This window comes from Streptomyces sp. NPDC057271 (assembly GCF_042668715.1).
In the GTDB taxonomy this organism is placed as follows: domain Bacteria; phylum Actinomycetota; class Actinomycetes; order Streptomycetales; family Streptomycetaceae; genus Streptomyces.
Window position 1 is genome coordinate 1 of sequence record NZ_JBHUYJ010000006.1, and the last position, 54,810, is coordinate 54,810.

Genomic DNA, 54,810 nt, shown 5'->3' on the forward strand with positions numbered 1-54,810 from the left:
CCCAGGCCACGCAGGCCGCTGGCGGCGACGCCCCGCAGGGCGAGGCCAAGGCCGACGACGACGTCGTGGACGCCGAGATCGTCGACGACGAGAAGCCGAAGGGCGGCGCTGCCTGATGACGGAGGAGACCCCGGGCTTCGAGGAGAAGCCCGACGTCCCCTCCGGCGCCGAGGACGCCGCCGAGGCCGCTGAGACCCCCTCCACGGAGGAGGGCTCGGCGGCCCCGGCCGGGGACGCCGCACAGACGGTCGGCCTGACGGCGCAGCTGGACCAGGCCCGCAGCGCGCTCAGCGAGCGCACGGGCGACCTCCAGCGGCTCCAGGCCGAGTACCAGAACTACCGCCGTCGGGTGGAGCGGGACCGTGTCACCGTCAAGGAGATCGCGGTCGCGGGCCTTCTGACGGAGCTGCTGCCCGTGCTCGACGACATCGGCCGGGCACGGGACCACGGCGAGCTGGTGGGCGGCTTCAAGTCGGTCGCCGAATCGCTGGAGACGGTGGCCGCCAAGATGGGGCTGCAGCAGTTCGGCAAGGAGGGTGAGCCCTTCGACCCGACGATCCACGAGGCCCTGATGCACAGTTACGCACCGGACGTCACCGAGACGACCTGCGTGGCGATCCTGCAGCCTGGGTACCGGATCGGCGAGCGGACCATCCGGCCCGCGCGCGTGGCGGTGGCCGAGCCCCAGCCCGGGGCGACGCCGGCCGCGAAGGAAGAGAAGTCGGCAGACGAGGAGAGCGGTGGCCCTGAGGGCTAGCGCGAAGATCGTCCGAGAGGAGGGACGTCGATGAGCACGAAGGACTTCGTCGAGAAGGACTACTACAAGGTTCTCGGCGTCCCCAAGGACGCCACCGACGCCGAGATCAAGAAGGCGTACCGGAAGCTCGCCCGCGAGAACCACCCGGACGCCAACAAGGGCGACACCAGCGCCGAGGCGCGCTTCAAGGAGATCTCCGAGGCGAACGACGTCCTCGGCGACCCCAAGAAGCGCAAGGAGTACGACGACGCCCGCGCGCTCTTCGGCAACGGAGGCTTCCGTTCCGGAGGCCCTGGCGGCGGCAACTTCAACTTCGACCTGGGCGACCTCTTCGGCGGCGCCCAGGGGCCCGGCGGCGCGGGCGGCGGGGCCGGCGGCTTCGGCGGCGGTCTCGGCGACGTCTTCGGCGGACTGTTCAACCGTGGCGCGGGCGGCGGCGCGGGTACGCGCACGCAGCCCCGCCGCGGCCAGGACATCGAGTCCGAGGTGACGCTCAGCTTCACCGAGGCCGTGGACGGCGCGACGGTGCCCCTGCGGATGTCCTCCCAGGCGCCCTGCAAGGCCTGTTCGGGCACCGGCGACAAGAACGGCACGCCCCGGGTGTGCCCGACCTGTGTCGGCACCGGCCAGGTCTCGCGCGGCGGCAGTGGCTCGTTCTCGCTCACCGACCCGTGCGTGGACTGCAAGGGGCGCGGCCTCATCGCCGAGACCCCCTGTGAGGTCTGCAAGGGCAGCGGGCGGGCCAAGTCCTCCCGCACCATGCAGGTCCGCATCCCCGCCGGTGTCGCCGACGGGCAGCGGATCCGGCTGCGCGGCAAGGGCGCTCCGGGCGAGCGGGGCGGCCAGAGCGGCGACCTGTACGTGGTCGTGCACGTCGACGCCCACCCGGTCTTCGGCCGCAAGGACGACAACCTGACCGTCACCGTGCCCGTCACGTTCGACGAGGCCGCACTCGGCGGCGACATCAAGGTGCCGACGCTGGGCGGCCCGGCGGTGACGCTGAAGCTTCCGGCCGGCACCCCCAACGGCCGGACGATGCGCGCCCGCGGCAAGGGCGCGGTCCGCAAGGACGGCACGCGTGGCGATCTGCTGGTGACGGTGGAGGTCGCGGTGCCCAAGGAGCTCGACGACAAGGCCCGTGAGGCCCTTGAGACCTACCGTCAGGCGACGGCGGGCGAGGACCCCAGGGCAGAGTTGTTCCAGGCCGCGAAGGGAGCTTGACCCGATGGACAGACCGGGACGCAGCCGTAATCCGTACGAACTGACCGACGAGACGCCTGTGTACGTCATCTCGGTGGCGGCCCAGCTGTCGGGTCTGCACCCGCAGACGCTGCGTCAGTACGACCGCCTCGGTCTGGTCTCGCCGGACCGCACCGCGGGCCGGGGGCGGCGGTACTCGGCCCGTGACATCGAACTGCTCCGTACGGTGCAGGCGTTGTCGCAGGACGAGGGCATCAACCTGGCGGGCATCAAGCGCATCATCGAGCTGGAGAACCAGGTCGCGGCGCTTCAGCAGCGGGTCGCCGAGCTGTCGGCGGCCGTCGAGGGCGCGGCGTCGGCGATGCGCCAGCGCGAGGCCCAGGTGCACGCCTCGTACCGGCGCGACCTGGTGCCGTACACGGACGTCCAGCAGGCGAGCGCGCTGGTCGTGTGGCGCCCCAAGCGTCCCGAGTAGCGTCCCGAGCGCCCCGAGCGCCCCGAGCGCCCCGAGCCGTCCCGAGCGCCCCGAGCCGTCCCGAGCGCCCCGAGCGCCCCGAGCGTCCCGAGCCGTCCCGAGCGCCCCGGGCAGAGCCCTGAGCAGAGCCCCGAGCCGCCGGGCGGAGCCCTGAGCCGTCCGGGCGGAACTCCGCTCGACGAGGCCCCTTCCGCGAGATGCGGAGGGGGCCTCGTCGTGCGTGCTGCGTTTGGCGTGTCCTACGGGATGAGTTCGGCCACGATGTTCGTCGCCGTGTCCCACCAGGGCGCCGCGCCCGTGCCGAACGCGGCGGCGAGGGCGGTGCCGACGGCCCGGTCCAGCGGTTCGGGCCCGGTGCCGGGCGCCCACTCCGCGTCCACCGTGCCGTCCCCGGACGAGTCCAGGGTGCCCAGGGGGTGTCCGTCGCGGAGCAGCCGGCTCTCCACGTACGAGCAGGGCACGAGCCGGTAGCGGGTGCCGGAGACCCTGACGTCGACCCGGTACGAGCGCCGCAGGAGCCGTCCGCGGCCGGGCCGGATGCGCGCGGGCGCGCCGTCGACGGTGAGGGCGAGCCGGGCGGCGGCGCGGGTGCCGATGGGGATGAGCGGGTCGGGTTCGTCGCCCGGCGCGCGCAGAAGCTCCACGGTGGGCATGTCGTGTCCCGAGACGCGCAGTGTCCCCGCGGGGCCGTCCAGGTCGATCTGTACGTACACGGTCAGTGTTCCTGCTCCAGGATTCCGGACTGGGCGATGAGGTAGCCGAGCTGGGCCCGGCTGCCGCTCCCGAGGGCGGAGGCGAGCTTGGCGATGTGGGCGCGGCAGGTCCGGACGTTCATGCCGAGCCGGCGGGCGATGGCCTCGTCGACATGGCCCTCGACGAGGAGTTTGGCGATGGAGCGCTGGATGCCGCTGATGCCGTCCAGCGGCGGCTCGTAGGTGACCGGGTTGTCCAGGGGGATGGCCTGGAGCCAGAACTGCTCGAAGACGCCGACGAGGTACTCGACGAGGCCGGTGTGGCGCAGCTCCAGGGCGACCTGGCGGTCCCGGCTCGCGGGGACGAAGGCGACCTTGCGGTCCACGATGATGAGCCGGTCGATGATCTCCTCGAGTGTGCGGACCTCGACCTCGGGGCCGATGCGTTCGAGATAGGCCAGGGTGATCGGCTGGTGCCGGGCGGTGTGCTGGTAGAGCGTCCGCATCCGGATGCCGCGGCCGAGGAGCGGCCTGACGCGGCGGAGGGCCTCGCCGAAGGTGTGGGCGCTGCGGCCGCTGCCGGGCTGCACGGTCAGCAGCTCGGAGGAGCATTCGGCCACCACGCGGTCCAGGGAGGTGTTGATCCTCGTGAGTCCCTCCAGGACGGTGATCGCGTGGGTGGTCGTGGGGTCCTGGACGCTGACCGACATGAATGGCTCGAACGCGTCGGAGAGTTCGATGCTGAGACGTCTACGCTCCTGGATCTCCTTCTCGATCGGGAGCAGCAGTCTGGCCAGCGCGGCCGAGGGGGGAACCGGCCGGAGCCACTGCACGTCGTCGGGATCGGGCCGAAGGAGGTCGAGGTCCATCAGGCAGGGCGTCGACTCGATGTCCGACCGGGCGATACGTCCCGCGCGCAGGGCCTCTTTATAGACCCGTGTGCCCGCTTCGCACAGCTCGGCGTGCGTATGAGGATGCCCCGTTTTATCCGGTTCTATTCGCATATGTACACCCCCAGGCTTTTCCGATACAGGAACATGATGCATTGAGCCAGTGGTGGAAACGTGAGGAGTGAGCCATCGTCGTGCCTGCGGGGGAGCAGGAGATACACACCAAGTGAGGTTGCTCGGTCATGGCCAAGAAGCTCATACGCACCGTAGTTGGTGTCGCGTTCATAGCTGCTGCCGCGGTCGGCGCGGTGGCAGTCACCGATGATCCGGGCTGGGGCCTCGCTCCGCAGCAGGTCGTCGCCAAGGCGAGCGACCCGGGCTGGGGCGCAGCGCCGGCCGACTCCGACCCTGGTTGGGAGTCCGTGCGGGCATGACGGTTCCCGAAGATCCTCGATTCCGGCGTGAGATGGCGGCCGCTTACCGCTCCGGGTGGCATTTCATCGACCTCGTCACAGCCGTGCCGCACGGTGGCGATTCGTTGATGGTCACCCTCTTCGGTGAGCCGATCATCATCACGCGCGGGGACGATGAGGATATTCGCGCCTACCGATGTCTCCGGAAGCCCCGTGGCGCCCCGCAGCCTGTCCGCTGTGCCATCCGGTACGGCATGATCTTCGTCAATCTCGACCAGCGTGACCACCAGCTCGTCGAGTCCGAGACCATCACCGCCACCCCCCGCAGTGCCTGAGCGGTTCCCCCGTCGTTGTAGATCGCTCAGGTGCTTCCCCCACACAGCGGCGCCATCGCGGACCTGAAACGCGATGGCGCCGCTGTGCTGCGCCCGTAAATCCCCACCCCGTAAACGCGCCGCCGAGCACGTCACCGGGTCAGGCCCGGCCCATGGCCCGGGTCAGCGCGATCTCGATGACGACCCGGTCGGGGTTGGGTGCCGGGACCCGGCCGTAGCGCGTCGCGTACCGGTCGACCGCGTCGGCGACGACGTCCGGCTCCGTACGGATGCGGGCCACGCCCTCCAGCGTCGCCCAGCGCCCCTTGTCCACCTGGCAGACCGCCACGCGCGCGCCGTCCGCGCCCGCCGCCAGGACATTGGCGACCTTGCGGCTGTGCTTGTTGGTGATGACCCGGGCGATGCCGTTCTCGCCGCCCTCGGGGTCGTACGTCACCCCCACCGCCACCACGTGCGGCGTGCCGTCCGCGCGCGGTGTGGTCAGGGTGGACATGTGGTACTCGCGCCAGAAGCTGAGATACGCGTCGTCGGGGTTCCTCGGGTCAGTCGCCATGCCCGGAACCTACCCGTGGCACGGGTCCCTGCGACACCTTGAGCGGAATAGACTCAACTTTGTGTACGCTAGATGAGTCATGGACCGTGTGTAGCCGGACGTCGAGGAGGAGACAGCGCACGTGGACGCCGAACTGACCAACAGGAGCCGGGACGCGATCAACGCGGCCACCGGCCGCGCCGTGTCCGCGGGACACCCCGACCTGACCCCTGCGCATCTGCTGCTCGCGCTTCTGGCCGGTCAGGACAACGAGAACATCGTCGACCTGCTCGCCGCCGTCGAGGCGGACCAGGCCGCTGTACGGTCCGGAGCGGAGCGGCTGCTCGCCGCCGAGCCCCGCGTGACCGGCTCCACGGTCGCGCCGCCGCAGCCCGACCGTGAGCTGCTCGCCGTGATCGCCGAGGCCGCCGAACAGGCCAAGGAGCTCGGGGACGAGTACCTCTCGACCGAACACCTGCTCATCGGGATCGCGGCGAAGGGCGGGCAGGCGGGCGAGGTGCTGGCCCAGCAGGGGGCCGGCGCGAAGAAGCTGCTGGACGCGTTCGAGAAGAGCAGGGGAGGACGCCGGGTGACCACACCCGACCCGGAGGGTCAGTACAAGGCGCTGGAGAAGTTCGGCACGGACTTCACGGCCGCGGCGCGCGAGGGGAAGCTGGACCCCGTCATCGGGCGCGACCAGGAGATCCGGCGCGTCGTCCAGGTGCTCTCCCGCCGCACCAAGAACAACCCGGTCCTCATCGGCGAGCCCGGTGTCGGCAAGACCGCCGTCGTCGAGGGCCTCGCGCAGCGGATCGTGAAGGGCGACGTCCCCGAGTCCCTCCGCGACAAGCGGCTGGTCTCGCTCGACCTCGGCGCGATGGTCGCGGGCGCCAAGTACCGCGGCGAGTTCGAGGAGCGTCTGAAGACCGTCCTCTCCGAGATCAAGGCCAGTGACGGCCAGATCATCACCTTCATCGACGAGCTGCACACCGTCGTCGGCGCGGGCGCCGGCGGCGACTCCGCCATGGACGCCGGCAACATGCTGAAGCCGATGCTGGCCCGCGGCGAGCTGCGCATGGTCGGCGCGACGACCCTCGACGAGTACCGCGAGCGGATCGAGAAGGACCCCGCCCTGGAGCGCCGCTTCCAGCAGGTCCTGGTCGCCGAGCCGAGCGTCGAGGACACCATCGCGATCCTGCGCGGACTCAAGGGCCGGTACGAGGCCCACCACAAGGTCCAGATCGCCGACTCCGCGCTCGTGGCCGCCGCCACCCTCTCCGACCGGTACATCACCTCCCGCTTCCTTCCCGACAAGGCCATCGACCTCGTCGACGAGGCCGCCTCCCGGCTCCGGATGGAGATCGACTCCTCGCCCGTCGAGATCGACGAGCTCCAGCGCTCCGTGGACCGGCTGCGGATGGAGGAGCTCGCGCTCAAGAACGAGACCGACGACGCCAGCAAGCAGCGACTGGAGAAGCTCCGCCGCGACCTCGCCGACCGCGAGGAGGAGCTGCGCGGGCTGACCGCCCGCTGGGAGAAGGAGAAGCAGTCCCTCAACCGCGTCGGCGAGCTCAAGGAGCGGCTCGACGAGCTGCGCGGCCGCGCCGAGCGCGCCCAGCGCGACGGCGACTTCGACACCGCCTCCAAGCTGCTCTACGGCGAGATCCCGACGCTGGAACGCGAGCTGGCGGAGGCATCGGAGGCCGAGCAGGAGGTCTCCAGGGACACCATGGTCAAGGAGGAGGTCGGCCCCGACGACATCGCGGACGTGGTCGGCTCCTGGACCGGCATCCCGGCCGGCCGCCTCCTGGAGGGCGAGACGCAGAAGCTGCTGCGCATGGAGGACGAGCTCGGCAAGCGGCTCATCGGCCAGACCGAGGCCGTCCGGGCCGTCTCCGACGCCGTACGCCGTACGCGCGCCGGGATCGCCGACCCCGACCGTCCCACCGGCTCGTTCCTCTTCCTCGGCCCGACCGGTGTCGGCAAGACCGAGCTGGCGAAGGCGCTCGCGGACTTCCTCTTCGACGACGAGCGGGCCATGGTCCGCATCGACATGTCGGAGTACGGCGAGAAGCATTCCGTCGCCCGGCTCGTCGGCGCGCCTCCCGGCTACGTCGGCTACGAGGAGGGCGGCCAGCTCACGGAGGCGGTGCGCCGCCGCCCGTACAGCGTGGTGCTCCTCGACGAGGTGGAGAAGGCCCACCCGGAGGTCTTCGACATCCTGCTCCAGGTCCTCGACGACGGCCGGCTCACCGACGGCCAGGGCCGGACGGTCGACTTCCGCAACACCATCCTGATCCTCACCTCCAACCTGGGCAGCCAGTACCTGGTCGACCCTCTGATCGGCGCGGAGGAGAAGAAGGGGCGGGTCCTGGAGGTCGTGCGGTCCACCTTCAAGCCGGAGTTCCTCAACCGGCTCGACGACCTGGTGGTCTTCTCGGCCCTCGACACGACCGAGCTGGGGCGGATCGCGCAGCTCCAGATCGACCGGCTCGCCAAGCGGCTCGCCGAGCGCCGGCTCACGCTGGAGGTCACGCCGGCCGCGCTGGAGTGGCTGGCCGACGAGGGCATGGACCCGGCGTACGGCGCCCGCCCGCTGCGCCGCCTGATCCAGACGGCCATCGGCGACCGGCTCGCCAAGGAGATCCTCGCGGGCGAGGTCCGCGACGGCGACACGGTCCGGGTGGACCGCTTCGAGGAGGGGCTGATCGTGGGGCGGGCGACTGGCAAGACCCTGTAATACGTTTTGCGATACGCTGTCTCCATGGGCACGTTGAACGTCCGCACGGACGACGCCATGGAGACGGCGATAAGGACACTCGCGGAGGAGTACGGATCGCGCACGGAGGCCGTGCGGTACGCGCTCCTCCACACCTACCGGGAGAAGCTGATCGCGCGGGCGAAGGCCGACGCCGAGCGCTTGGCCGACGACCCGGACGACCGGGCGGAGATGCTCGCCATCCAGCGGTTCATGGGTGTGGGCTGAGTGATCTTCCGGGGGGCGATCTACGAGATCAGGGCCCTACCCGGCGGGCGGGGCGGCGAGCAGCGGGGGCAGCGTCTCGCGGTCGTCGTCCAGTCCGGCCTGTTCGCGACGGGTACGGTCACGGTCGCGCTCACCTCGGCGAGCGCGGGCCCTGCCGTGTACCGCCCTGAGATCGAGCTCGAAGGCAGGTCGACGCGCATCCTCACCGACCAGATCCACTCGGTCACGCCCGAGCGGCTCGGCGATTTCAAGGGCGCCCTCGACGCCGAGGAGCTCATCGCGCTGGACCGGGCGCTCATGCTCAAGCTCGGCCTCTTCTGACAGGGCCGAGCGGCCAGGGGTTGCCATGCACCGCCCGGCATGGGGGAGGATGGCGTCAACCGTACGAAGGGATATTCACGGTGAGCATCGACCCGTCCTCGATTCCGAATTTCGGGGGCCAGCCCCAGCCTCAGGCCGCAGGACCGGCGGGCCCCGTCGTCCCCGACCAGGACCTGGTCAAGCAGCTCCTGGACCAGATGGAGCTGAAGTACGTCGTCGACGACGAGGGTGACCTCGCGGCGCCGTGGGAGGAGTTCCGGACGTACTTCATGTTCCGCGGCGAGGAGGACCAGCGTGTCTTCTCGGTGCGGACGTTCTACGACCGCCCGCACTCCGCCGACGACCGCGCCAAGGTTCTCGACGCGATCGACGACTGGAACCGCCGCACCCTGTGGCCCAAGGTCTACACCCACCTGCACGAGGAGGAGGACGGCTCCGCCACCCTCCGCCTCATCGGTGAGGCGCAGATGCTGATCGGCACCGGCGTCGCTCTGGAGCACTTCGTGTCCTCCACCGTCAGCTGGGTCCGCGCCTCGATCGAGTTCGACAAGTGGCTCGTGGAGCAGTTCGGCCTGGAGGCCCCGGAGGACAAGTCCTCCGACGGCGACGAGGCCTGATCCGCCACGGGGCCGGCACCGGCCCCTGGCCCTTCACAGGGCCATGCGTGCGAGCGTCAGCGCGTACGCACCGAAGCTGAACGACAGCCCGGCCAGCGCCGCGATCACCACGATCGCGGCCCTCGGCCGGGCTTTCGTCAGTGCCCGTGCCAGCGGGAAGAGCAGCGGGAACGCGGGCAGCAGGAAGCGCGGCTTGGACTCGAAGAAGCCGGAGCCGCCGACCGTGATGACCACGAGCACGGCCGCGTAGACCAGGACCGGCAGCGGCGGCCGCTCCACCAGCGCGAGCAGCGCGAAGAGCAGCACCCCCGCCCCGGTGATCAGCAGCGCCATCGCGAAGCCGAACTGCGTCGGCCCCCGCAGCATCTCCAGGACGAAGCGCAGCGCGCCGCGTCCGAAGTCGAAGCGGGAGGTCCAGCCGTCCTGGACGGCGAAGTAGCCGCCGAACAGATCCCCGCGCCGGGCGCCCACCCAGAGCAGGTACGAGAGCCAGCCGACCGGTGCGATCACGGCGGCGGCCCACACACGTGGATCGCCCCGGCCGCTGCCACGCCCGCGCCACAGTTCGCACCCCGCCGCGACCAGGACCGCGGCCGCGACGGCCACACCGTTGGGGCGGGACAGGCCGGCAAGCGCGGCCAGAACGCCCGCCCACAGCCAGCGTCCGGTGAGGAGCGCGTACAGCGACCAGGCGGCCAGGGCCGTCATCAGCGGTTCGGTGTACGCCATCGACAGCACGATCGAGTGCGGCAGCAGGCCCCAGAGCAGCACGAGCAGGATGGCGGTGGGCCGTCCGTGGAGCCGCTCGCCGATCAGATAGATCCCCCACGCCGCGACCCCGGCCGAGAGCCAGGACAGGAGCAGCCCCGCCGTGCCGCCCTCGACGGGCAGGACGGTGGTGACCGCGCGGACCAGGGCGGGGTAGAGCGGGAAGAACGCGAGGTCGGACTGGACGACGCCGTCGGGCCAGTGGAGCGTGTGGCCGTAGCCGTGCGCGGCGATCCGGGTGTACCAGTCCGAGTCCCAGGACGTGGCGAGCAGCGCCCGCGGTGAGCGTCCGATGTGCCAGGCCCAGACCGCGAGCACCAGCATCCCGGTCAGCCGGGCCGCGGCGAACAGTCCGAGCGCGGGGGCGGCCCGGTACAGCGAGGCCCGCCAACGGGGGACGCTCCGGGCACCGGCGGTCGAGGCCCGGCGGTCGAGAGTCTCGGCGGACAGGGTGCACCTCCGTGCGCACGCGGATGGTCGGACCGGTCCCGACGATCATCGGGACCAGCCCGACAAATCGGTCTACCCGACCATCGGCGCGGCCCGGAGGAAGCGCGCGCGAGCGCGGGGCCCACCGGGTGAAAAATCCCCGCCCCCCGGGGCCGCCCCCCGGGGCCGTCGCCCGGGGCCGTCGCCCGGGGCCGCCGCCCGGGGCCGCCGCCCAGAGCCCCGTCCGGCGCCGAACGTCAGCCCTGTCGGCCCGTGAGGCGCTTCAGGCGAGACCGCCTGAAGCGGCTCGCCGAACCGGAACCCGGAAGGTCGTGGGCTACGCCGGGGTCTCGCACAGCGACCCTTCGCCCCCAGCCTCTCGTCGACTGCCCGCCTCACCGCTCGCGTCGGCGATCCGCTCACGGCCTACGAGGAGCCGCACTCCCACGAACGTCAGCCGTCGAGGGCTGGGGCCGGCACTCCGCTGGACGGCGTGTTCCGGGCATGTGTGACGCGGAATCGCAGGTGTGTGACGTGCGGTGAGGCGAGGATTCTGCTCCGCTCCAGCTCGATGTGTTCCTTGCCCAGGTGATCGAAGAGTCGGCGGCCGTCGCCCATCAGCACCGGTGCGATCTGGAGGTTGATCTCATCGAGGAGCCGTGCCCTGAGCGCCTGTTGAGCGATGTCCGCACCCATGATCGTGACGTCCTTGCCGCGCGCCGCTGTCTGTGCCTGCTGAAGCGCGCTTTCCATGCCCGAGGTGATGAAGGTGAAGGTCCCGCTCTTCATGACCATCTGGCTTCGAGCGTTGTGGGTGAGGACGAAGCAGGGGACCGGGAAGGGTGTGTCGTCCCACACCCCGACACCCACGTCGAATGTTCTTCTGCCCAGCACGACCGCACCTGTCGAGTCCGAGATCTCCCGTGTGACGGCGGCGTCCACCTCGCTCCCTGGCATGTCGAAGATCCATTCATGCAGACGATGACCGCCCCGGCCCATGGGGTGTTCGGCGCTGATGTCCGGACCGGCCATGAAGCCGTCGAGCGACATGGTGACGTTCAAGACCACCTTGCTCATGGGACAACCACCTCTCCACGCGGTGCGTGATCGACCAGCCAGAGGGGCAGACCGGGCGGCGAGGCCGAACTCATCGGTCTTCCACCATGCGCGGGTGGACACAGCCGTACGTCTCCGGGGCGACGCCGTGGGGCGCTGTCCGCTGCCGAGGTTGATCGGCCGGTCCGCGCTCGATCGAGTGCAGACCACCCGGCACCCACGCCGGTGACGATCTCCCGTCAGCTTTCGTAGTGGTAGCGGCACTGTGCGATCAGGACGCCGTCCTCGGTGGCCTTGTAGATCAGCCGGTGCTCGTCGTTGATGCGGCGTGACCAGTAGCCCTGGAATCCTTGCTTGAGCGGTTCCGGTTTGCCGATGCCCTCGTTGCCGTTCCGGGTGATGTCCGCGATGAGTGTGTTGATGCGCTTCAGGATCTTCCGGTCCTGGAGCTGCCACCACAGGTAGTCCTCCCAGGCGCGGGAGGAGAAGGTGATCTTCAACTCGCAGCTCTTATTCGTCGGTCGCCAGCTCGCGCACGGTGCCGCCGCCGTTCTCCAGCTCGTCGATGGACGCGAGCAGGCGCCGGGCGTTGGCCGGACTGCGCAGCAGGTACGCCGTCTCCTTCAGGGACTCGTAGTCCTCAAGGGAGACGATGACCACCGGCTCATGTCCGGCACGGGTGATCACGACCTCTTCGCGGTCGTCGGTGACGGAGTTGAGTACCTCGGCGTACCGTGCGCGCGACTCGGAATACGTCATGGTCTTCACAGTCGACCCCCTTTCCACGTACAGGAAATTGTACGTCCGTCGTTGTCGGTGCGGCAAGCGCCGAAATGACGGCCTTCGGCGCGAAAGTGGGCGCTGCGCGCCCAGGGCCCCGAGGTCGGGGAGGCGATCGTCGCCGCGTCCGCCTCCGCCACCCCGACAGTGCCGGCATGGAGGAGCTCAGCCGACTGGCTGCCCGAGCGCCGCGTGTACCCGCCGCTCGTCTCGGCCGCGCCCACGAGCACGGGCGCGGCACCGGCGGGAGCGGCCGCAGACGGCACCGCTGACGAGCGGCGGCGGGGGACGCGTCGCCCGTCCCGCAGGGTGGCGGTCAGCCCGCCAATGCCTTGCGGAGGCGTTTCGCCGCGTCCGTCAGTACCTCGGTGTGCTTGCCACCATGTGCCACCGCAAGGACGGCTGCGGCTGGCGGGGCGGGGTGCATGGTGATGAGGTTCGAGGCCGAGGCCGAGGAGGAGTTCGAGGCGGAGAGGGGGCTGCTGGTCGACCGCCTGGTCCGGTGGGCCGGGGAGCAGGGACTGCCGGTGGACGGGTTCGTTCTTGCCGTGCGACAGACCCCGCTGCGGATCTCCGGCGCGGGCGGTGAGCCGGCCGCACGAGCTGTCCGGACCGGTCTTCGGGCCGCACCGCTGGGCTCGGTGACGCGGCACTGTGCGTCGTATCCTGACCACACAAGGGAAGGAGCCGTCCATGAGCGTCGACGCGATCGTGCACACCGAGTTCCCCGAGGGGTACACGGTCCTGTTCGGGGCCGACGGAAAGGTGATCATGACCCCGCAGAGCGAAGAGCACTCCAGCACCATCAGGTCGATGCAGATCGACTCCGCTCTTGCCCTCGGCCGTCACGCAAAGGTCACCTCGGACGTCTACATCGACTTCCCTGCCGACGAGAACTCCGCCCCCGACCTGGCGATCCTGCGCGAGGACGCACGCAAGGAAGGCAAGCGCTACAGCTTCGAGGACGTCCTGCTGATCTCCGAGGTCGTCTCGACCTCCTCCGCGCGCAAGGACTACGACGACTGCACCGCCAAGTACGGCCGCTACGGCATCCCGATCTACCTGGTCGTGGACCCGTACGCGCAGGAAGTCGTCCTCCACACCCAGCCGACCGCCACTGGGTACATCGCGGCACACACGCATAAGTACGGCACTGGCAAGCTCCCCATCCCGCTGGCCGACGGCCGCACCTTCACCCTCGACCTCGATGAACTCCCGTGCCCGGAGCCCGAGGCAGATGCCCGCTGACGAAGGACTCCCGATGCGGTGGCGCGGCGGTGCGGGTGCGTGGCGGCTCGGGGCAGCCGTGTACCTGCGGCCGGTACGCCGGTCGGCTGTCATGTGGTCGGCGTCTTGAGCCGGGCGGCCGCCTCCTCCAGCGCCTCCGTCCGCTTGCAGAACGCGAACCGCACGAACGGCGCGCCCGCCTCGCGATGGTCGTAGAAGACGGCGTTCGGGATCGCCACCACCCCGCAGCGTTCGGGGAGGGTGCGGCAGAAGGCGAAACCGTCGCTCTCACCGAGGGGCCGGATGTCGGCGGTGATGAAATACGTGCCGGCCGGGCGGAAGACCTTGAAGCCCGCCCGCTCCAGGCCGCCCGCGAGCAGGTCCCGTTTGGCCAGCATGTCCGCGCGGAAGTCCACGAAGTATGAGTCGGGCAGGCGCAGGGCCTCGGCCACGGCGTATTGGAAGGGCCCGGAGGCGACGTACGTCAGGTACTGCTTGGCCGTCCGGACGGCGGTCACGAGTTCCCGGCTGCCGGTAGCCCAGCCGACTCCGCGTTCACCCACCTGTTTCCCAGCCGACTGATGCATGGAAATCAGAGTGCAGTCAGAGTACAGTCTGAGTATGAGCATCGTGTACTCGGCATCGGAATCGGAATCCGTATCGTTCACCGATCTGTCCCGGAACCCGAAGGCGGTCGCCGCGAGGGCCGCCGCCTTGGGACGCCTGCGTGTCACGCACCGAGACGCACCCGACATGGTGCTGACCACGGCCATACACGCCGAGCGCACCGAGGAGAACCTGACCACCGCGTCCCGGCTGTTCCTTGCCTTGATGAAGCAGGACGGGGGCGCCAGGTCGCTTCTGCTCGCATTGCCTGAGGTGTTCCCGTGGGTGCGTCACCTGGACGACGAGGAGGTCCGGGCATTCACCGTCGAGCTCCTGGACGCGCTGTCCGACGCCGCCGAGCTGGGCGCCAGGGAGGCTGTGCACCGGGCGATCGTCTCGTGGCGGGCAACCGCCCGCATCAACGCCGACCCCGACCAGCTCAGGGAAGCGCTCCGCCCGCTCGGTGACGTCGATCTCGGCCCGGTCGAGGTGCACGAGTGAGCCCGAAGAAAGGCGATCGGGTCAGTGTCCCTCCGCTGAGCGGCTGGAACGTCATCTACGGGACGACGGAGGCCGTGATCGGTTGGGAGGAACTGTGCCGGGTGGCGCTGCCGAACGCGCACCGCTGTCTGGAGGCCCTTCGCACGGACCCGCTGTCGCGGTCCAACTGGAACCGTCAGCACCAGCTCCGCGGCAGGCACGCCACCAGGGAATGGAAGGGCTCCGAGCTGGAGCAGTGGGAGTACGAGATCACCAGCGGCGGCCGGGTCCGCTACCTGGTGAGTTCGGATACCTCGACTGTGATCCTGGTGTACGCCTCCCCGCGACACCCGAAGGACACCGAATAGCCTTCAGCGGCCAGGGGGCCGGTGGCCGACCCCCTGAGGCCGGAGCCGTTCGTCCGCGGCCGATCCGACGACCGTGATTCGGCGGTAGCGTGCTGCCGCGAGCACTGATGCGGACAGGTGGGACGGGCGACATGCGGATGAGGTTCGAGCCGGAGGCCGAGCAGGAGTTCGAGGCGGCGCGTGGGCTGCTGGTCGACCGCCTGGTCCGGTGGGCCGGGGAACAGGGGCAGCCGGTGGACGGGTTCACGGCCGAGGCGATTCTGGACTACCGGCACCGAGCGACCGCCGACGGCCGACTGGGTCTGTGGGAGCCGCGCCACGTGGAGGAGCTCCTGCTCAGCTGGCTGCCCCAGAACGTCACCGAGCTCCCTGGGGAGGAACGCTCCGACGCCCCAGGCACACTGCGCACACTGCTGCGCTATTTGCACGCCGAGCGGTTGGCGGACCCGCGCGGCCCCGCACTCCAGGAATGCCTCGCCGCGGTCGACAAGGTTGCGGAGCAGCACCCGGCTGCGATGGCGGACCGCACCCGCTGGGGTCTGGCGAAGTTCTGGGCGACGACGGCCGCCGAGCAGAGCGTGGACGTCCGGGACGGGGCGGCGATGCAGCGCTTCGCGGACCGGGCGCGGCGCGGAGAAGCCGCTTACGACGAGCGGGCCCTCGACGCGATCATGGAACGGCGGCTGAGCGGTCGCGTGCTGTCCGGCTCGGCCCGTGCCGAGCCGCAGCTGCCCGTCGCACTGCCCGAGGACGACGAACTGCGCCGACGGGCAGAGGCGTCGAAGACCGTGGTGCAGTTGCATGGGCTCACCGAGTGGGCGGGACAGGACGGCCGCCCCGTGACGGCGACGGGACGGCTGCGGATGGCCGATGCCCGCGACCTGGTGGACGCACTTGGCACCGGGGACAAGACCGACGGGGTGCGCTCCTCGGCAGACCTGCCACGGCTGGGACTGCTGACGGAGTGGGCGAAGAAGGCGCGACTGGTCCGGGTGGTCAAAGGGCGCCTGTACGCGGTGGCCAGGTCCCGTCCGCTGCTGGCCGACCCGCTTCGGATGTGGCTGCGCGCCTTCGACGCGTGCTTCGAGCTGCGGCAGGCCCTGATCGGGGCACGCAGCGGCTGGCACGTCGAGTCGATGCTCTTCGATGTCTACGAGGATGTGCTGGGAGATGTGCTGAACACGCTCTACAGCCTGCCGTACCCGATGCCCTGGCCCCGGCTGCGAGACACGGTGCACCTGGTCTACCGGGCCTCCCTCCAGCTCGACGGCGGGTCGGACCTCCAGCACCGGATGTGGTTCGAGCACGCCGACCGGGACCTGCACACCGTGCTCGATCTGCTGGACGACCTGGGCGCGATCGAGCGCGACCGGGGGGTGGCCGACCCGGTGTTCCTCGACGTCGACCTCTCCGCCGCCGGACCGGAGCTGCCCCCGGACATGCCGCCGGAGGTCGCGCAACTGCTGGGCGTCGCAGACCGGACCCCGGACCCGGTGGCGCGGGAGCGGGCTGAGCGGCGGCGCGAGGAGCTGACCGCCGGGCCGGTTGAGCTCATCCGCCTCACCGATCTCGGCACTTGGGCCGTACGGCAGCGGCTGCTGGCCGACGGCCGCGACGCACCCCTGATCGGTGAACTGGCCCAGGCGTCGGCGGGCGGGCTGCTGGGCGTGCTGGCCGAGGAATACCCGCCGGATGCCGCCCAGGCGGAGTTGGCCGGCTGGATCGCGGCGCGCGGTGAGCGGGAGGCAGCACTGCGGCAACTGACCGACGCGGTAAGAGCCATGGCTTTCCGCACGCGTGCGCAGGCGATGCTCGGCGCGCTGTGGACGGCGCTGCCGGACGGCGAGGGTGAGCGGCTGCTGCGCACGCTGCGCCGCGATCCCCAGCTCGCGCCGCTGGCACTGAACACGCTGGCACAGCGAGAGCTGCTGTCTCCGGAAGACATGACCGACACCGAGCACCTGCTGGTGCTCGCAGAGAACCTGCTCCAGCTCGTGGAGCTGGCGGGCGGCTCGGGCGGCTCGGGTGGCGCCGAGGAGGCGCTGCGAGCCCAGGGCCCGCAGATCAGGGACGCGATCGCCGCCGCGCTGGACTCCGCGCACCCCGACCGGGCCGGTATGGAGGAGCTCAGCCGGTTGGCTGCCGAAGTGCTGCGCGCACCTGCCGCCCGTCCCGGCCGCGCCCACAAGCGGGCGCGCCCCGCCGGCAGGAGCGGCCGCAAGCGGCGCCGCTGACCGACGACGGCATCGCCCATGGCCGCCGGTGCCGGGAAGACCGGCACCGGCGAGGAGCCTGGACGACAGGCGAGTTCCGGCGCCGTACGTCCTCGGCCGGGTATGCCGCCTGGCGTTCAGGACGAGAGGCGGCGAAGGCGGGTGGCCGCCTCTTGAAGCACGTCGTCCTTCTTGCAGAAGGTGAAGCGGACCTGGGTGCGGCCGGCGTCGGGGTCGTCGTAGAAGACGGAGTTGGGGATGGCGACGACGCCGCAGCGTTCGGGGAGGGCGCGGCAGAAGGCGTGGGCGTCCTTCTCTCCGAGGGGGGTGATGTCGGTGGTGATGAAGTAGGTGCCCTGGGGCTGGTAGACCTCGAACCCGGCGGCGCGCAGGCCGTCGCCGAGCAGGTCGCGCTTGCGCCGCAGGTCGGCGCGGAGGGTGTCGTAGTACGTGTCGGGGAGGCGGAGCGCCTCGGCGATCGCGTACTGGAAGGGGCCCGAGCTGACGTACGTCAGGTACTGCTTGGCCGTCCGGACGGCGGTCACGAGTTCCCGGCTGCCGGTAGCCCAGCCGACCTTCCAGCCGGTGAAGGAGAAGGTCTTGCCGGCCGAGCCGATGGTGAGCGTGCGCTCCCGCATCCCGGGAAGGCTCGCGATCGGCAGGTGCTCGGCGTCGTCGAAGACCAGGTGCTCGTACACCTCGTCGGTGACGACGAGCAGATCGCGGGCGACGGCGAGCTCGGCGATCGCGGTCAGTTCGGCGCGGGTGAGGACGGTGCCGGTCGGGTTGTGCGGGGTGTTGAGCAGGACCAGCCGGGTCCGGTCGGTGACGGCGGCCCGCAGCTCGTCCAGGTCCAGACGGTAGGCGCCGTCGTGCGGGCGGAGGGTGACCGGCACGCGCGTGCCGCCCGCCATCGCGATGCACGCGGCGTACGAGTCGTAGTACGGCTCCAGGGCGATCACCTCGTCGCCGGGCTCCACGAGGGCGAGCAGCGCGGCGGCGATCGCCTCGGTCGCGCCCGCCGTGACGAGGACCTCGCGGTCGGGGTCGTAGGTCAGTCCGTACCGCTTCAGCTGGTGCTCGGCGACGGCGGTGCGCAGCTCGGGTACGCCGGTGCCGGGCGGGTACTGGTTGCCGCGCCCGTCGCGCAGCGCCCGGACCGCGGCCTCCCGGATCTCCTCGGGGCCGTCGGTGTCGGGGAAGCCCTGTCCGAGGTTGATCGCCCCGGTCCGGACGGCGAGCGCGGACATCTCGGCGAAGATCGTCGTCCCGAACCCGGCGAGCCGGCGGTTGAGCAGCGGTCGTGTCATGCCCGTCATCCTGCGGTGAAGCTCTGGACTTCCTCAAGTGCGCTTTGGGCCGCGTGCGCGGGGGGCATCCCCCTGTCACACAAGACCTACGGGGGTGTCACACATGGAAGCTCTGATCATCGCAGTCATCATCCTGTTCGTCGTGGTGGGCATCGCCTCATCCGTCGGCGGCGCACGGCGCGGGGGCGGCCGACGGCGCGGGGGCGGCTGGTCGGGCGGCGGCGGAAGCGGCTGCGGGGGCGGTTCGTCCTGCGGCGGCGGAGGCGGCTGCGGGGGTGGCGGCGGGGGCGACTGACACGGGGCAGTCGTCCTCGCGATCACGCAGGTGCCCGGCCGGTCCAACATCCGCCGGGCACCTTCGTGTTGGAGCCGTTCGTCGAATCCGATTGAACAAGTGAACTGTGGGGTCCCCGAAGGGGATGGAAACCACGGCAAGTTGGGTAAAGACGCTGCGAGTCGCTCGAAGTCCGTGATTCCCTCGCACTTGATAGAGACAGCCCTCGGACCGTGTGTGGACCCGAGCCGGCGATCCCCCACTCCCGTTGGACCCTTCTCCGGGGCGCCCCCGGCCCACCCGTCAAACCGTGTTTGCGGAGCCGACCCATGCTCACGACCCTGAAGACCTCCTACACCGATACACGTGCGGCCGACCTGGCCTGGGCCCTCGGGCGCGAGCCGCTGCCCGCCCTCGCCGTGCTCGACCTCGAACTGACGGGTGCCAAGCTGCAGTTGCGGCTGCTCGGCGCCTCCCACCAGGTGCTTCTGGAGGAAGAGCAGCACAACTGCTCGGAGACCGTCGCCTGTATGCCCGGCAGCAGTACGCCGCTGCCGCTGGGCGTCTCCAAGCGCATCGGCGGCTGGGAGTACGAGTTCGCCGCCCGCGTCGAGAAGCTCTCGCACGGCTCCTTCGCGGGCCGTGCCCAGGAGTTGCTCGCACTGGTCGCCGACCATCCCAACGGCCTCGCGGGGACGTTTCCCGGTTCCCCGCACGCCTTCACCGCGATGCTGGCCCAGCGCCATGAGGGTCAGGTGCGGTGGCGCACCTGGCACGCGTACCCACAGGAAGGGCAGTTGGTGGTCACCAGGACGCGCATCGGCGTTCGTATGCCCGCCCCGCTGTAACGCGCTGCCCGGAAGCTTCATGTGCACTCGTGTGGGTGACAAGTGGCGACAGATGTGTGACGTAGCGTTACGAACATGATCGATCCGCCCCTGACCATGCCACCCGAGAGGGTGACGCGGCTGCCCGTGCAGCCGAGAGCGGTGCGGTTTCCGGTCCTCGTCGTCGTCTTCGTCTGCGCCGCCTGCGGTCTCGTCTACGAGCTGGAACTGGTTGCCCTCGCCTCGTACTTGATCGGCGACTCCGTCACCCAGGCCTCCGTCGTGCTGTCCGTGATGGTCTTCGCGATGGGTGTCGGCTCGCTGCTCGCCAAGCGGCTGCGCTGCCGCGCTGCCGTCGGCTTCGGGCTCGTCGAGGGCGGACTCGCGCTGATCGGAGGCTGCTCGGCCCTCGTGCTGTACGCGGCGTTCGCCTGGCTGGGCGAGGCGCGGTACGTCCTGGTGGCGTTCTCGCTGGCCATCGGGGTTCTCACCGGAGCGGAGATCCCGCTGCTCATGTCGCTGATCCAGCGGGCGGAGTCGGTGCGTTCCCCCGGCGTACGGGAGAAGGAGGACGACGCGGATCCGGCCGGGACCGTCGCCGACCTGTTCGCCGCGGACTACGTCGGCGCGCTCGTCGGCGGTCTCGCCTTTCCCTTCCTGCTGCTGCCCTGGCTCGGTCAGGTCACCGGCGCGCTCGTCACCGGAGCGGTGAACGCGGTGGCGGGCGGCGGCCTGGTGCTGTGGCTGTTCCGGCGCGACCTGACCGGCCGCTCCCGGGCGCTGCTGATCGGTACGAACCTCGCGGTCCTCGCGGTCCTCGCCACCGCCACCGTCCTCGTCGACGACTTCGAGCGGGCCGCGCGCCGCGCGGTGTACGGCGACAGCGTGCGCCTCGCCGTCCAGACCGACCTGCAGGAAGTGGTGGTGACGGGGGAGCGGGGCAGCCCGCCCGACCTCTTCGTGGACGGCCGCATGCGGTCCGGCGGCGAGGACGGCACCCGGTACCACGAGTCGCTGGTGCACCCCGCGATGAACGGGCCGCACGCGCGTGTGCTGATCATCGGCGGCGGCGACGGTCTCGCCGCGCGCGAGGTGCTGCGCTACCCCGGCGTCCGCGCGGTCACCGTCGTCGAGGTCGACCCCGGAGTCGTACGGCTCGCCCGGAGCCACCCCGAACTGGCCGCGCTCAACGAGAACGCCCTGCGCGACCCGCGTGTCCGCGTCGCCTCCGCGGACGCCTTCCGCTGGCTGCGCGAGACGGCGACGACCGGGCCCGAGGGGGCGGGCGAGGGCCCGCGCGAGCGGTACGACGTGGTGATCTCGGACCTGCCCGACCCGGGGATCTCGGCCGGGACGAAGCTCTACTCCGAGGAGTTCTACGGCCTCGCCGCCCGGGTCCTCGCCGACGAGGGACGACTCGTCGTGCACGCCGGATCGGCATCCGCACGTCCCCACACCTTCTGGACGGTGGACTCCACCCTGCGCGCGGCCGGCTTCGCGACCCGGGCCTACAGCGCGCACGGTCGCGGGGCGCACCTCGCCGCGGGCCCCGACAGGGCCGACCGCGCGGGGGACACGGAGACGGGGACGGGCGACTGGGGCTACCTGCTCGCGGCCGCGGGCACCTACCCGCCCGAGCTGCGCCTCGCCGCCGACGCGCCCCGGCTCCGGTCCCTGACGGCCGGCGGCCTGGTGTCGGGAGCACGGGCGGCCGAGCGGACCCGGGACGACCGGGCCGCCCCGCCGCCGCCCTCGACACTGGTCCACCCGCGGTACGGCGGCTGACCTCGCCGGGGCCGGTCGCCGCGGACCCGGGACAAACAGGCGACGACGACGCCTGGTCTGAGTAGGCTCGGCTTCCATGGAGCATGAGGTGTTCGTTCCGGTACCGGCCGAGGTCCTCCGCGCGACCCTGACGGACCCCGCACGGGTGGCGCGCTGCGTCCCCGGTCTCCAGCAGGACGCGGAGGAGGGCCCGCTCGCCGGCCGGCTGAAGATCCGGGCCGGCGGCAACACGATCACCTACCGGGGCGCGCTGCGGCTGACCGAACGGGGCGATGTCATCTCCGTCGAGGGCAAGGGCACCGAGGTCCGGGGCAAGGGCTCGGTGAAGCTCTCGCTGGCGATCGCGCTCACCCCGGTGGCCGACGGTACGACGCTCGCCTTCACCGGCGCGGTGAAGGTCGCGGGCCGGCTCGCCGACCTCTCCGAGGAGGCACGGGAGGCGGCGGCCCAGCGGCTGATCGACAAGTTCGTCGCCGGTCTGGCCGCGGCGACGCAGCCCAGCGGCGCGGAGAACGGCCGGGCGGTGGACGGCCGGGCGGCGAAGGAGCCCGACGACGCGTCCGGCACGGCAGCCGGCACGGCCGGGGCCGAGGCCTCCGCGGACGAGCCCGGGTCCGAGGCCGTGGACGAGCCGGCGTCCGGGCGCGGGTCCAGGCCGGTGGACGAGCCGGGGTCCGAGCCCGAGCCCAGGCACGGGCGCGAGTCCGAGCCCGGGTCTGGGTCCGAGCCCAGGCCCGTGGACGAGCCCGCGGACGAGCCCGGGTCCGAGGCCGTGGACGAGCCGGCGTCCGGGCGCGGGCCCGAGCCCGAGCCCGGGTCCGGGTCCGGGTCCGGGTCCGGGTCCGGGCGTGAGGCTGTGGCTCGGTCCGTGGACGACGCCCTGGACGGGATCGACGACGAGGCCGACAGCGACAGCGACGGTGTCGACGACGGCGTAGAGGAGCCCCACCGCCCGTCGGTCTTCGAGACGCCCGTCCCCCCGCCCTCGCTCGGCCCTTTCCAGGGTGAGGACTTCGAGGACGCCCCCGTCGAGTACCCCGCCGAGCCCCCGGCCGCCGAGGCCGCCCACGCCCGGCGCACGATGATCGGACGGAGCGCCGAGGAGGTCGACCACGCGCCGCCGCGCGGCCGGTACGCCCCCGTCCCCGCCACGGAGCCGACCACCGCCGGCGCCACCCTGCGCTGGATCGCCCCCGCCGCCGCCCTCGCGCTCGCCTCCGCTGTGGTCGTCGGCCGGGCGCTGCGCCGCCGGCGCTGATCCCCGTCTACTGTCGGGGCGTGAGCAAGCAGACGCGACTGACGGCGGGCGACGCCGAGTTGACCATCAACCCCGACAACGGCTGCCGCATCGAGAGCCTGCGCATCGGCGGCACGGAGCTGCTGCGCCAGGGCGAGCGGTACGGCTGCTTCCCGATGGTGCCCTGGTGCGGGCGGATCGAGCTGGGGCAGTTCCGCAACGGCGGTGTGAAGCACCAGATGCCTCTCAACTCTCCGCCGCACGCCATCCACGGCACCGGCCGCGACTCCGTCTGGAAGCCCGCCCGGACGGCGGACGACGACGGACGCGCGGCGGCGTTCACCTACGAGCTGGGCGACCCGTGGCCGTACACCGGCCGGGTCACCCAGACCTTCGCCCTCACCGAGGAGAGCCTCACCGTGCAGCTCGGTGTCGAGACGCTCGCCGACTCCTTCCCGGCGCAGGCCGGCTGGCACCCCTGGTTCAACCGCAGCCTCGACGGCGGTGCTCCCGTACGCATCGACTTCACGGCCGACTGGCAGGAGGAGCGCGGCGAGGACCACCTCCCCACCGGGCGTCGGATCGGCCCGACCCAAGGCCCCTGGGACGACTGCTTCGGCATGCCCGGAGGCGTCGACATCACCCTCACCTGGCCGGAGCAGCTGGAGCTGAAGGTGACCAGCCGGAGTGAATGGGTGGTGATCTACGACGAGCAGGAGGCGGCGGTCTGTGTGGAGCCGCAGTCCGGCCCGCCGAACGGCCTCAACACCCTCCCGCACTACGTGACGCCGATCGAGCCGCTGGAGATCGCGGCCACGCTCGCCTGGCGGCGGCTTTAAGCTCATGAGCATGACTGACGTACGTGCTGACCTGCTCCAGCAGATCAAGGACAAGGCCGTGGTGCACGGCAAGGTGACCCTCTCCTCGGGGCTGGAGGCCGACTACTACGTCGATCTGCGCCGGATCACGCTGGACGGAGCCGCCTCTCCGCTCGTCGGTCAGGTCATGCTCGACCTGACCGCGGACCTGGAGTTCGACGCCGTGGGCGGTCTGACGCTCGGTGCCGACCCGGTCGCGACGGCGATGCTGCACGCCTCCGCCGCCCAGGGGAAGCGTCTGGACGCCTTCGTCGTCCGTAAGGCCGCCAAGGCTCACGGGATGCAGCGTCAGGTCGAGGGCCCGGACATCAAGGGCCGCCGGGTCCTGATCGTCGAGGACACCTCCACCACCGGCGGCTCCCCGCTCACCGCCGTCGAGGCGGCGCGTGCGGCCGGTGCCGAGGTCGTGGCGGTCGCCACGATCGTGGACCGGGCGACGGGCGCGGGCGAGAAGATCAGCACCACTGCGGGCGTGCCGTACCTCTACGCCTTCGCGCTCGACGAGCTGGGTCTCGCCTGATCGAAGCCGAGTGATCGAGGCGAAGTCGTGACTTAGGTTCCGGAGCCGCCCGGCGGCTGCGCTGACCTGCGACTTTGGCCAGGGGCGGAGTGTTTCACGTGAAACGCTCCGCCCCTTCCTCCTGGTGTCCGCGGAAGAGTCTGGAAAGATGGGCTCCGACGATGACGTCGCCCCAGGTCAGGGTCAAGTAACGCACCCACCCGCACATCACAAGGAGCGGACGAATGCCCATCGCAACCCCCGAGGTCTACAACGAGATGCTCGACCGGGCGAAGGCAGGCAAGTTCGCCTACCCGGCCATCAACGTGACCTCCTCCCAGACTCTGCACGCCGCGCTGCGGGGCTTCGCGGAGGCCGAGAGCGACGGCATCATCCAGATCTCGACCGGTGGCGCCGAGTTCCTGGGCGGCCAGCACAACAAGGACATGGTCACGGGCGCCGTCGCCCTGGCCGAGTTCGCGCACATCGTCGCCGCCAAGTACGACATCACCGTCGCGCTGCACACCGACCACTGCCCGAAGGACAAGCTGGACGGCTATGTCCGTCCGCTGCTCGACATCTCCGCCGAGCGCGTCAAGGCCGGTCAGAACCCGCTCTTCCAGTCGCACATGTGGGACGGCTCCGCCGAGACCCTCGCCGACAACCTGGCCATCGGCCAGGAGCTGCTGGCCAAGGCCGCCGCCGCCCGGATCATCCTCGAGGTCGAGATCACCCCGACCGGAGGCGAGGAGGACGGCGTCACCCACGAGATCAACGACGAGCTGTACACCACCGTCGACGACGCGATCCGCACCGCCGAGGCCCTGGGCCTGGGCGAGAAGGGCCGCTACCTGCTGGCCGCCTCCTTCGGCAACGTGCACGGCGTCTACAAGCCGGGCAACGTCGTGCTCCGTCCCGAGCTGCTCAAGGACCTGCAGGCGGGCGTCGCCGAGCGCTTCGGCAAGGCCAACCCGTTCGACTTCGTCTTCCACGGCGGCTCCGGCTCCTCCGCCGAGGAGATCGCCACCGCGCTGGAGAACGGCGTCGTGAAGATGAACCTCGACACCGACACCCAGTACGCCTTCACGCGTCCGGTCGCCGACCACATGTTCAAGAACTACGACGGCGTCCTGAAGGTCGACGGCGAGGTCGGCAAGAAGTCCACCTACGACCCGCGCACCTGGGGCAAGCTCGCCGAGGCCGGCATGGCCGTGCGTGTGACCGAGGCGTGCGCGGCGCTGCGCTCGTCCGGCACGAAGCTGAAGTGAAATAGGCGTTAGTCAGTGGTGGAAAGGCCCGGCACCCTGTGGTGCCGGGCCTTTCCGTACCTCCAGGGCCTTTCCGTACCTCCAGGAGAACTGAATGACGACGTACGACTTCGACCGCGAGATCGACCGCCGGGGCACCTGCTCGGTCCAGTGGGACGATGTCGCGGATCGCTTCGGTGTCGGCGAACTGCTCCCCTTCACCATCTCCGACATGGACTTCGCCTCCCCGCCCGAGGTCCTCGACGCCCTGCGCGCACGGGTCGAGCACGGGGTCTTCGGCTACACGGAGTGGCGGATCGGCGAGTTCCGTGAGGCGATACGCCACTGGTACGCGACCCGTCACGACACCGCGCTCGACATCGAGACGCTGGTCTACGCCCCGTCCGTGCTCAGCCAGCTCTCGCAGCTGCTCCAGATGTGGACCGCGCCCGGCGACGGCGTGGTGGTGCACACCCCGACGTACGACGGCTTCCGCAAGGCGGTCATGGGCCTGGGGCGCGAGCTGCGAGGCGTGCCGGTCGGGGACACCGAGGCGCTGGAGGCGGAGCTGGCGAAGCCGGACAGCCGGATGCTGCTGCTCTGCTCGCCGCACAACCCGACGGGTCGGGTATGGCGGGAGGAGGAGCTCGCGGAGTTCGCGCGCCTCGCCGAACTCCACGGGGTCGCGGTCGTCAGCGACGAGATCCACGCGGACCTGGTGGCCGACGGCCGGCGGCACATCCCGTGGCTCCGCTTCGCGGAGCCGGGGCGCGGGCGGCGGTGGGCACTGATCACCTCGGGCACGAAGGCCTTCAATTTCCCGGCGCTGACCGGCTCGTACGGGATCATCGGCGACCCGGACGAGAGGGCGGAGTTCATTCGCCGGATGGAGACGGGCGAGGGCCTCGCCTCGCCGGCGGTGCTCTCGATGACCGCGCATGTCGCCGCGTACCGGCAGGGCGCGCCATGGCTGGACGAGCTGCGGGCGTATGTGGCGGGCACGATGCGGCTCCTTGAGGAGCGGCTCGCGGTGGGGCTGCCGGGGGTGAGCTGGACGCCTCCGCAGGCCGGCTATCTGGCGTGGATCGACCTGCGCCCGCTCGGGATCGACGAGGACGCGCTCCAGCGGGAGCTGGTGGAGGTCGAGAAGGTCGCGATCATGCCGGGCCGGGTGTACGGGGCGCCGGGCTTCGTCCGCCTCAACGTCGGCTGCCCGAGGAGGAAGGCGGAGCGGGGCGTGGAAGCCTTGGTCAGGGCGGCAACGCGGCTCCGCACGACCTGACCGCCCCAGCGGGACGATCGGCCACGACGGGGGGAGCATGGCAGGCATGGACATCAGGCTCGCCTCGGGCACCGGCCGGTGGATCGTCCTCACCACCGTGCTGGGCTCGGGGATGGCGCTGCTCGACTCCACCGTCGTCAACGTCGCTCTGCCGCACATCGGCGAGGACCTCGGCACCGACATGGCCGCGCTCCAGTGGACGGTCAACGCCTACATGCTGACCCTCGCCGGGCTGATCCTGCTCGGCGGGGCGCTGGGCGACCGGTACGGGCGGCGGAGGGTCTTCGTGCTCGGGATCGTGTGGTTCGCCGTCGCCTCCCTGCTGTGCGGGCTCGCGCCGAACGCGGGCGTCCTGATCGCCGCCCGCGCTCTCCAGGGCATCGGCGGCGCGCTGCTCACCCCCGGGTCACTCGCGCTGATCCAGGCCAGTTTCCACCCGGACGACCGGGCCAAGGCCGTCGGGCTCTGGTCCGGCTTCGGCGGGGTCGGTGCGGCGATCGGGCCGTTCGTCGGCGGGTGGTTGGTCGACGGGCCCGGCTGGCGGTGGGTGTTCCTGCTGAACGTGCCGCTGGCCGCGCTGTGCGTACCGGTCGCGCTGCGTCATGTGCCCGAGTCACGCGACGAGTCCGCCCATGGCCGTTTCGACGTTCTCGGCGCCCTTCTGGGCGCGGCCGCGCTCGCCCTCGTGACGTACGCGCTGATCTCCGAGGCCTGGTGGGCCGCCGGGGTCGGGGTCGTGGTCGGGGTGTTCTTCGTCGTCCTGGAGCGACGTCTGCCGGAGCCGATGGTGCCCCCGTCGATCTTCGCGTCCCGGCTGTTCACGATGGTCAACCTGGTGACGCTCTGCGTGTACGCGGCACTGGGCGGCTTCTTCTTCCTCGCCGTGCTCCAGCTCCAGGTGGTGTCCGGCTACTCGGCGCTCGCGGCGGGGACGGCGCTGCTGCCGACGACGATCCTGATGCTGCTGCTCTCGGCGAAGTCGGGCGAGCTGGGGGAGAAGATCGGGCCCCGGATCCCGCTGACCGTGGGGCCGCTGCTGTGCGCGGTGGGGATGGTCCTGATGCTGCGGGTCGGTGAGGACGCCTCGTACGTCGAGGACGTGCTGCCCGCGATGGTGGTGCTCGGCCTCGGGCTCACCGTCCTGGTGGCTCCGTTGACGGCGACCGTCCTGGCCTCGGTGGACGTGGCGCGGGCGGGCCTGGCGAGCGGGATCAACAACGCGGCGGCGCGGGCGGCGGGTCTGCTCGCGGTGGCGGCGCTGCCGACGCTGGCCGGGATGGGCCCGGAGGCGTACCGCTCGGCGGAGGAGTTCGGGGAGACGTTCCGGCGGGCGATGCCGATGTGCGCGGGGCTGATGGTGGCGGGTGCGGTCCTGGCCTGGGCGACCGTGCGGAAGCCGGCCGCGGCCGGCTGCCACCCCGAGTGCAAGGTCCACTGCGGGGTGACGGCACCCCCGCTGGACCCGGGGGACCGCTCGGCACAGGAGGAGGGCGGCTGAGGAAGACGGGCCCCATGGCCCGCCACGAGAACCTCTGGAGGGACCGCCCCCGCCCCTCAGCGACGACCCGGATCCGCGCGAGCTGCTCGGCCCGGTGCCGTGGGAGGACGGCGCTGAAGGTGATCGAGCACTCCGTGCCGCCGCCGCTGTCCGAGTGACGGCGGCACAGACGTCTCGACTGCGGTGATCGTTACCGCTTCAGCTCGGTGTAGGCCTCGGCACTGCTGTCCTTGAGGAACTGCCAGCACCGCTCCGTCTCGTCCTTCTCGTTGATCTCTCCGGCGGCGCGAGCGAGGGCGGCGAGGCAGCGCAGGAACCCGCGATTGGCCCGGTGGTCCCAAGGGATGGGGCCATGTCCCTTCCACCCGGCCCGGCGCAGAGCGTCCAGACCGCGGTGGTAGCCGGTACGGGCGTAGGCGTACGACTCGACGACCCGCCCCGCCTCGAAGGCGTCGTCGGCGAGCATCGCCCAGGCGAGCGAGAACGTGGGATCCTTCGCCACCACTTCGGCCGGCGGCAGGGACTCCTCGCCCAGGAGGCGGTACGCCTCTTCGTTCTCCGGCAGATACGTCGGCTCCGGGCCGCCGAGCAGGTTCTTGTGTTCAGCCATGCCGCCAGTCTGCCAGCTGTGCGGCTGCCTTCCCCCAAGTGCTGTCCGCCCGATGCCTCCGGGACGAGAGGCGACTCAGGGCCGGGAGTCGCGCACGGTCGGCCCGCGACTGCCGGGCAGCCGACCTCGACCTCCAGCCGACTCCTCGGAGACGCCCGCGGGAACCCGGGACTGACGCACCGGTTTCCCCCGTTCTGTGGGGCGGGGGAAACCGGTCATCGTCCCAGGAATGTTCGAGCCGTTCGAAGCGGCGGTTACGATCCTTCGGACCGTTGTACCGAAGCAGCCGGCACAGAGGCCCCACCCTCTTCCCCCCAACCGGCCGACGCAGGGGAGAAGTCTGTCTTGGGCAAGCGCGCCGCCGCACCCGCGGGCCGGGGACGATCGTCGGGCCGCAGCCGCGGTCGGAGTCAGGGTCGCGGTCGGAGCCAGGGCGGGGGCCGAGCGCGTGGCCGGTCCGAGCGGAGCCCGATAAGACGGCTGGTCCTCCCGACGCTCGCGCTCGTCACGCTCTCCCTCGGCGGCGGCGCCGCCCTCGCCCACTACAACAGCGGCCAGGACGCGGGCGGCGACCGCGTCGCGGCCACCCCCTCCCGCCCGGTCGAGACGACGACGGCGATCCCCACCCCCAAGGCCGCGACCCCGAAGCCGAAGCAGACCACCGCCAAGCCGGAGCCGTCGGTCACGCCCAGCAAACCGAAGGTGCCCACCAAGGGCTCCGGCAGCTTCACCACCGCCAAGTCGTCCGGCGACGCCGTCGGCACCGGCGGTACCCTGCGCCGCTACCGCGTCCAGGTCGAGGGCGGCATCGACCTCTCCGCCCTCCAGGTCGCCACCGAGATCCAGCAGATCCTCGACCATCCGCGCGGCTGGGCCGCCCACGGCCGTGGCCGGTTCCAGCTGGTCTCCGAGAACGCCGACTTCGTCATCCGGATCGCCACCCCGGCGACCGCCGACAAGCTCTGCCTCGCCCAGGGGCTGAACACGCGCGGCGAGCTGAACTGCGAGACCACGGACGGCGTGGTGGTGAACCTGAAGCGCTGGCTGCTGGGCTCCCCGACCTTCTCCGGGACCCCCGCCGAGTACCGGCATCTGATCATCAACCACGAGGTCGGGCACGAGATCGGCATCCGGACCCATATGAGCTGTCCCGGTCCAGGCAAGCCCGCGCCCGTCATGATGCAGCAGATCAAGGGACTCAAAGGCTGCCGTTCGAACGCGTATCCGTATGACGAAGACGGTAGCTACATCGAGGGTCCGATCGTGCCATGATGCGCATGGGACCGTGTGCGACGAAGCACGCGGGCCCGAGGGGACCGGGGCTCCACTTGCCACACGGAAGGAGCGGACCGCTACCCGGTAGTTGCGTATCGAGGAGACAGCGATGTCCACCTTCCCCGATGCCTCCGAAGCCGGTTCGGTCGAAGCACCGAACCTCGACTTCGCGGGCACGACGCCGTACGAGGACTACGTACAGGCGGACGTACTCACCCACCTCCAGCACCTCCGCTCCGACGACCCGGGCGAGATGGTCTTCCTGGTCACCACCCAGGTCATGGAGCTGTGGTTCACCGTCATCGTCCACGAGTGGGAGACCGCGAGCCGCGCGCTGCGCGAGGACCGCATCCCGGTGGCGATGGACGCGCTCAAGCGCTCCGTGCGCGAGCTGGAGGCGCTGAACCACTCCTGGCGCCCGCTGGCCCAGCTCACCCCGGCGCAGTTCAACTCCTACCGCGCGGCCCTCGGCGAGGGCTCCGGCTTCCAGTCGGCGATGTACCGGCGCATGGAGTTCCTGCTGGGCGAGAAGTCCGCGTCGATGCTGGTGCCGCACCGCGGGGCGCCCCGCGTCCACGCCGAGCTGGAGAAGGCGCTGCAGGAGCCGAGCCTGTACGACGAGGTCCTCAGGCTCCTCGCCCGCCGCGGGCTGCCCGTGCCGCAGCCCGTGCTCGCCCGTGATCTGGCGAAGAAGTACGAGCCGTCGCCCGAGATCGAGGAGATCTGGGCCGGGATCTACGCCGACGCCGACCAGAACGGGGAACTCGTCCGTCTGGGCGAGGCGCTGAGCGATGTCGCCGAGCTGATCTGGCGCTGGCGCAACGACCACCTCGTCGCCACCCGTCGGGCCATGGGCTCCAAGACGGGCACCGGCGGCTCGGCGGGCGTCGCCTGGCTGGAGAAGCGGGCGCAGAAGAACGTGTTCCCCGAGCTGTGGACGGCGCGCAGCCATGTCTGAGGCGATGCGCGAGAACGCGCTGCTCCGTGACTCGAACGACCCGCTGGCGAAGGTGCGCGAGAGGTTCGCCCTCGACGACGCGACCGTCTACCTCGACGGGAACTCGCTGGGCGCGCTCCCGGCGCATGTGCCCGACCGGATGGCCGACGTCATCACCCGCGAGTGGGGGCAGCTGCGCATCCGCTCCTGGGACGAGAGCGGCTGGTGGACCGCGCCCGAGCGGATCGGCGACCGGATCGCCCCGCTCGTCGGCGCCGCCCCCGGCCGGATCGTGGTCGGCGACTCGACGAGCGTGAACGTCTTCAAGGCGGTCGTCGCGGCCACCCGGCTCTGCGCCGAGGACCGGGACGAGATCCTCGTCGACGCCACGACGTTTCCCACGGACGGGTACATCGCCGCGTCGGCGGCCCGGATGACCGGCCGTCGGCTCGTGCCCGTCGCCCCCGCCGACATGGCGGAGGCGGCGGGGCCGCGTACGGCCGCCGCGCTGGTCAACCACGTCGACTTCCTCACCGGACGGCTCCACGACCTGCCCGGGATCACGGCCGCGCTGCACGCGGCGGGCGCCCTGGCGATCTGGGACCTGTGCCACACCGCGGGCGCGCTGCCCGTCGGCCTGGAGGAGCACGGCGTCGACCTGGCCGTCGGCTGCACGTACAAGTACCTCAACGGCGGCCCCGGTTCGCCCGCGTACCTGTACGTCGCCGAACGGCACCAGGCCGGCTTCGACTCGCCGCTGCCCGGCTGGACCTCCCACGCGGACCCCTTCGGGATGACCCCGGGGTACGCGGCGGCCGAGGGCGCGCTGCGGGGCCGGGTCGGTACGCCGGACATCCTGTCCATGCTGGCCCTGGAGTCGGCGCTCGACGTCTGGGACGGCGTCGACATGGCGGACGTACGGGCGAAGTCCCTCGCCCTGACGGACTTCTTCCTGGAGTGCGTCCGGGAGTACGCGCCGGCCGGCCGTGTCGAGTCGCTGACGCCCGAGGCGCACGACGAGCGCGGCAGCCAGGTCGCGTTGCGGTGCGCCGACGCCCCTGTCGTCATGCCGGAGCTGATACGGCGCGGGGTGGTCGGCGATCTGCGCCGTCCCGACGTGCTGCGGTTCGGCTTCACGCCGCTGTACGTCGGCTTCGCCGACGCGGAGCGGGCGGCGCGCGTCCTCGCCGAGGTGCTCGCGGAGGTGGGGTCCGGCCTCGACGGCTGAGGTCGGACGGTCCGATGATCGCTTGATCTGTGGGGGCGTCAGTCCTGATACGGTCCCCGCAGGTCAGGCCAATTCGGCCCCGTCCCCAGGAGGTTGGAACAGCATGCCGGACCCCGCCGCGCGCGACGCCGCCGAAGAAGCGTCGGCGTTCTCGCACCCGGCCGTCGCCCCGGACGCGTCCGCCGCGTACGGCGAACACCCCGACCAGGTCGTCGACTTCTACGCGCCGCGTGACGGCCGGCAGCGGGCGCCGCTCGTCGTCGCGCTGCACGGCGGTGCCTGGCGGGCACCGTACGACCGGCAGCACCTGACCCCTTTCGTGGACTTTCTGGCCCGCCGGGGGTTCGCCGTCGCCAACGTCGAGTACCGGCGGGGCTCCGCCCTGCCCCGTCAGGGTGGTACGGGACCGGTCGCCGGCCGCTGGCCGGAGACCCTCGACGACGTGGCCGCCGCGCTCGACGCCGTACCGCGGCTCGCCGCCGAGCATCTGCCGCAGGCCGATCCGCGCCGGATCGTGCTCACCGGGCATTCGGCGGGCGGCCACCTCGCCCTCTGGGCCGCGGCCCGGCACGTCCTCGCACCCGACGCGCCCTGGCGGCTGCCGTCCCCGCCCGCGCTGCGCGGAGTGGTGGCGCTCGCGCCCATCGCGCATTTCGACCGGGCAGTGGAGCTCGGGGTGTGCGGCGGGGCGGTGACCCAGTTCCTGGGCGGGGAGGGCGAGTTCGACGTACGGGCCCGGCACGCCGACCCGGCGCTGCTGCTGCCGACCGGTATCGCCACCACGGTCGTCCAGGGCAGGGACGACGTCGTCGTTCCGCAGGCCGTCGCCGACGCCTATGTGGACGCGGCGGCGAAGGCGGGCGAGACGGTCGGCTTCACGCTCCTCCAGGACGTCGGCCACTTCCCGCTGATCGACCCGGCGGCGGACGCGTGCGCGGTGGTCGCGGAGGAGATCGCCCAGCTGGCGTTCTGACGGCGGCCCACGCGTGACGGGGGGCGCGGCGTACCGGCGGCCCACGCGTGCCGGGGGCCACGCGTGCCGGGGGCGCGGACGTGTACCGGGCGTGGGGGCCCACGCGTGCCGGGGGCCACGCGTGCCGGGCGTGGGGGAGGCAGGGGCGGTCGTAGGCGCGGGCGTGTAGTACCTGGGACGGACGCGGGAGGATCCGCCGTCATGGTGACGACCGCGTCCGTCGCCGCCCGTACCGTTGCCGGGGTGACAGACACCCGCGACATGAGCCGCAGCCCCGAGTTCCGCCTGGCCCAGGGCGCGCTCGTCGGGCTGCGCCAGGACCTCTTCCACGACGTGTTCGCCTACCGGCCGCTGCGTCCCATGGCGGTCGACGGCCCGCTGACGCGGCGCCTGCCGGAACGGATACGCAGGAAGACCCGCTGGACGCCGCATGCGGTGGTGGCCGCCTTCGCCTTCTTCGTCTTCGCGGTGGGGATGGACCTCGGCTCCGGCAGCGGTGTGTTCGTCCTGGTCTACGCCGCGATGCCGGCCGTGGCCGTGCTGCTGACGCTGGTCCGCCCGGTGCTCGCGTTCTGGGCGTCGCTGGCCTTCACCCCGTTCGTCGCCTTCCTCGGCTCGTACGACTACGGCTGGCCGTGGGGACCGACCTCCGGCATCGCCCAGGTCGTGGTCATGACGGTGGTGGCCGCCCGGACCCGGCCCCGTACCGCGGCCTGGATCTGGCTGGTCACCCTCGTCTACGCCTTCTTCGCCACCAGCCTCCGGGGAGGCAGTGACAACGCCCTGTCGGTCCTCTTCCCGGCCGCGCTCGCCCTGCTCTTCGTGACCGTCGTCCAGGTCCGTCGCGAGGCCGAGCAGACGGTCACCGCCCAGCAGACCGTGACCGCCGTGGAGCGCTCCCGGCGGACTCTGCTCGAAGAGCGCACCACCATCGCCCGTGAACTGCACGACGTCGTCGCCCACCACATGTCGGTGGTCGCCATCCAGGCCGAGGCCGCGCCCTACCGGGTCGAGAACCCGCCGCCGGAGCTGGAGCAGGCCTTCGTCACCATCCGCGAGAACGCCGTCGCCGCCCTGACCGAGCTGCGGCGTGTCCTCGGGGTCGTACGGGCGGAGGACTACGAGGCGCCCGACGCCCCGCAGCCCACGCTCGCCGACCTCGGCGGGCTGATCGGCAACGTCCGCGAGGCCGGACTCGACGTCGAGCAGACGGTGACCGGCGCGGTCCGGGAGCTGCCGCAGGGTGTGGAGCTCTCGGCGTACCGGATCATCCAGGAGGCGCTGAGCAACGTGCTGCGGCACGCGCCCGGCGCCGGGGCGAAGGTGGAGGTGAGCTACGTCCTCGGCGGCCTTGGCCTGCGGATCGTCAACGGCCCGGCACGCGGGCTCGTCAAGCCCGCCGGTGACCCGGCCACCACCTCTCAAGGAGGGCTTCGCCGGCCCCCTTCGATGGGCGCGGGTCACGGCATCACCGGGATGCGCGAGCGGGTGACGATGCTGAACGGTGAGATGACGGCCGAGGCGACCGAGGACGGCGGGTACGAGGTCACGGCCTTCATCCCCGTGACCCGCGAGGAGTCGGACCAGTGATCCGCGTACTGATCGTCGACGACCAGATGATGGTCCGCGAGGGCTTCTCGGTGCTGCTCGGCGCGATGCCGGACATCGAGGTCGTCGGCGAGGCCGTCAACGGCCGCGAGGCGATCGCCCAGGTCGCGGCCCTGCGCCCGGACGTGGTCCTCATGGACATCCGTATGCCCGAGCTGAACGGTATCGACGCGACCCGCGAGATCGTCGCGGCGGACGCGGACGCGAAGGTCCTCGTCCTGACGACCTTCGACCTGGACGAGTACGTGTACCAGGCACTGCGCGCCGGGGCCTCGGGCTTCCTGCTGAAGGACGCCTCGGCGCGGCAGCTGGCCGACGGGGTACGGGTGGTGGCGGCCGGCGAGGCGCTGCTCGCGCCGACCGTGACGAAGCGGCTGATCACCGAGTTCGCGAAGGCGGCGGAGACCCCGAGGGCTCCGGCGCTGTCGCAGGTGGGGGAGTTGACCGAGCGGGAGACGGAGGTCCTGGTGCTGATCGCGCAGGGCCTGTCGAACGCGGAGATCGCCGACCACCTGGTGGTGGCCGAGTCGACGATCAAGACACATGTGAGCCGCATCCTGGTGAAACTGGGCCTGCGCGACCGGACCCAGGCGGCGGTCTTCGCCTACGAGGCGAGACTGGTGCAGGTCGGCGGGTAGCGACGGGTGCGGGCCGCCGGGCGGGCCGGTAGCGTCCGGCCATGGACGTTCCTTTCGAGCCGTGGTCGCCCGACTTCGTCGCGGACCCGTACCCCGCCTACGCCCAACTGCGGGCCACGGGCCGGGCGCACTGGTACGGGCCGACCCGCCAATGGCTGATCCCGCACTACGCGGACGTGTCGGCGCTGCTGCGGGACCGGCGCCTGGGCCGCACGTACACGCACCGCTTCACCCACGAGGAGTTCGGGCGTACGGCCCCGCCCGCCGCGCACGAGCCCTTCCACACGCTCAACGACCACGGGCTGCTCGACCTGGAGGCGGCCGACCACACGCGGATCCGGCGCCTCGTGTCGAAGGCGTTCACCCCGCGGACGGTGGAGAACCTGGCGCCCACGGTGGAGCGGCTCGCCGCGGACCTGGTGGGGGGTCTCGTCGCGCGGGGCGGCGGCGATCTGCTCGCGGAGGTGGCGGAGCCGCTGCCGGTCGCCGTGATCGCGGAGATGCTGGGCATCCCGGAGGAGGACGAGGAGCGGGGGCGGCTGCGGCCCTGGTCGTCGGACATCTGCGGGATGTTCGAGCTGAACCCGTCGGAGGAGACGGCGCGGCGGGCGGTCCAGGCCTCGCTCGAATTCTCGGCGTACCTGCGGGAGCTGATCGAGCGGCGGCGCAAGGACCCGGGGGAGGACCTCATCTCCTCGCTGATCGCCGTGGAGGAGCTGACCGAGCAGGAGATGGTCTCGACGTGCGTGCTGCTGCTCAACGCGGGGCACGAGGCGACGGTGAACACGACCGTGAACGGCTGGTGGACGCTGCTGCGGCACCCGGAGCAGCTGGCCGCGCTCCGGGCCGATCCGGACGGAATGTTGTCCACAGCTGTGGAAGAACTGCTGCGCTACGACACACCGCTGCAGATGTTCGAGCGCTGGGTCCTCGACGACATCGAGGTCGGCGGCGTCGTGATCCCGCGCGGCTCGGAGGTCGCCCTCCTCTTCGGCTCGGCCAACCGCGACCCGGCCCGCTTCGCCTCCCCGGACGTCCTGGACCTCTCCCGTACGGAGAATCCGCACATCACCTTCGGCGCGGGCATCCACTACTGCCTGGGCGCGCCGCTGGCCCGCCTGGAACTGACGGCGAGCTTCGGCGAACTGCTCCGCAGGGCCCCCCGCCTGCGCCTGGCGGCGGAGCCGCGCTGGAACCCCGGCTATGTGATCCGGGGCGTGAGCGAACTGCTGGTGGAGGTGTAGCTACCGCTGTAGCGGCTGTAGTCGTCCGTAGCGGAGTAGCCGGCCGCCGCCGGAGCCGTCCGGAGCCGTCCGGAGCCGTCCGGAGCCGTCCGGAGCGGCAGTAGCAGTCGGTAGCCGTCTGTCGCCGTCGCCGCTGCGGCCGTCGCCGTCTGTCGCCGTCGCCGCTGCGGCCGTCGCTTTCTGTCGCCGTCGCCGCCGTAGCGGCCGCCGACGCCGTAGGACCGTCGTCCCGCGACGCGGGACGACGACCCTAGGGGGCCCGCTGCGGGCCCCGGCGTCAGGACGTCGTGATGTCGCGCTCCCGCAGGCGCCACAGGCCCGTCGCCACCAGCGCAGCCGCGACGGCCGTCAGCGTCCAGACCGGGCCCCATGCCATCTCCTGCCCCGGCAGCTTCGGCAGGTGGCCGAAGGGCGACACGTTCAGGACCGCCTGCGGAAGGTCCAGCGCCGGGCCGATCCACCCCAGCGCCAGACAGAGACCCCCCACCCCCCAGCCCGCCACCGCCGCCCTGGGGAACGCGCCCCACAGCAGCACCGCGAGACCCGCCAGCGTCCAGATCGCGGGGAGCTGGGCCAGCGACGCGCCCAGGATCGGTCCGAGATCACGGCCGTAGGAGACGTACAGGCCGAGCCCGGCCAGCAGCATGATCAGCGCCGCCCCGCCGAAGGCGATCACCAGATGACCCGCCGCCCAGCGCACCCGCCCCACCGCGATCGCCAGCACCGGTTCCGCCCGCTGCGAGGTCTCCTCGCCGTGCAGCCGCAGCACCGATCCGACCGCGTACAGCGCCGCGATCATCCCGAACATGCCGACCATCGTCGCGAGGAACGCGTCGGTCAGGCCGCTCTGACCGCCCATCCGCTCGAAGATCTCCCGAGCCTGCTCGTTGTCGCCCACGATGTCCGCCGCGCCCTCGACGATCCCGCCGAAGACGAGCCCGCCGAGCAGGAAGCCGAGCGACCAGCCGAGCACGGTCCCGCGCTGCAGCCGCCAGGCAAGCGCCCCGGCCGTGCCGAGCCGGCCCTCCGCCGGGCCCGGCCGGGTCGGCAGGAAGCTCATACCCACGTCACGCCGGCCGGCCAGCTCGTACGCCACCGCCGCCTGGACGAGCGCGACCGCCGCGATCAGGAGCAGGACCCACCACCGCTCACCCGCGAAGGCGCGGACGTTCTCGGCCCAGCCGATCGGCGAGAGCCACGTCAGAGCCGAAGAGCCGGAGGCGCTGCCCGCGTCCCCCGCCGCCCGCAGCACGAAGGCCAGACCGAGCACCGCCGACGCCAGGCCCTTGGCGAGCCGCGCGCTCTCCGTGAGCTGCGCGACGATCGCCGCCGCCGTGGCGAAGAGCATCCCCGTACCGCCGACGGCGAGGCCGAGCGCGAGCGCCCCGCCCACCCCCTGCCCCGCGAGTCCGGCGGTGATCAGGAGCGCGACGCCCGTGTTGGCGACGAGCGCGGCCAGGAACGCGGCGGTCAGCGGGGCCCGCCGGCCCACCACGGCCGAGGAGAGCAGCTCCTGACGCCCCGTCTCCTCCTCTTCCCGGGTGTGCCGTACGACGATGATCAGGCTCATCACGGCCGCGAGCACGGCGGCGAAGGTGCCGAACCGCCAGGCCACGAGCCCGCCGAGCGAGTCGCCGAAGACCGGTCCGTACAGCGAGCGCATGGAGCTGTTGGCGGTCATCGACGCGGCCAGCTCGGCGCGTTGCGCCTCGGTCGCGTACAGGCCCCCCAGGGAGCCGACCCCGCTGGCGACCAGACCGCCGGTGACGACGACCCAGATCGGCATCATCAGCCGGTCGCGGCGCAGGGCGAGCCGCGCGAGCGCCCCGGTCCCGGTCAGTTGAACGGCGAGCGTACTCATCGCGCGGTCACCCCGTCCGTACGCGCGTCGTCGGCGTAGTGCCGCAGGAACAGCTCCTCCAGGGTGGGCGGGGTGCTCGTGAGCGAGCGCACCCCCGACTCGGTGAGCGAGCGCAGCACCGCGTCGAGCTTGTCGGTGTCGACCTGGAGCCGCACCCGGTGGCCCTGTACCGCGAGGTCGTGGACACCGGGGAGGTGGGCCAAGCCGTTGGGGACGCCCGCGAGTTCGGCGGTGACGCTGGTACGGGTGAGGTGGCGCAGGTCGGCCAGCGAACCGGTCTCGACCGTCTGCCCCTTGCGGATGATGCTGACCCGGTCGCAGAGGGTCTCCACCTCGCTGAGGATGTGCGAGGAGAGCAGGATCGTCCGCCCGCGTTCGCGTTCCTCCGCCACGCAGCGCTGGAAGACCTCCTCCATCAGGGGGTCGAGCCCGCTGGTGGGCTCGTCGAGGATGAGCAGGTCGACGTCGGAGGCGAAGGCGGCGACGAGGGCGACCTTCTGCCGGTTGCCCTTGGAGTACGTCCGCCCCTTCTTCGTCGGGTCGAGCTCGAACCGCTCGATCAGCTCGGCCCGCCGGACCTTGTCGAGCCCGCCCGCGCTTCGCCCACCGCCCTGCCTGACGCGCCTCTCGCGGCCGCCGTCATGCAGCCGCCCGTACAGGTCGATGACCTCGCCGCCGGAGAGGTTGCGCCAGAGCGTCACGTCACCGGGGACGTACGCGATGCGGCGGTGCAGCTCGACGGCGTCGTGCCACGGGTCCCGGCCGAGGACCTGGGCGGCGCCGGAGTCGGCGCGCAGCAGCCCGAGGAGGACCCGGATGGCCGTGGACTTCCCGGCGCCGTTGGGGCCGAGGAAACCGTGGACCTCGCCGGTCTCGACCGCGAGGTCGAGGCCGTCCAGCGCGTGCGTGCGGCCGAACGACTTGTGCAGCCCGGCCACGGTGATTGCCTTCGTCATGGTTCAGAACGTACGCTGGTTTCACAAACTTGTGAAGTTAAGGAAGCGTATAAAGTTGGGGGATGAGCGAGACGACGACCACCTACAGGGCAGAGGGCGGCGACGAAGGGGCGGTGTCGCGCTTCGTCGAGCGTTTCGCCGCCGAGCTGACCGAGGCCGGGATGCAGCGGATGGCGGCGCGCGTCTTCGCGGCGCTGCTCGCCTCGGAGAGCGCGTCGATGACCTCCGCCGAGCTCGGGGACCGGCTGCGGATCAGCCCGGCCGCCGTCTCCGGGGCGATCCGCTATCTCAGCCAGGTCGGCATGGTCAGCCGCGAACGCGACCCCGGCTCGCGCCGCGACCGCTACGTCCTGCACGACGAGGTCTGGTACGAGTCGCTCACCCGCCGCGACGCGATCCTGACGCGCTGGGAGAAGGTGCTCCGTGACGGCTCGGAGATCCTCGGCGCGGACACGGCGGCGGGGCGCCGGACGGCGGAGACCGCGGCCTTCTTCGAGTTCCTCCAGAAGGAGATGCTGACGATGCTGGACCGCTGGCGCGACCACAAGGCGGCCATGGCGGCGGAGGAACCGAAGGCGTAGGAGGAAGCGGGCGAGCCTGAGGCTCGGGAGCGGGGGCCTCGGGCCCGGGACCGGGTGGACGGGGCGGGCGGGCCTGAGCCTCCCGGGGCTGGGCGCGGCGGCCGGCTCAGGCCTGGGCTTCGGCGGCCTCGGTTGCGGGCTCGGTGGCCTCGGTGGCGGGTCCGGGGTCCGTTTCGGCGTCCCCCGGTGTCCACCGCAGCAGGTCCCCCGGCTGGCACTCCAGTACCTCGCAGAGCGCCGCGAGCGTCGTGAAGCGCACCGCCTTGGCGCGACCGTTCTTGAGCACCGCCAGGTTGGCCGGGGTGATTCCGACGCGTTCTGCCAGCTCGCCGACGGACATCTTCCGCCTGGCCATCATCACGTCGATGTCGACGGTGATCGGCATCAGATCACCTCGTCCAGCTCGGCCCGCATCGCCGTCGCCTCGACATCGCGCGCGACGGCCTGGGCGAGGAGCATGCGCAGGACGAGCACGATCAGCCCGACCCCCAGGATCCCGAGGCCGACTCCGCCGAGCAGGAGAACCACGCCGGGGGCGACGGCCTCGCCGGGCGCCAGGATGGCGCCCAGGGCGAAGACCAGAAGCGCGGCGGCCACGAAGGCGCCGGTGATGACGTCCACGTACCGGAAGGCGGCGTGGGAGAACACCGTCCCGCGTCGCACCATCGTCAGCAGCCGCCAGACGCAGACCAGGACGGTCTGGGCGCACACGACGCCCAGGGCGAAGATCACGATGATCGGGACGCGCAGGTGCGCGAGTTCGCCGCTGGGGTCCTCCGAGTCGAGGAGCATCGCCGGCACGATCACCGTCAGTACGAACACCGAGCCGACGAGCAGCAGCACGAGCACGGCGCGCAGGGCCAGCACCGCGAGTTGTCCCATCATCGCTCCTTCGATCGAGTCACGATGGGAATCTATTGATAATCGATAGGTCTGGCAAGCGGGGAAGGAGCCCGGCGCCTCATGTCGCCCGGGAGTGTCCGCCCTCAGGCCTTCGGCAGGGTCAGCCCCCAGGCCCCTTCCCGCACCGTCCACGTCCGCCTCCGGACCGGGCCCGACACCACCGTGTCCGCGCGGTAGCGGAAGTCAGGGCCCGAGACCGTCAAGGTGCGGGCGTCGGTGTGGATGGGCGGCGCGGAGGGGGGATGGATCGTGATCGCGGCCAGCCCCGCGAGGGATCGCACGCTCACCCCCTCCACCGGCGCGCCCACATCGCTGAGCAGGACGCCGTCCGCCTCCACCCGCAGCCGGTGGACGCGGACGGCGGCCTGTGCCGGGGCGGGGTGGACCAGGGTGCGGACCAGGGACCGGCAGGTGTCCCAGACGGTCGGCGCGGCGGGGGCCGGTACGACCGGGCCCCGCCCCGCGGGGATGCGCAGATCACCCAGGACGACCCCGTCGCTGTCGTCGACGAGCAGGTCGAGCCGGTGCACCGCCCCGTCGAGCACCGCCCGGGCGGCCGTCACCGTGCTGCGCGGCACGCCGAGCGCGTACGCCACTTCCAGGGTGTCGGGCGCGCCGATCGGAACCAGCGACAGCGCCCCGTCCGCGAGGTCACGCTCACGGTGCAGCAGGGTCACCGTCCGTAGCAGCGCACGGTCGTCGCCGACCACGACGGGACGCCGGGAGCCCCGGCGGGCAAGGGCCCGGGAGAATTCCTCCGGGCTGTCCGGAAGACAGATCTTCGTCTCCGCTCCCGCACACAACACATCTTTCGCGATCCGTACGGACTCGCCGTCACTTCGGCGGGCGACCGGGTCGATGACCACCAGCAGCTGGTCGTGAGCCGACACCTCGGTCCTTCCTCGGGTAGCATCTTTGTGCAAGAGCCCCTTGCGCTATTGCGCCAGGGGCTTCGTCTATTCCGGGGCACACCGGTGAGGCGGCCTCGGCCCCTGACCTTGGACATGCCCCACCCGGAAGGGGTGTACGCCTGTGCCCGCACTTGTGCTGCTCGGTGCTCAGTGGGGTGACGAGGGCAAGGGAAAGGCCACCGACCTCCTCGGTGGATCCGTTGACTATGTAGTGCGCTACCAGGGCGGCAACAACGCCGGCCACACCGTCGTCGTCGGCGACCAGAAGTACGCGCTGCATCTTCTCCCTTCCGGAATCCTCTCCCCGGGGTGCACCCCGGTGATCGGAAACGGAGTCGTCGTCGACCCGGCGGTCCTGCTCTCCGAGCTGAGCGGACTGAACGAGCGAGGCGTCGACACGTCGAAGCTCCTGATCAGCGGCAACGCGCATCTGATCACCCCGTACAACGTCACCCTCGACAAGGTGACGGAACGGTTCCTCGGCAAGCGCAAGATCGGCACGACGGGGCGCGGCATCGGCCCGACCTACGCCGACAAGATCAACCGCGTCGGCATCCGGGTCCAGGACCTGTACGACGAGTCGATCCTCACCCAGAAGGTCGAGGCGGCGCTCGAGGGCAAGAACCAGCTTCTCGCCAAGCTCTACAACCGCCGCGCCATCGACGCCGCGCAGATCGTCGAGGAGATGCTCCAGTACGCGGAGCAGATCAAGCCGTTCGTCGCGGACACCACCCTGATCCTGAACAACGCGCTCGACGAGGACAAGGTCGTGCTCTTCGAGGGCGGCCAGGGCACGCTCCTGGACGTCGACCACGGCACGTACCCCTTCGTCACCTCCTCGAACCCGACCGCGGGCGGCGCCTGCACCGGTGCGGGCGTGGGTCCGACGAAGATCAGCCGGGTCATCGGCATCCTCAAGGCGTACACGACCCGTGTCGGCGCCGGTCCGTTCCCGACGGAGCTCTTCGACGCGGACGGCGAGGCGCTGCGCCGCATCGGCGGCGAGCGCGGTGTCACCACCGGCCGTGACCGCCGCTGCGGCTGGTTCGACGCGGTCATCGCGCGGTACGCGACCCGGGTCAACGGCCTGACGGACTTCTTCCTCACCAAGCTCGACGTGCTGACGGGCTGGGAGCAGATCCCGGTCTGCGTCGCGTACGAGATCGACGGCAAGCGCGTCGAGGAGCTGCCGTACTCGCAGACCGACTTCCACCACGCGAAGCCGATCTACGAGATGCTGCCGGGCTGGTCCGAGGACATCACCAAGGCCCAGACCTTCGCGGACCTGCCGAAGAACGCGCAGGCGTACGTGAAGGCGCTGGAGGAGATGTCGGGCGCACCGATCTCGGCGATCGGCGTGGGCCCGGGCAGGACCGAGACGATCGAGATCAACTCGTTCCTGTAGGCGCTCAGGCGCTCAGGCGCTCAGGTGTTGCGGGTGTGCCCCGGTGCCGGATTCGGCACCGGGGCACAGTCGTCTGCCGGCCGCCTCCGGTGACCCGGGAGGCCCGGGAGGCCCGGGCCGCTAGAGGCGGTAGTACTCGCCCGGCTCCCCGTCCGTCATCGGGAAGACCAGCAGCCGGTCCCGTCCCTTGAAGCGGTCGACCGCCAGGTAGCCGGAGATGCCGGCCCGCTCGCAGTCGCGGTCCGAGGCGTCGGGGACCGCGGTCGCCGGTCCGACGACCAGCGGCGTTCCGGAGCCGGCGAGGATCGCCGTGAAGGTGCAGACGAGCGAGTCGGGCGTCGGGTTGCCCTCGTCGTCGGTGCGCGGATAGACGTGCACCCGGCGGAAGGCGGCGGCACCCACGGGGCCCTGGGTGATGGTCACCTCGTCGCTGTAGCGGTCGCGGTTCTCGCCGTAGATCAGCGGGTCGTTCTCCATCTTCCACCGGCCGACGAGCCGCTCCGGGACGACGCTTGTGCCCGTCCCCGCCTTGCGGAAGGTGGCCTTCGCGGCTCCGGAGGACCACTCCAGGACGTCGGGGGAGCGCAGGGTGAGCGTCTGGTGCGGGGCGGGGGTACAGCGCTGGGCGGGGACGCTCGTCGTGACGTCGGACTCGCCGAGGACCACCTTGTCCTCGTCGGCGGAGACGAGCCGCGAACGGCCCATGCACAGCCGCTCCTCGCTCACCTGGACGTAGACGGCGACCTTGGCGCCCGCGGCTCCCTGGCCGATCTCGATCCGGGCGGTCTCGCGGGGGTGGTCGGCCGAACCGCTCTGGACCCCCTCCCAGGCGCCCAGGAACGCGGCCGCCACGATCCCCGACGGGCGCGCGGACACATCGCCGGTCTGTCCGGCGGCGCTCTGTCCGGCGGCACGGTTCTTCTGCTCGTCGCGGCCCGTGCCCGGGTCCGGCCAGAAGACGTACGTGAGCGTGACCGCCGCGGCGACGACGAGGGCCGTGGCCGCGGCGATCAGGCCGCCGCGCCGCCGCTTGGGGGCCTTCGGGGCGGGCGGGTGAGTGGGATCGCCGGGGCCGGTCCTGGCAGTGCCGTCGGCGGCGACGGCCGAGGTGGTCGCCTCCGCCTCCAGGACCCGCGCGGCGTGACGGCCGAGGCGGGCCAGCACCTCCGCCGGCAGCCAGGGGTCGGCGACCGTGATCGTCTCCACCAGCTCGGCGGCCGTGGGGCGGGCGGCCGGGTCCTTGGCGAGGCAGGCCCGGACCAGACCGGCCAGTTCGGAGGGAAGCTCCCCCAGGTCGGGTTCGTCGTGGGCGATGCGGAACATCGTGGCGTGGACACCGCTGTCGGCCGTACCGAACGGAGCCTGGCCCGTCGCCGCGTAGACGAGGACCGAGCCCAGGCAGAAGATGTCCGAGGCCGCGGTCAGTTTCTCGCCGCGTACCTGCTCGGGCGACATGAAGCCCGGCGAGCCGACCACGGCGCCGGTGCTGGTCAGCCCGCCGTCGGTGACCGTCTCCACGGCGCGGGCGATACCGAAGTCGATGATCCGCGGACCGTCGACGGTGAGCAGCACGTTGGACGGCTTCAGGTCGCGGTGGACGAGCCCGGCGGCGTGCACATGGGTCAGCGCCCGGGCGAGCCCGGAGGCGAGCGTACGTACCGTCGCGGCCGGCAGCGGTCCGAACTCCTCGCCCACCACGGCCCGCAGCGACGGTCCCGGGACGTAACCGACCGCCACCCAGGGGGACTCGGCCGCCGTGTCCGAACCGAGGACCGGGGCCGTGCCGGTGCCGCCGACCTGTTCCAGCGCTGCGACCTCGCGGGCGAACCGGCGCCGGAACTCGTCCCGGGCGGCCAGCTCCGCGTGCACGACCTTCACCGCCACCGTCCGGCCGCCCGCCGAACGGGCGAGGAACACCCGGCCCATCCCGCCGGCGCCCAGCCGTCCGAGCAGACGGAACGGGCCGATGCTGACCGGGTCTTCCGCGTTCAATGGCTCCACGTCGGAAGAGGATGCCAGACCGCCTCGGAGGTGGGGCGTCATCCTTCGCCGCAGATCCGCAGACCCTTGGGTGTCGCGCAGGGCAGATGCCCGTGGGTACGGATCACGTCCTGGCCGCTGCCCTGGCTCAGGTAGGCGAGAAAGCTGGAGGTCAGCGAGTCGGCCGGGGGCTCGCCCCAGGTGTAGGCGTACTCGATCTCCCGGTACGGGTAGGTCGATTCGCCGATCTCGTCCACGTCGGCCATCCGGCCGTCGATGGCGACCCGGTGCAGGCCCTTCAGCCCGCTCGCGGCGCGGAGTTCGGTGTAGCCGACGGCTCCCGGCAGCCTGGCGACCGTCGACAGCACCTGGTCCGTGCTGTCGAGTTCGCAGCGCACCACCGGGGACTCCGGGTCGTCCTGGTTCTGGCAGTCCCGGGAGGAGTTCCCGGGCTCGTTGCGGCCGAGAACCCGGCGCTGGAAGACCTCCCGCGTGCCGGAGTTGGCGTCCCGGCTGACCAGCCGCACCGGTACGTCCGGGCCGCCCGGTATCTCGCTCCAGTTGGTGATCCGGCCCTGGTAGAGGCTCCGGACCTGGTCGAGGGTGAGGTCGGTGACCGGTATCCCGTCGTGGACGACGAGGGTGAAGAGGGAGACGGCGACCATGCTCTCGCGCAGCTGCGGGTAGCCGCCGGGCTTCTGGCCGTCGGAGAGCGCGACGACGGCCGGGGAGCCCTTCCCGGCATCGGCGCCCGCCGCCGCCAGCTCCCTGATGCCCGCCGTCGAGCCGTGGGCGTCGACAACGACGGTGGACCCCTCACAGTCCCTCTCGTACTTCTGCGCCAGCTCGCGCACCGCCGGGGCGAACGCGGTGGAGCCGGTGACCGTCAGGGTGCCCCGGGCGCAGCCGATGGGCGGCGGGTTGTCGCTGCGGACGATGATGGTGGCGAGGGTGACCACGCAGGCGGCGAGGATGAGGGAGATGTTCCGGGCGGCGGGGCTGAAGGTCGGTGCCTTGTCGTCGACGCTCATGCTCTCGTTGCGGTGGATGTCCACCACGTCACGCGTGCCGGTGATCCGGATCGCGCGCTCGGTGACGCTGCCGGAGAGCAGGACGAGCAGCTTGAAGTACTGCTTGCGCTCCAGCGACACCTTGGGCATCAGGACGGAGTCGCCGTCCTTGCGCAGCCCGTGCCCGGTCGCCATGTCGTTCCGTACCGGCTCGAACTCCCGCGGGATCGTGGCGACGACCGCCTGGACCGTTCTGTTCCCGAAGGTGATCTTCAGGCCCTCGGGTTCGCTGGACTGCGCGTAGTCCCCGTGGTTGATCTCGCGCAGGCCGTCGTTCTCGATCCGGAGGAGGACCAGGGTGGAACCGTTGGCATCGCCGAGGTCGCCGTCCCGCAGCGTGAGGTCGCCGACGGTCTCGTCCGCCATGTGCAGGGGCGTGTTGAGCTGCACGCGGTATCCCAGCCGCCTGCCCCGCTGCATGAAGCGCTCGTAGGCGACGACACCGGCGGAGACGAGGACACCGAGGAGCGCCGTGACCACGGCGATGACGTTCTCTGCGGTAACCCAGTCCACGAGCGAGACGGTACGGACGCGTGTGCGGTTCTGTGGGTGAGGTCGTTTCCCGCCATCAGGTGTTCTTCCTTCGTTCAGGTCGCTACGGGTTGGCCGCCTATCTGTTGCCGGGGGTGTGGACCGTGGGTGTAATGGCCACCAGGGGGCCCGTCGGAGAGGAACCCCATGCGTGTCGTCGAAGTGACCGCCTACGGTGGCCCTGAGGTCCTGAGGATGGCCCGCCGGCCCGAGCCCGAGGCCGGGGACGTCCCGGGACGTGTCCGCGTGCGTCTGAAGGCGGCCGGTGTGAACCAGGCGGACCTGCGGATCCGCGCCGGCCGGTACCCCGGTCATGTGGGTGATCTCAAGCCTCCTTTCGTGCTCGGTACGGACTTCGCGGGCAAGCTGATGGACCCGGTGCCCGGCATGCCCGCCGGGACCCGCGTGGCCGGTTTCGTGCCCTGGTTCGAGGAGCTGACGGGCGAGGGGACGTACGCCGAGGTCCTGCGGGCCGCCCCGGAGTGGCTGGCCCCGATCCCGGACGAGGTGGACTACACGGTGGCCGCCTCCGTCCCGCTGGCCTCCGCCACCGCCCAGCAGGGTCTCGACCGGCTCGCGCTCCCAGCGGGGGCGACGCTGCTCGTGACCGGCGCGAGCGGGGTGGTGGGCCGTCTCGCCGTCCAGTACGCCGCAGCGGCCGGATTGCGGGTGGTGGCCGTCGCCCACGAGGGTGACGAGCGTGAGCTGAAACTCCTGGGCGCGGAGCACAGCGTCGAGCGGGGCACGCCGGAGGAGGTGGTCGCGCGGGTGGTCGCCGCCGTCCCGGAGCGGGTGGACGCCTGCTTCGACGGGGCGTTCCACGCGGCCCCGGCCCTCGCCGCGGTGAAGGACGGGGGCGCCTTCATCGCCCTCGCCGCCGACCGGACGCCCGCCGCCGAGCGGAACATCCGCGTCGAGACCGTGCGCGGCCGGCCCGACGCCGCCCGGCTGAAGGAGACCCTGGAGAAGGTGGCGGCCAGGGAGCTGATCACCCGGGTGGCCGACGTCATGCCTCTGGAGGAAGTCGCGGAGGCCCACCGCAGGGCGGAGGCGGGCCACCGGCCCGGCCGCATCATCCTGATGATCTGAACACCCACACTCTCCACCCCTCACCCCTCACTTCAGCCGTGGCGGCCGCCCAGCAGCGACCGTCACGGCTCCGTTCATCGAGCTAACGTTTACGACACTAACGAAGCTATATCGTTCGGCGCCCTAACGCAAGGGGTAATCTGCGCGCATGACGACGGACGACGCGGGCGCCGAAAGTGCCGAAAGGGCCGAGGGCGCCGAAAGGGCCGAGGGTGCCGAAAGGGCCGAGGGTGCCGAAAGCGCCGAGATGGACGAACAGCAGACCCCGGCCCGCCTCCGCGGCCTGCCCAGCCGCCTCCTGAACATGGCCGCCGCGCGGGCGGACCGCCTGGTCGCCGCGAGCTTCGCGGAGCAGGACGCCCGCAAGTGGCACTACGCGGTCCTCGCCGCGCTCGACGACGGCGGCTCGACCAGCCAGGCCGGCCTGAGCCGCCGCACCGGGATCTACCGCAGCGACCTCGTCGCCGTCATCAACGAGCTCTCCGAGCGCGGCCACGTCGAGCGGACTCCCGACCCCGACGACCGCCGACGCAACGTCATCACCATGACCGAGCACGGCCGTCGGCATCTGGAGCGTCTCGACGAGGTGCTGACCGAAGCGCAGGACGAGCTGATGGACGGCCTGACGACGCTCGAACGGGAGCTGCTGACCAGCCTGTTGGAGCGCATGCTGCGAAGCTGAGCGACGCTCGCGGCCCACGCCGCCCGGTGGGGACGGCGCCGGCGCGCAGTGGACCGGTCGCCGCCCCGAGTGTTGGTCTAGACCTTGACAGGTTCAGACCAAGGACGCTTCGCTGGGCTCTCCCCCACCGAAGGGCGAGCGCATGTTGCGACGTCTGCTGATTCTTGTGTCCGCACTCTGTACGGCCGTCGGACTGGCCGTCTTCCTCCCCGCCACGACGGCCGGTGCCGCACCCGCCTGCGTGGGCGGCTGGAACTCCTCCAGCGTCTACACGGGCGGGATGACCGCCTCGTACAACGGCCACAACTGGTACGCCAAGTGGTGGACCCAGAACGAACGGCCCGGCACGTCGGACGTCTGGCGCGACGAGGGCGCCTGCGGGGGCGGCACCACCCCGCCGCCCACCTCCGGATTCGTCGTCTCCGAGGCCCAGTTCAATCAGATGTTCCCGAGCCGGAACTCCTTCTACACGTACAGCGGCCTCACGGCGGCCCTCGGCGCCTACCCCGCCTTCGCCACCACCGGCGGTGACACGGTGAAGAGGCAGGAGGCCGCCGCCTTCCTCGCCAACGTCCATCACGAGACCGGCGGCCTGGTCCACATCGTGGAGCAGAACACCGCCAACTACCCGCACTACTGCGACTGGAGCCAGTCCTACGGCTGCCCCGCCGGCCAGGCCGCGTACTACGGCCGCGGCCCGATCCAGCTCTCCTGGAACTTCAACTACAAGGCCGCCGGTGGCGCCCTCGGCATCAACCTCCTGGCCGACCCCTGGCGCGTCGAGCGCGAGTCGGCCGTCGCCTGGAAGACCGGCCTCTGGTACTGGAACACCCAGAACGGCCCTGGCACGATGACCGGCCACAACGCCATGGTCAACGGCGCCGGCTTCGGCCAGACGATCCGTTCGATCAACGGTGCGCTGGAGTGCGACGGCAAGAACCCGGCACAGGTCCAGAGCCGGGTGACGAAGTACCAGCAGTTCGCGCAGATCCTGGGCGTGCCGACGGGCGCGAACCTTTACTGCTAGTCCTCCTGCTTCCCCGGGCGGGGGTCAGGACCCGGACGGCGGGCTCCACAGGCGACTGTGGGCCCGCGTTCGTCCGGCTGTACGTGGAGGACGCGGAGGCCACGCACCGTCAGGCCGCCGCGACGGGCGGCACGTCGGTCACCGAGGTGACGGACCCCGTCCTCACTCGGGCGACGGAGTACGCACAGGGGGCCATGTACCGACCGGAGGAGCCGGGTCGCTCCCGCTGACCTCCTCCAGCGCGCGGGAGAGCCGCTCCAGGACCCGTGCGGTCTCGTCGAACTCGGCCTGGCCGCCGAGGGCGTCCGCGAGCCGGGCCGCGAGGTCCGCGTGGCCGGGGGCGAGCCGCTCGACGGCCGCGAGGCCCTCGGCGGTCGGCGTGAGGAGCTTGGCGCGCCGGTGGGCCGGATTGGGCTCGTACACGGCGAGACCCCGCTCGACCAGGAGGTCCGCGATCCGCTGGACGCTCTGACGGGTGATGCCCATGGTGCGGGCGATGCCCGCGACGGGTTGCGGGGCGCGGAGTGCGGCTCCGAGGACCTGCCACCAGGCGGCGGTGAGGCCCACGGGGCGGGCCAGTTCCTCCGAGACGGCGAGGAACTGGCCGTTGAGCCGGAAGACGCCGAGCGCGGTGCGGGTGAGGGCGTCCTGCTGCTCCCGGCTCACGACGGCTCTTCCTCCGCGTTGAGCAGCTCGTACGCCGCCGCGTCCGAGTCGTGGAAGAGGCGGTACCAGGCGTCCAGCCTGGTGCCGTCGAAGGCGCCCATGGTGCCGAGCACCTCGCGGGCGAAGGCGACCGGTTCGGTCGGCCCGGCGGTGATGAGGTCGCCGACGCCGTCGACGCCCTTGTCCGTGACAGCGTCGGCGTCGACGTACTGGTCGCCGCCCTGGTAGCCGGTGGCCGCCAGGTAGTACGAGATGGCGCTCGTGTGGGCGCGGTCGTCGAGGAGACCTTCGCGGGCGAGCCCCGCCGTGGCGCCGCAGATGGCGGCGACGGGCACGCCGCCGTCGAGGAGGCGGCGGGCAGCGGCGGCGAAGGGGGCGAGGTCGTCGCTCGTGTCCCAGAGGTCGGCGCCCGGGAGCACCAGGAGCGCGCTGTCCTCGGGCCTGAGGTCTGCGAGGGAGAGGTCGGGGAGGATCCGGGTCCCGCCGATGGTGGTGACGGGCTTCTCGGCGACGGGGCCGACGGTCATGACCGTGAAGCCGGAGCGGGCGAGCCAGGCGGTGGCGTGACCGGTCTCCCAGTCGGCGAGGGTGTCGTAGACGGCGAGGTGGACGGTGCGGGGCATTTCGGGGCCTCCAGCGTGATGTCGGTGCCGGTCCTTGTATGACAGAAGACTGTCAGATCGACAGAATGCTGTCAACTATGGAAGGGGGGCGTGGGCGCGCCGCACGGACCGCGAGCCGGGGAGTCCGGGGAGTCCGGGCGTATACGGGAGTCCGGGGAGTCCGGGCGTGCGGGCGTGCGGGTGTGCGGGCGTATCCGGGCGTGCGGGCGTATACGGGTGTACGGGACGGGGACGGCAACCTGTCTGGTCCGTGTCGGTCTCGGTGGACAAGATGGTCATGGCCGCTCCGACCTGCGCGTCCTTACCCTGGAGCCATGACCCCTCATGTCGAACCCGACCCCCAGGCCGGCGCGGCCGTGAAGGCCGCTGACCGCGCGCACGTGTTCCACTCCTGGTCCGCCCAGGGCCTGATCGACCCGCTCGCCGTCGCCGGCGCCGAGGGTTCGTACTTCTGGGACTACGACGGCAACCGCTACCTCGACTTCACCAGCGGCCTCGTCTACACCAACATCGGCTACCAGCACCCGCGCGTGGTCGCCGCCATCCAGGAACAGGCCGCGAAGCTCACCACCTTCGCGCCCGCCTTCGCCATCGACGTACGCTCCGAGGCCGCACGCCTCATCGCCGAGCGCACCCCCGGCGACCTGGACAAGATCTTCTTCACCAACGGCGGCGCGGAGGCCGTCGAGAACGCCGTACGGATGGCCCGGCTGCACACCGGCCGTCACAAGGTGCTCTCCGCCTTCCGCTCGTACCACGGCGCCACCTCCACCGCGATCAACCTGACCGGCGACCCGCGCCGCTGGGCCTCCGACACGGGCTCCGCGGGCGTCGTGCGCTTCTGGGCTCCGTTCCTCTACCGCTCGCCGTTCTACGCGACGACCGAGGAGCAGGAGTGCGAGCGCGCCCTCGCCCACCTCGAGGACACCATCGCCTTCGAGGGTCCGGCCACCATCGCCGCGATCATCCTGGAGACCGTCCCCGGCACCGCCGGCATCATGACCCCGCCGCCCGGCTACCTCGCCGGAGTCCGTGAGATCTGCGACAAGTACGGCATCGTCTTCGTCCTCGACGAGGTCATGGCGGGATTCGGCCGCACCGGCAAGTGGTTCGCCGCCGAGCACTTCGACGTCGTGCCCGACCTGATGACCTTCGCCAAGGGCGTGAACTCCGGTTACGTGCCGCTCGGCGGTGTCGCCATCAGCGAGAGGATCGCCGCGACCTTCGACAAGCGGCCGTACCCGGGCGGACTGACCTACTCCGGTCACCCGCTCGCCTGCGCCGCCGCCGTCGCCACCATCCAGGTGATGGAGGACGAGAAGGTCGTCGAGCACTCCGCCCGCATCGGCGAGACCGTCCTCGGCCCCGGCCTGCGCGAACTCGCCGAGCGTCACCCCTCGGTCGGTGAGGTCCGCGGCATGGGTACGTTCTGGGCGCTCGACCTCGTCAGGAACAAGGAGACGCGCGAGCCGCTCGTCCCGTACAACGCGGCGGGCGAGGCCAACGCCCCCATGGCGGCCTTCGGCGCGGCGGCCAAGAAGCACGGCCTGTGGCCCTTCATCAACATGAACCGCACCCACGCCGTGCCCGCCTGCAACGTCTCCGAGGCGGAGGCCAAGGAGGGCCTCAGCGCCCTCGACGCGGCGCTCTCGGTGGCCGACGAGCACACCGCGTAGGAGGCACCCGCGGAAGCGGTCCGCCCGCGCAGCGCACGCGCGGGCGGCGTTAGAAGCGTCACGGAGTCGGACCCTTCGTCTGGTCTAGGGTGTCCCAGAGCCGGACGGAGGGGGCCGAACCATGCCCGCGAGCGGAGCTGTCACCCGCAACACCCTGCGGCGGCAGATCGCGGACGCGCTCCGTGACGAAGTGCTCGCCGGGCGTTTGCAGCCGGGTGAGGAATTCACCGTCAAGCAGATCGCCGAGCAGTACGGCGTCTCCGCCACGCCGGTGCGCGAAGCCCTCGTGGACCTCTCCGCGCAGGGGCTCCTCGACTCCGACCAGCACCGCGGCTTCCGCGTGCACCAGTTCACGATCGACGACTACCGCGGGATGGTCGAGGCCCGCATGCTCGTCGTGGACGGCATCTTCCGCCGCCACGACCCGGCCGTGCACGCGCCCGGGCCCGACGTGTCGCGCGGGGTCGCGCTCGTCTCCGTACGGCGCCGGGGCGAGGCGGCGGTGCGCGCGGCCCGCGCCGGTGACCTCGACATCCTCATCGGGTACGACATCCGCTACTGGCGCGAACTGGCCCGGCTGGTCTCCGCCAACGACTACATCGCCGACTTCCTGCACCGCCTGCGGGTCCAGGCGTGGGTCTTCTCCGTGCCGTACCTGCGTTCCGACCGGGATCTCCTCGGCTGGCTGTGGAGCGGCCACGTGGAGCTTGTCGATGCGCTGACCCTCGGCGACGCGGACGCGGCGGTCGCGGTCGTACGGGTCTACAACCAGCAGTCGTTGGAGTGGGCGGACCGCGTGGAGCGCCAGTCCCGCTGACCGGCGGGAGGCCGGTGGGGGCCGGTGGGAGGCTGGTGGGAGACCGGTGGGAGACCGGTGGGAGACCGGTGGCAAACCCGGCGGAGGGCCGGCGGTAGGCCGGGCGGAAGACCGGTTGGAGCAAACCAGGGGGAAGGCCGGTGCCAAACCCGGCGGGACACCGGTGGCAAACCCGGCGGAGGGCCGGCGGGAGGCCGGGCGGACGGCCGGTAGGAACAAGCAGGCGGAGGACCGGCGGGACCGGGCGACGACGCAGGTGTCGCGCGGGTGTCGCGCGGTGCGTCGACGGGCAGGTCACCACCGGGTGTGCGGTGCGGACCGCGCCGACTACCCTGGCCGTCCCTGCAACTGACGGAGAGCGAGCCTCCCTTGGCCTGTGACCTGTGGCTGGTCCCTCTTGTCGACGTGCTGTGCCACAGCCCCGACAATCCCTTCGCCGAAGAGATCGCCGCCTACGACAAGGCCCTGACCTCGTCCGGTCTGCCCACCGTCCCCGTGTACGCCTACATGCCGGGGCTGTCCGGCGATGTCGCGCCCGTCGCCGGGTTCGACTACGACGCCCTGCACTTCCTGCGCCGCGCCTATCTGCTGCACCTGTGCGGCCTGCCCGTCGAGCCGGTCGACGCGCTCGGCGGGGACTACGAGCAGCTCCTGGAGATGTTCGAGGCCACGGCACAGCAGTCCCATCTCGTCTGGCACTACGACCACGCCGGTGCGTACATCCCCGTGGACTTCCCTGCTCCGCTCTCCAACGACGAACTCCTGGAAGGCGGCGGCCCGCTGGGGTCCTCCCACGGGCTGCTGCGGGAGCTGGAGTTCGTCGCCCCCGCGATCGGGATCGACCCGGCCAACCCGCCCGCCGCGCCGCTGCCGCCGGAACGGCCCACCTCGCTGGAGGAACCGGCCGGACCGGTCGCGTACGACGACAGTCCGTTCGCACGCGAGCGCCATGTGTGGCTCGGGCTGCACGCGGCGGCGACCCGGAGCCTCGGCCAGGGCTCGATGATCATCCTGAGCTGACGTCGGCCGACGACGTGCGGTACGTGAGAAGGGCGCCCCGCTCCGGGGGCGCCCTTCTCACGTACCGCACGGGCTACGGACGTACGGCCCGTCAGCGCGGCTCGGGTGGCCGCTGCCTCGGCATGTTGGGGCGGGTGCCCGGCGGAAGGGGGAAACGGGCCGACGGGTGCCCGCCCTCGGGCCGGGACCCGCCCGCCCCCACCGACTGCAGGGCCAGCGGCGTGGGGCCGGAGCGGAACTCGACCATCCAGTCCGCCGTCTCCGCGCGTACGAGCTCCGTCACGTCCTCCGAGAACTTGCGCAGCACCCCCAGGCATCGCTCGGCGGCCTCGCTCGCGGTCCCCTCGGTGGGCCCGAGGACCTCCCGTACGCTCTCCGACGCCCAGTCGAACTGCAGGGTCTGCAGCCTGCGCTGCACCGCCTGTGCCGTCGCCACGTCCCGCATCCAGCCCGACGTCAGCCCGAAGTACCGGTCGCCCGCCAGGCACGCCGCGCCGAGCAGCAGGGACAGGTACCC

56 protein-coding genes and 1 pseudogene (1 of these 57 only partly in view) are annotated in these 54,810 nt (G+C 71.6%); 37 read left to right on the forward strand and 20 right to left on the reverse strand.

Annotation, left to right across the window (positions count from 1 at the left end; genetic code table 11):
- The first annotated feature begins 115 nt into the window (after positions 1–115).
- From grpE to ACFUJR_RS04445, 3 genes are read left to right on the forward strand one after another with little or no spacing between them, the layout of a single operon-like run.
- On the forward strand, positions 116–757 hold the full coding sequence (grpE, locus tag ACFUJR_RS04435) for a nucleotide exchange factor GrpE (protein ID WP_383169566.1): 642 nt from the start codon (positions 116–118) through the stop codon (positions 755–757).
- 30 nt (positions 758–787) lie between these two features.
- Positions 788–1,978 (forward strand): molecular chaperone DnaJ, encoded by a 1,191-nt coding sequence (gene dnaJ, locus ACFUJR_RS04440; protein ID WP_383169567.1) that lies wholly within the window; start codon positions 788–790, stop codon positions 1,976–1,978.
- Positions 1,979–1,982: 4 nt separating this feature from the next.
- Positions 1,983–2,432 (forward strand): heat shock protein transcriptional repressor HspR, encoded by a 450-nt coding sequence (locus ACFUJR_RS04445; RefSeq protein ID WP_383169569.1) that lies wholly within the window; start codon positions 1,983–1,985, stop codon positions 2,430–2,432.
- A 239-nt stretch (positions 2,433–2,671) separates the two neighbouring features.
- Here ACFUJR_RS04445 and ACFUJR_RS04450 read toward each other — a convergent pair whose 3' ends face one another.
- Together ACFUJR_RS04450 and ACFUJR_RS04455 are read right to left on the reverse strand one after the other, a co-directional pair.
- Positions 2,672–3,145, reverse strand: a complete 474-nt coding sequence (locus tag ACFUJR_RS04450) for a hypothetical protein (protein WP_383169572.1) — start codon at positions 3,143–3,145, stop codon at positions 2,672–2,674.
- A 2-nt stretch (positions 3,146–3,147) separates the two neighbouring features.
- Positions 3,148–4,128: a helix-turn-helix transcriptional regulator gene (locus tag ACFUJR_RS04455; protein WP_383169574.1), complete on the reverse strand. Its 981-nt coding sequence runs from the start codon at positions 4,126–4,128 to the stop codon at positions 3,148–3,150.
- 128 nt (positions 4,129–4,256) lie between these two features.
- On the opposite strand from ACFUJR_RS04455, the gene ACFUJR_RS04460 reads away from it, so the two are divergent.
- Together ACFUJR_RS04460 and ACFUJR_RS04465 are read left to right on the forward strand one after the other, a co-directional pair.
- The gene (locus ACFUJR_RS04460) at positions 4,257–4,448 is read left to right on the forward strand and encodes a hypothetical protein (RefSeq protein ID WP_383169576.1); all 192 of its coding nucleotides are present in this window, start codon (positions 4,257–4,259) and stop codon (positions 4,446–4,448) included.
- The gene (locus ACFUJR_RS04465) at positions 4,445–4,762 is read left to right on the forward strand and encodes a (2Fe-2S)-binding protein (protein WP_352190419.1); all 318 of its coding nucleotides are present in this window, start codon (positions 4,445–4,447) and stop codon (positions 4,760–4,762) included. Before ACFUJR_RS04460 ends, ACFUJR_RS04465 begins: the two co-directional genes overlap by 4 nt.
- 139 nt (positions 4,763–4,901) lie before the next feature.
- On the opposite strand, the gene ACFUJR_RS04470 is transcribed toward ACFUJR_RS04465, so the two are convergent.
- Positions 4,902–5,315 carry a pyridoxamine 5'-phosphate oxidase family protein gene (locus ACFUJR_RS04470; protein WP_383169577.1) on the reverse strand — a complete coding sequence of 138 codons (414 nt, stop codon included), beginning with the start codon at positions 5,313–5,315 and terminating at the stop codon, positions 4,902–4,904.
- A gap of 121 nt (positions 5,316–5,436) precedes the next feature.
- Here ACFUJR_RS04470 and clpB point away from each other — a divergent pair, with 121 nt between their 5' ends.
- From clpB to ACFUJR_RS04490, 4 genes are all read left to right on the forward strand, one after another.
- Positions 5,437–8,034, forward strand: a complete 2,598-nt coding sequence (gene clpB, locus ACFUJR_RS04475) for an ATP-dependent chaperone ClpB (protein WP_383169579.1) — start codon at positions 5,437–5,439, stop codon at positions 8,032–8,034.
- 24 nt (positions 8,035–8,058) lie between these two features.
- Positions 8,059–8,280 (forward strand): hypothetical protein, encoded by a 222-nt coding sequence (locus ACFUJR_RS04480; RefSeq protein WP_383169581.1) that lies wholly within the window; start codon positions 8,059–8,061, stop codon positions 8,278–8,280.
- Positions 8,281–8,601 carry a type II toxin-antitoxin system PemK/MazF family toxin gene (locus ACFUJR_RS04485; RefSeq protein ID WP_383169583.1) on the forward strand — a complete coding sequence of 107 codons (321 nt, stop codon included), beginning with the start codon at positions 8,281–8,283 and terminating at the stop codon, positions 8,599–8,601. It abuts the gene before it with no gap.
- Positions 8,602–8,681: 80 nt separating this feature from the next.
- Complete coding sequence (locus ACFUJR_RS04490; RefSeq protein ID WP_383169584.1) at positions 8,682–9,218, forward strand: YbjN domain-containing protein; 537 nt, start codon at positions 8,682–8,684, stop codon at positions 9,216–9,218.
- 33 nt (positions 9,219–9,251) lie between these two features.
- Here ACFUJR_RS04490 and ACFUJR_RS04495 read toward each other — a convergent pair whose 3' ends face one another.
- From ACFUJR_RS04495 to ACFUJR_RS04510, 4 genes are all read right to left on the reverse strand, one after another.
- The gene (locus tag ACFUJR_RS04495; RefSeq protein ID WP_383169629.1) at positions 9,252–10,436 is read right to left on the reverse strand and encodes a glycosyltransferase family 39 protein; all 1,185 of its coding nucleotides are present in this window, start codon (positions 10,434–10,436) and stop codon (positions 9,252–9,254) included.
- Between the two features lie 432 nt (positions 10,437–10,868).
- Positions 10,869–11,492: a dihydrofolate reductase family protein gene (locus ACFUJR_RS04500; RefSeq protein WP_383169586.1), complete on the reverse strand. Its 624-nt coding sequence runs from the start codon at positions 11,490–11,492 to the stop codon at positions 10,869–10,871.
- 218 nt (positions 11,493–11,710) lie between these two features.
- Positions 11,711–11,971, reverse strand: coding sequence for a Txe/YoeB family addiction module toxin (locus tag ACFUJR_RS04505; protein WP_383169589.1), 261 nt, complete (start codon positions 11,969–11,971; stop codon positions 11,711–11,713).
- Between the two features lie 10 nt (positions 11,972–11,981).
- Entirely contained in the window at positions 11,982–12,239 is a 258-nt protein-coding gene (locus tag ACFUJR_RS04510; RefSeq protein ID WP_037676836.1) for a type II toxin-antitoxin system Phd/YefM family antitoxin, read from the reverse strand.
- A gap of 705 nt (positions 12,240–12,944) precedes the next feature.
- Here ACFUJR_RS04510 and ACFUJR_RS04515 point away from each other — a divergent pair.
- A complete protein-coding gene (locus ACFUJR_RS04515) occupies positions 12,945–13,499 on the forward strand; it encodes a Uma2 family endonuclease (RefSeq protein WP_383169591.1) in 555 nt (184 codons plus the stop codon).
- Positions 13,500–13,588: 89 nt separating this feature from the next.
- On the opposite strand, the pseudogene ACFUJR_RS04520 reads toward ACFUJR_RS04515, so the two are convergent.
- Positions 13,589–14,056, reverse strand: a pseudogene (locus ACFUJR_RS04520) (aminotransferase class I/II-fold pyridoxal phosphate-dependent enzyme); the annotation flags it as partial.
- Between the two features lie 43 nt (positions 14,057–14,099).
- Between ACFUJR_RS04520 and ACFUJR_RS04525 the strand changes: the two are divergent.
- The 3 genes from ACFUJR_RS04525 to ACFUJR_RS04535 all read left to right on the forward strand — a co-directional run bounded on the left by ACFUJR_RS04525 (position 14,100) and on the right by ACFUJR_RS04535 (position 17,166).
- Positions 14,100–14,585 (forward strand): prevent-host-death family protein, encoded by a 486-nt coding sequence (locus tag ACFUJR_RS04525; RefSeq protein ID WP_383169593.1) that lies wholly within the window; start codon positions 14,100–14,102, stop codon positions 14,583–14,585.
- Entirely contained in the window at positions 14,582–14,932 is a 351-nt protein-coding gene (locus ACFUJR_RS04530; protein WP_383169595.1) for a hypothetical protein, read from the forward strand. The genes ACFUJR_RS04525 and ACFUJR_RS04530 overlap by 4 nt, the downstream gene beginning before the upstream one ends.
- Positions 14,933–15,063: 131 nt before the next feature.
- The gene (locus ACFUJR_RS04535; protein ID WP_383169597.1) at positions 15,064–17,166 is read left to right on the forward strand and encodes a hypothetical protein; all 2,103 of its coding nucleotides are present in this window, start codon (positions 15,064–15,066) and stop codon (positions 17,164–17,166) included.
- Positions 17,167–17,282: 116 nt separating this feature from the next.
- On the opposite strand, the gene ACFUJR_RS04540 is transcribed toward ACFUJR_RS04535, so the two are convergent.
- The gene (locus tag ACFUJR_RS04540; RefSeq protein ID WP_383169599.1) at positions 17,283–18,464 is read right to left on the reverse strand and encodes a pyridoxal phosphate-dependent aminotransferase; all 1,182 of its coding nucleotides are present in this window, start codon (positions 18,462–18,464) and stop codon (positions 17,283–17,285) included.
- Between the two features lie 94 nt (positions 18,465–18,558).
- Here ACFUJR_RS04540 and ACFUJR_RS04545 point away from each other — a divergent pair, with 94 nt between their 5' ends.
- From ACFUJR_RS04545 to ACFUJR_RS04585, 9 genes are all read left to right on the forward strand, one after another.
- Complete coding sequence (locus ACFUJR_RS04545; protein ID WP_383169601.1) at positions 18,559–18,750, forward strand: hypothetical protein; 192 nt, start codon at positions 18,559–18,561, stop codon at positions 18,748–18,750.
- A gap of 308 nt (positions 18,751–19,058) precedes the next feature.
- Entirely contained in the window at positions 19,059–19,577 is a 519-nt protein-coding gene (locus ACFUJR_RS04550; protein ID WP_383169603.1) for a DUF2617 family protein, read from the forward strand.
- Positions 19,578–19,652: 75 nt separating this feature from the next.
- Positions 19,653–21,341 (forward strand): polyamine aminopropyltransferase, encoded by a 1,689-nt coding sequence (locus ACFUJR_RS04555; protein WP_383169605.1) that lies wholly within the window; start codon positions 19,653–19,655, stop codon positions 21,339–21,341.
- Between the two features lie 76 nt (positions 21,342–21,417).
- Positions 21,418–22,599 (forward strand): SRPBCC domain-containing protein, encoded by a 1,182-nt coding sequence (locus tag ACFUJR_RS04560; protein WP_383169607.1) that lies wholly within the window; start codon positions 21,418–21,420, stop codon positions 22,597–22,599.
- Positions 22,600–22,619: 20 nt separating this feature from the next.
- Positions 22,620–23,417 (forward strand): aldose 1-epimerase, encoded by a 798-nt coding sequence (locus tag ACFUJR_RS04565; RefSeq protein WP_383169608.1) that lies wholly within the window; start codon positions 22,620–22,622, stop codon positions 23,415–23,417.
- 10 nt (positions 23,418–23,427) lie between these two features.
- Positions 23,428–23,976, forward strand: a complete 549-nt coding sequence (pyrE, locus tag ACFUJR_RS04570; protein WP_315894058.1) for an orotate phosphoribosyltransferase — start codon at positions 23,428–23,430, stop codon at positions 23,974–23,976.
- 224 nt (positions 23,977–24,200) lie between these two features.
- Positions 24,201–25,223 (forward strand): class II fructose-bisphosphate aldolase, encoded by a 1,023-nt coding sequence (gene fbaA, locus ACFUJR_RS04575; protein ID WP_383169611.1) that lies wholly within the window; start codon positions 24,201–24,203, stop codon positions 25,221–25,223.
- 94 nt (positions 25,224–25,317) lie between these two features.
- The gene (locus ACFUJR_RS04580) at positions 25,318–26,484 is read left to right on the forward strand and encodes a MalY/PatB family protein (protein ID WP_383169612.1); all 1,167 of its coding nucleotides are present in this window, start codon (positions 25,318–25,320) and stop codon (positions 26,482–26,484) included.
- Positions 26,485–26,530: 46 nt separating this feature from the next.
- A complete protein-coding gene (locus tag ACFUJR_RS04585; RefSeq protein WP_383169614.1) occupies positions 26,531–27,982 on the forward strand; it encodes an MFS transporter in 1,452 nt (483 codons plus the stop codon).
- A 190-nt stretch (positions 27,983–28,172) separates the two neighbouring features.
- Here the strand turns inward: ACFUJR_RS04585 and ACFUJR_RS04590 are convergent, their stop codons facing one another.
- The gene (locus ACFUJR_RS04590; protein WP_383169616.1) at positions 28,173–28,592 is read right to left on the reverse strand and encodes a DUF3151 domain-containing protein; all 420 of its coding nucleotides are present in this window, start codon (positions 28,590–28,592) and stop codon (positions 28,173–28,175) included.
- A gap of 345 nt (positions 28,593–28,937) precedes the next feature.
- Here ACFUJR_RS04590 and ACFUJR_RS04595 point away from each other — a divergent pair, with 345 nt between their 5' ends.
- From ACFUJR_RS04595 to ACFUJR_RS04625, 7 genes are all read left to right on the forward strand, one after another.
- On the forward strand, positions 28,938–29,864 hold the full coding sequence (locus tag ACFUJR_RS04595; RefSeq protein ID WP_383169618.1) for a DUF3152 domain-containing protein: 927 nt from the start codon (positions 28,938–28,940) through the stop codon (positions 29,862–29,864).
- Positions 29,865–29,976: 112 nt separating this feature from the next.
- Positions 29,977–30,825 (forward strand): tryptophan 2,3-dioxygenase family protein, encoded by an 849-nt coding sequence (locus ACFUJR_RS04600; RefSeq protein ID WP_383169620.1) that lies wholly within the window; start codon positions 29,977–29,979, stop codon positions 30,823–30,825.
- Positions 30,818–32,032, forward strand: coding sequence for a kynureninase (gene kynU, locus ACFUJR_RS04605; protein WP_383169622.1), 1,215 nt, complete (start codon positions 30,818–30,820; stop codon positions 32,030–32,032). Before ACFUJR_RS04600 ends, kynU begins: the two co-directional genes overlap by 8 nt.
- 103 nt (positions 32,033–32,135) lie before the next feature.
- Positions 32,136–33,005, forward strand: a complete 870-nt coding sequence (locus ACFUJR_RS04610; protein ID WP_383169624.1) for an alpha/beta hydrolase — start codon at positions 32,136–32,138, stop codon at positions 33,003–33,005.
- A 243-nt stretch (positions 33,006–33,248) separates the two neighbouring features.
- On the forward strand, positions 33,249–34,595 hold the full coding sequence (locus tag ACFUJR_RS04615) for a sensor histidine kinase (protein ID WP_383169625.1): 1,347 nt from the start codon (positions 33,249–33,251) through the stop codon (positions 34,593–34,595).
- Positions 34,592–35,251 (forward strand): response regulator transcription factor, encoded by a 660-nt coding sequence (locus tag ACFUJR_RS04620; protein ID WP_352190399.1) that lies wholly within the window; start codon positions 34,592–34,594, stop codon positions 35,249–35,251. The genes ACFUJR_RS04615 and ACFUJR_RS04620 overlap by 4 nt, the downstream gene beginning before the upstream one ends.
- A gap of 41 nt (positions 35,252–35,292) precedes the next feature.
- On the forward strand, positions 35,293–36,495 hold the full coding sequence (locus ACFUJR_RS04625) for a cytochrome P450 (RefSeq protein ID WP_383169627.1): 1,203 nt from the start codon (positions 35,293–35,295) through the stop codon (positions 36,493–36,495).
- A 277-nt stretch (positions 36,496–36,772) separates the two neighbouring features.
- On the opposite strand, the gene ACFUJR_RS04630 is transcribed toward ACFUJR_RS04625, so the two are convergent.
- Together ACFUJR_RS04630 and ACFUJR_RS04635 are read right to left on the reverse strand one after the other, a co-directional pair.
- Entirely contained in the window at positions 36,773–38,356 is a 1,584-nt protein-coding gene (locus tag ACFUJR_RS04630) for an ABC transporter permease (RefSeq protein ID WP_383176440.1), read from the reverse strand.
- Complete coding sequence (locus ACFUJR_RS04635; RefSeq protein ID WP_383176437.1) at positions 38,353–39,312, reverse strand: ATP-binding cassette domain-containing protein; 960 nt, start codon at positions 39,310–39,312, stop codon at positions 38,353–38,355. The genes ACFUJR_RS04630 and ACFUJR_RS04635 overlap by 4 nt, the downstream gene beginning before the upstream one ends.
- A gap of 62 nt (positions 39,313–39,374) precedes the next feature.
- Here ACFUJR_RS04635 and ACFUJR_RS04640 point away from each other — a divergent pair, with 62 nt between their 5' ends.
- On the forward strand, positions 39,375–39,893 hold the full coding sequence (locus ACFUJR_RS04640; RefSeq protein ID WP_383176434.1) for a GbsR/MarR family transcriptional regulator: 519 nt from the start codon (positions 39,375–39,377) through the stop codon (positions 39,891–39,893).
- Positions 39,894–39,999: 106 nt separating this feature from the next.
- Here the strand turns inward: ACFUJR_RS04640 and ACFUJR_RS04645 are convergent, their stop codons facing one another.
- The 3 genes from ACFUJR_RS04645 to ACFUJR_RS04655 form a co-directional block, all read right to left on the reverse strand.
- Positions 40,000–40,278 (reverse strand): helix-turn-helix domain-containing protein, encoded by a 279-nt coding sequence (locus ACFUJR_RS04645; protein WP_383176431.1) that lies wholly within the window; start codon positions 40,276–40,278, stop codon positions 40,000–40,002.
- Positions 40,278–40,775 carry a DUF2975 domain-containing protein gene (locus tag ACFUJR_RS04650; RefSeq protein ID WP_383176443.1) on the reverse strand — a complete coding sequence of 166 codons (498 nt, stop codon included), beginning with the start codon at positions 40,773–40,775 and terminating at the stop codon, positions 40,278–40,280. The genes ACFUJR_RS04645 and ACFUJR_RS04650 overlap by 1 nt, the downstream gene beginning before the upstream one ends.
- A 104-nt stretch (positions 40,776–40,879) precedes the next feature.
- Positions 40,880–41,686, reverse strand: coding sequence for a diacylglycerol kinase (locus ACFUJR_RS04655; protein WP_383176428.1), 807 nt, complete (start codon positions 41,684–41,686; stop codon positions 40,880–40,882).
- Between the two features lie 142 nt (positions 41,687–41,828).
- On the opposite strand from ACFUJR_RS04655, the gene ACFUJR_RS04660 reads away from it, so the two are divergent.
- Positions 41,829–43,112 carry an adenylosuccinate synthase gene (locus ACFUJR_RS04660; protein WP_352190391.1) on the forward strand — a complete coding sequence of 428 codons (1,284 nt, stop codon included), beginning with the start codon at positions 41,829–41,831 and terminating at the stop codon, positions 43,110–43,112.
- Between the two features lie 120 nt (positions 43,113–43,232).
- On the opposite strand, the gene ACFUJR_RS04665 is transcribed toward ACFUJR_RS04660, so the two are convergent.
- A complete protein-coding gene (locus ACFUJR_RS04665; protein WP_383176424.1) occupies positions 43,233–45,113 on the reverse strand; it encodes a serine/threonine-protein kinase in 1,881 nt (626 codons plus the stop codon).
- A gap of 38 nt (positions 45,114–45,151) precedes the next feature.
- Complete coding sequence (locus tag ACFUJR_RS04670) at positions 45,152–46,675, reverse strand: substrate-binding domain-containing protein (RefSeq protein WP_383176421.1); 1,524 nt, start codon at positions 46,673–46,675, stop codon at positions 45,152–45,154.
- 165 nt (positions 46,676–46,840) lie between these two features.
- Here ACFUJR_RS04670 and ACFUJR_RS04675 point away from each other — a divergent pair, with 165 nt between their 5' ends.
- The 3 genes from ACFUJR_RS04675 (at position 46,841) to ACFUJR_RS04685 (ending at position 49,491) form a co-directional block, all read left to right on the forward strand.
- Entirely contained in the window at positions 46,841–47,782 is a 942-nt protein-coding gene (locus ACFUJR_RS04675; protein ID WP_383176418.1) for an NADP-dependent oxidoreductase, read from the forward strand.
- A 148-nt stretch (positions 47,783–47,930) separates the two neighbouring features.
- Positions 47,931–48,464, forward strand: a complete 534-nt coding sequence (locus tag ACFUJR_RS04680; RefSeq protein WP_383450220.1) for a MarR family winged helix-turn-helix transcriptional regulator — start codon at positions 47,931–47,933, stop codon at positions 48,462–48,464.
- 142 nt (positions 48,465–48,606) lie between these two features.
- Complete coding sequence (locus ACFUJR_RS04685; RefSeq protein ID WP_383176412.1) at positions 48,607–49,491, forward strand: glycoside hydrolase family 19 protein; 885 nt, start codon at positions 48,607–48,609, stop codon at positions 49,489–49,491.
- Positions 49,492–49,653: 162 nt separating this feature from the next.
- On the opposite strand, the gene ACFUJR_RS04690 is transcribed toward ACFUJR_RS04685, so the two are convergent.
- Both ACFUJR_RS04690 and ACFUJR_RS04695 read right to left on the reverse strand, forming a co-directional pair.
- Positions 49,654–50,157, reverse strand: a complete 504-nt coding sequence (locus tag ACFUJR_RS04690; RefSeq protein ID WP_383176409.1) for a MarR family winged helix-turn-helix transcriptional regulator — start codon at positions 50,155–50,157, stop codon at positions 49,654–49,656.
- Positions 50,154–50,780, reverse strand: a complete 627-nt coding sequence (locus ACFUJR_RS04695) for a DJ-1/PfpI family protein (protein WP_383176406.1) — start codon at positions 50,778–50,780, stop codon at positions 50,154–50,156. Before ACFUJR_RS04695 ends, ACFUJR_RS04690 begins: the two co-directional genes overlap by 4 nt.
- Positions 50,781–51,094: 314 nt before the next feature.
- Here ACFUJR_RS04695 and ACFUJR_RS04700 point away from each other — a divergent pair, with 314 nt between their 5' ends.
- From ACFUJR_RS04700 to ACFUJR_RS04710, 3 genes are all read left to right on the forward strand, one after another.
- Positions 51,095–52,456 carry an aspartate aminotransferase family protein gene (locus ACFUJR_RS04700; protein WP_383176403.1) on the forward strand — a complete coding sequence of 454 codons (1,362 nt, stop codon included), beginning with the start codon at positions 51,095–51,097 and terminating at the stop codon, positions 52,454–52,456.
- A 121-nt stretch (positions 52,457–52,577) separates the two neighbouring features.
- Positions 52,578–53,273, forward strand: a complete 696-nt coding sequence (locus ACFUJR_RS04705) for a GntR family transcriptional regulator (protein WP_383176400.1) — start codon at positions 52,578–52,580, stop codon at positions 53,271–53,273.
- Positions 53,274–53,642: 369 nt separating this feature from the next.
- Positions 53,643–54,293 (forward strand): hypothetical protein, encoded by a 651-nt coding sequence (locus ACFUJR_RS04710; RefSeq protein ID WP_383176397.1) that lies wholly within the window; start codon positions 53,643–53,645, stop codon positions 54,291–54,293.
- A 91-nt stretch (positions 54,294–54,384) separates the two neighbouring features.
- On the opposite strand, the gene ACFUJR_RS04715 is transcribed toward ACFUJR_RS04710, so the two are convergent.
- A protein-coding gene (locus ACFUJR_RS04715) for an SLATT domain-containing protein (protein WP_383170199.1) crosses the window boundary here: on the reverse strand, positions 54,385–54,810 show its 3' portion. Its footprint extends 327 nt past the window's final position; the window shows 426 of its 753 coding nt (coding positions 328–753); its start codon lies beyond the right edge, outside the window — the gene reads right to left on this strand; it ends in the stop codon at positions 54,385–54,387.

Excerpts from the sequence above, each read along its gene's own strand:
- grpE (WP_383169566.1), top strand. The coding sequence starts at position 116 with ATGACGGAGGAGACCCCGGGCTTCGAGGAGAAGCCCGACGTCCCCTCC.
- dnaJ (WP_383169567.1), top strand. The coding sequence starts at position 788 with ATGAGCACGAAGGACTTCGTCGAGAAGGACTACTACAAGGTTCTCGGC.
- ACFUJR_RS04445 (WP_383169569.1), top strand. The coding sequence starts at position 1,983 with ATGGACAGACCGGGACGCAGCCGTAATCCGTACGAACTGACCGACGAG.
- ACFUJR_RS04455 (WP_383169574.1), bottom strand. The coding sequence starts at position 4,128 with ATGCGAATAGAACCGGATAAAACGGGGCATCCTCATACGCACGCCGAG.
- ACFUJR_RS04460 (WP_383169576.1), top strand. The coding sequence starts at position 4,257 with ATGGCCAAGAAGCTCATACGCACCGTAGTTGGTGTCGCGTTCATAGCT.
- ACFUJR_RS04465 (WP_352190419.1), top strand. The coding sequence starts at position 4,445 with ATGACGGTTCCCGAAGATCCTCGATTCCGGCGTGAGATGGCGGCCGCT.
- ACFUJR_RS04470 (WP_383169577.1), bottom strand. The coding sequence starts at position 5,315 with ATGGCGACTGACCCGAGGAACCCCGACGACGCGTATCTCAGCTTCTGG.
- ACFUJR_RS04480 (WP_383169581.1), top strand. The coding sequence starts at position 8,059 with ATGGGCACGTTGAACGTCCGCACGGACGACGCCATGGAGACGGCGATA.
- ACFUJR_RS04500 (WP_383169586.1), bottom strand. The coding sequence starts at position 11,492 with ATGAGCAAGGTGGTCTTGAACGTCACCATGTCGCTCGACGGCTTCATG.
- ACFUJR_RS04515 (WP_383169591.1), top strand. The coding sequence starts at position 12,945 with ATGAGCGTCGACGCGATCGTGCACACCGAGTTCCCCGAGGGGTACACG.
- ACFUJR_RS04525 (WP_383169593.1), top strand. The coding sequence starts at position 14,100 with ATGAGCATCGTGTACTCGGCATCGGAATCGGAATCCGTATCGTTCACC.
- ACFUJR_RS04535 (WP_383169597.1), top strand. The coding sequence starts at position 15,064 with ATGCGGATGAGGTTCGAGCCGGAGGCCGAGCAGGAGTTCGAGGCGGCG.
- ACFUJR_RS04540 (WP_383169599.1), bottom strand. The coding sequence starts at position 18,464 with ATGACGGGCATGACACGACCGCTGCTCAACCGCCGGCTCGCCGGGTTC.
- ACFUJR_RS04545 (WP_383169601.1), top strand. The coding sequence starts at position 18,559 with ATGGAAGCTCTGATCATCGCAGTCATCATCCTGTTCGTCGTGGTGGGC.
- ACFUJR_RS04550 (WP_383169603.1), top strand. The coding sequence starts at position 19,059 with ATGCTCACGACCCTGAAGACCTCCTACACCGATACACGTGCGGCCGAC.
- ACFUJR_RS04555 (WP_383169605.1), top strand. The coding sequence starts at position 19,653 with ATGATCGATCCGCCCCTGACCATGCCACCCGAGAGGGTGACGCGGCTG.
- ACFUJR_RS04560 (WP_383169607.1), top strand. The coding sequence starts at position 21,418 with ATGGAGCATGAGGTGTTCGTTCCGGTACCGGCCGAGGTCCTCCGCGCG.
- pyrE (WP_315894058.1), top strand. The coding sequence starts at position 23,428 with ATGACTGACGTACGTGCTGACCTGCTCCAGCAGATCAAGGACAAGGCC.
- fbaA (WP_383169611.1), top strand. The coding sequence starts at position 24,201 with ATGCCCATCGCAACCCCCGAGGTCTACAACGAGATGCTCGACCGGGCG.
- ACFUJR_RS04580 (WP_383169612.1), top strand. The coding sequence starts at position 25,318 with ATGACGACGTACGACTTCGACCGCGAGATCGACCGCCGGGGCACCTGC.
- ACFUJR_RS04585 (WP_383169614.1), top strand. The coding sequence starts at position 26,531 with ATGGACATCAGGCTCGCCTCGGGCACCGGCCGGTGGATCGTCCTCACC.
- ACFUJR_RS04590 (WP_383169616.1), bottom strand. The coding sequence starts at position 28,592 with ATGGCTGAACACAAGAACCTGCTCGGCGGCCCGGAGCCGACGTATCTG.
- ACFUJR_RS04600 (WP_383169620.1), top strand. The coding sequence starts at position 29,977 with ATGTCCACCTTCCCCGATGCCTCCGAAGCCGGTTCGGTCGAAGCACCG.
- kynU (WP_383169622.1), top strand. The coding sequence starts at position 30,818 with ATGTCTGAGGCGATGCGCGAGAACGCGCTGCTCCGTGACTCGAACGAC.
- ACFUJR_RS04610 (WP_383169624.1), top strand. The coding sequence starts at position 32,136 with ATGCCGGACCCCGCCGCGCGCGACGCCGCCGAAGAAGCGTCGGCGTTC.
- ACFUJR_RS04625 (WP_383169627.1), top strand. The coding sequence starts at position 35,293 with ATGGACGTTCCTTTCGAGCCGTGGTCGCCCGACTTCGTCGCGGACCCG.
- ACFUJR_RS04630 (WP_383176440.1), bottom strand. The coding sequence starts at position 38,356 with ATGAGTACGCTCGCCGTTCAACTGACCGGGACCGGGGCGCTCGCGCGG.
- ACFUJR_RS04635 (WP_383176437.1), bottom strand. The coding sequence starts at position 39,312 with ATGACGAAGGCAATCACCGTGGCCGGGCTGCACAAGTCGTTCGGCCGC.
- ACFUJR_RS04640 (WP_383176434.1), top strand. The coding sequence starts at position 39,375 with ATGAGCGAGACGACGACCACCTACAGGGCAGAGGGCGGCGACGAAGGG.
- ACFUJR_RS04645 (WP_383176431.1), bottom strand. The coding sequence starts at position 40,278 with ATGCCGATCACCGTCGACATCGACGTGATGATGGCCAGGCGGAAGATG.
- ACFUJR_RS04650 (WP_383176443.1), bottom strand. The coding sequence starts at position 40,775 with ATGGGACAACTCGCGGTGCTGGCCCTGCGCGCCGTGCTCGTGCTGCTG.
- ACFUJR_RS04675 (WP_383176418.1), top strand. The coding sequence starts at position 46,841 with ATGCGTGTCGTCGAAGTGACCGCCTACGGTGGCCCTGAGGTCCTGAGG.
- ACFUJR_RS04680 (WP_383450220.1), top strand. The coding sequence starts at position 47,931 with ATGACGACGGACGACGCGGGCGCCGAAAGTGCCGAAAGGGCCGAGGGC.
- ACFUJR_RS04685 (WP_383176412.1), top strand. The coding sequence starts at position 48,607 with ATGTTGCGACGTCTGCTGATTCTTGTGTCCGCACTCTGTACGGCCGTC.
- ACFUJR_RS04695 (WP_383176406.1), bottom strand. The coding sequence starts at position 50,780 with ATGCCCCGCACCGTCCACCTCGCCGTCTACGACACCCTCGCCGACTGG.
- ACFUJR_RS04700 (WP_383176403.1), top strand. The coding sequence starts at position 51,095 with ATGACCCCTCATGTCGAACCCGACCCCCAGGCCGGCGCGGCCGTGAAG.
- ACFUJR_RS04705 (WP_383176400.1), top strand. The coding sequence starts at position 52,578 with ATGCCCGCGAGCGGAGCTGTCACCCGCAACACCCTGCGGCGGCAGATC.